We start from the raw sequence: 57,671 nt of genomic DNA, 5'->3' as shown, positions 1-57,671 counted from the left end.
CCAGTGCAAACAGTTGGCCTTTCTGATTCCCAACAATCACCAGACCTTCTGCCGCTTCTACACCTGAGCTGAGCCCCTGTTTGCTGACTTCGGTCTGCCACAAACGCTGCTTGCCACGATAGGCCGCTACTTCACCTTTAGGATCAATACTAAATACCACGCCATTATCGACATCTAGCTGTAAACGCAGCGGATCTTCTTCAGCAGTCGATGAGGTGTTTTGAGAAAATACAGGCACCAGGGTTTTGGCCTGTTGCAGTTTTGGCAAAGGATTCGGTTTTACTTTTTCAACTTTAATGCTGTTGCTTGAACAGCCAACCAATGCAAGGCTTAAAACAGTTAGTGCAAACGGGATCTTATATTTTCTATTCATTCAGTTTCATCCACTTGTGTGTCGATTACAGGACGTTCAATTTCAGGATCATCAACTAAAACGCCGACACTTTCGAGTTTAATTTGTAAAATTTGACGTTCCTGTTGACGTTCAAGTAACGCATTCCATGCGTTCTGATACGCTTTTTTGGCATTTTCAATATCGTTTTTCGCCACGTACACATCACCACGCGCTTCTTCAGCTGTTGCTTTAAAGGCGGGATCGTTGACGGCAGACAAGGTTTTCAGTGCCTCATCATATTTCTTTTGTGCCAATTGCGCATAGGCCAAACGCAGTTTTAATACCTGCATTAAGCCGGCATCATCGACTTTAGAATTTTCAACTTTCTTTAAGGCTTTTTCTGCACCGGCATAATCGCCCTGATCATAGGCCAGTTTCGCCATTAAGAACTGGGTCTGAATGGCCTGGACGGAATCTGGTGCTTCTTTCACAATCTTATCGGCCGTGGTCGACAGATTCTGGAAAGCCTTGTCATCGCCTTCAGCCGCACGCGCCTCGTCCATCAGTTGCTGGACTTTGGCGGTGTTGGTCTGATCTTCAGCCAGGTTTTTCTTCTGCCAGTATTGCCATCCGAAAAAGGCAATCAGCGCAATCAAAATCCCGCTAATAATTGCAGAACCATATTTCTTAGCGAATGATTTTAAATGATCAAGTTGTTCATCATCACTTAATGCGCTCATTGAATTACCCTTTTCCTTATATTCTTTGGCTTATTTTGAAGAAAATTTTTCAATCATAAATGGCACAATCTCTGCCACAGCTACATCCAACTGCTCGGCAGTGGCCAGTTCTTTAACGGCGAAGCGCTGGTTTTCCCACTCACGCTCACCCAGAATTAAAGCATACAGTGCACCCGACTGGTCGGCTTTTTTCATCTGGCTTTTCATCGAGCCTTGCGAGCCGACTTTCAAACGAATGGCGCTACCACTGGCTTCAAGCTGGTCACGAATCTGCTCTGCCAGCACCAGTGCTTTACCTTGTGATGCCGGATCGGCCACCAGGAATACTTCACAATCGCGGCTTGGGCTGTTGTCTTCGACCTGTTCCAGTAGAAGCAATAAACGCTCCATGCCCATGGCAAAACCGACTGCCGGAACCGACTGTTCTGGCTTGCCTTTTAACTGCCCCACTAGACCATCATAACGGCCTCCGGCACACACTGTCCCTTGTGAACCCAAATGGGTGGTGGTCCATTCAAATACGGTTTTGTTGTAATAATCCAGACCACGGACCAATTTTTGATTAATCACGAAGCTGACACCGGCATCAGTCAGATACTGCTGCAACAGGGCAAAATGCGCCATGGTGTCTTCACCCATAAAGTCGTGAAGTTTTGGTGCATTTTCCAGGATGCTCTGAGTTTTGGCATCTTTAGAGTCCAGAATACGCAGCGGGTTGGTGCTTAAACGGCGCTGAGAATCTTCATCGAGATCGGCTTTGTGCGTTTCCAGGAACTCAACCAAGGCGGCGCGATACGCGGCACGTTCATCTGACTCACCTAAAGTATTCAGTTCAAGTTGAACTTTATCTGCAACGCCCATACGTTTCCATAAACGCGCGGTCATTAAAATCAGCTCGGCATCCATATCTGGGGTAGCGACACCAAAAGTTTCCACACCAAACTGATGGAACTGGCGATAACGGCCTTTTTGCGGTTTTTCATAACGGAACATTGGGCCGATATACCACACGCGAGGCGTTGCACCGCGCAGCAGGTTATGCTCAAGCATGGCACGTACACAGCCTGCCGTACCTTCCGGACGTAAAGTCAATGACTCTGGCGGATTGCCTTTGTCCAGGAAAGTGTACATTTCTTTTTCAACGATATCGGTTGCATCACCAATGGAACGCTTGAACAGATGGGTCTGCTCAACCATCGGCAAACGGATTTGCTGATAACCATAAGCATCCATAAGACTGGACAGATGCTGTTCCAGACGTCTCCAAGCCGGGGTCTGGGTTGGGAGAATGTCATTAAAACCTTTGATTGCGACGATTGAACTCATGATCTACTCAGAAAAACCTGTGCGAATAATCTCTTTTGACTTAGCTTCTTCAAGCTCTTTAACACGTTGACGAACCATTGTTTCGATTTCATCAACCAATTGATTGGTATCAATTAAATGGCTCTTTTCACCATTACGATACACCAGTGAACGCGGACTTGCACCTACCACGCCAATATCAGCTTCTTTGGCTTCGCCCGGACCGTTAACTTTACAGCCAATCACCGACACATCCATTGGAGTGCGGACATCTTCCAGACGCTCTTCCAACATCTGCATGGCTTTAATCACGTTAAATTCCTGACGTGAACAGCTTGGGCAGGCAATGAAGTTAATGCCGTTAGAACGCAGGCCGAGCGATTTTAAAATATCAAAGCCAATTTTGACTTCTTCTTCCGGCTCTGCTGCCAGGGAAATACGCATGGTGTCGCCAATGCCTTCCATCAGCAGGCCACCTAAGGCAATCGCTGATTTCACCGAACCGGTCCGATAGATTCCCGCTTCAGTCACACCTAAATGCAGCGGATTATCAATTTGCTGCGACAGCAAACGATAGGCATCCATGGTTAAAAATACATTCGATGCTTTCACCGAGACCTTAAATTCCTGGAAATCCAGACGGTCTAAAATATCAATATGGCGCATGGCCGATTCAAGCAGAGCCGCACCGGTCGGCTCGCCATATTTCTTTTGAATATCTTTTTCCAGTGAACCGGCATTGACCCCAATCCGCATGGAAATATCATGATGTTTAGCCGCAGCCACCACTTCACGGATTTTCGCTTCCGAACCGATATTACCCGGGTTAATCCGCAGACAGTCAGCACCGAAATCGGCCACAGCCAAAGCAATTTTATAGTCGAAGTGAATATCAGCCACCAAAGGAACAGAGACCTGCTTACGGATTTCACCAAAAGCCTGTGCGGCTTCCATGCTTGGTACCGATACCCGCATGATGTCTGCACCAGCATCAACACAGCGCTGAATTTGCGCAACCGTTGCAGCGACATCACAGGTTTCGGTATTGGTCATACTCTGAATGCTGATTGGCGCATCACCGCCCACATAGACTGAACCGACACGAATTTTACGGGTTGGACGGCGTCGAATTGGATTCTCAATCATGATTTCGCTCTACTCTGTGCCATTAACGCGACAAACGGAATTCCGCTTTGCCATTGACGGTATATGGAGACAATGAAATATTTTCATTGTTTAGACTTAATGACACTGCGGTTGCATCATCTAAACGAATCTGAAATGGTGCCTCACCAGTTAAATTCAAGCTGGACGCCTGACGGCCAGTGGCCAGCACCTTCCCGGTCGAATCCACAATATGAACCGACGTCGGACGGTTAAAGCTTAAAGACAGCTGATCGCCGGTCACGGCACTGCTGTTGTCTAAATTAATAATTTCGACATCAGACATTGGCACAATATTCTGCTCGGTGTCGCTCGACTGCGAAGATGACCAGTTTTGCACGGCCGCAATGATAATCCAGATTAAGGCCAGTACCACTACCGCCAGCGCAATACGCTTTAACCATTTGCGGTTACGGTCACGATTCGAGCCAGGCAGTTTGCCCATAATTTTAATTGGGGAATTATTCAGGGCATGATTCGGCAGCATGCCGGTATCATTGGCATAGATTTCATCAAAACGCTGGATGATACTGGTGGCATCGACTTTTAAATATTTGGCGTAGGTGCGGTAATAACCCTTGATAAAGGTCGCTTCAGGCAGTGACTTGTATTCATCCTGCTCCAGCGCCGTCAGGGTTTTGACCGGAATATTCAATTCTTGCGCCACATCTTCAAGCTCAAGCTTCTGATTTTGACGGATTTGACGCAGATACTCACCTGGGCGTTGGATATTTCCTAATGCATTGGGCGCTACATTTGTATTTGATTGCGGTGAATTAGGATTTACTTCCATACGGCCTCAGTACTGTGCTGTAATTGCAAATAACGTTGATATTCCTGGCTTTCAGGGAACAATGCCCGAAGCTGATTGACCAGCACCTGCTGTCCCAACTGATCGCCATTTGCTCGTGCAACACGGATCCCAATCCACAATGCACGCGCACCTTGATTTTTTTGTCCCACAGCACGCACAAACTGTTCATACATTCTGGATGCTGCAGGAGTCTGCTGGTTGAAATAAAAAATTTCCGCCAACTCTAACATTGAAACATAGGAGTCACGGTTCGCCTGCAGAGCCTGCTTGAATGATTTTTCAGCATTCGCCATATCGCCCAGTTTCAGGTAAATCCGCCCCACGTTTTCCAATGCACGAAAACGTTGATCATAACCGAGTGTTGCCCCGGCAATACTCAGCTGTTCAATGGCATCATTATAGCGTTCAACCTGATACAAATACGTACCATAGTTGTTACGCGCCTGCGCATTGTTCGGATCAGCAGAGATGGCACGCTTGAAATACGTATCGGCCTTCTCCAGATTCAGCTTGCTACCTTCTTGCTGTAGCAGCACGCCCATCATCATATTGGCCATAGAATCACGCGAATCTGTTTCCAGTGCCTGATCCAGGGCACGTTTGGCCGAGTCTAAATCACCCGATTTTAAATACTCGGCCGCCAGCTGGGTACGCACCTGAATTGCCTTTTCCGGATCTTTCGGACTTAAAGTAGGAGTTGTGGTTTGACAGCCGGTGCTCATCCATGCAGCCACACACAGTGTGCTGATGGTTGTGAATTTATACATCAACTTAGTCAATGGACCTCTCCCCCTAAATTTAATTATCCTTGAGAGCGCATAATTTCATTTCGCTCTGCAACTTTCTTTTTCCACTGTTCCGCACGACGGGTACGGTCTGCCACCTGTCCCACCAGCTGGCCACACGCGGCATCAATATCATCACCACGTGTCTGACGAATCGTACACACAAATCCGGCATCAGACAAAGTTTTTTGGAAAGAAATAATCCGGTTCCGGCTTGAACGGCCATATGGCGCATGCGGGAACGGGTTAAACGGAATTAAATTGATTTTGCTTGGCAGGTCTTTAAGCAGCTTGATCATCTCTTTGGCATGTTCAATGCTGTCATTCACGCCATCGAGCATGACATATTCAATGGTCACGTGCTTACGCGCACTTTCGTTGCCATCTTTTTTGATATAACGCTGGCAGGCTGCAATCAGCTGTTCCAGTGGATATTTCTTGTTGATTGGCACCAGCTCATTGCGCAGTTCATCGTTGGTGGCGTGTAAAGAAATCGCCAGCGCGACATCAATATCTTCAGCCAGCTGGTCAATTTTTGGCACTACACCCGAGGTCGACAGCGTTACACGGCGTTTTGACATGCCATAGGCGAAGTCATCCAGCATAATACGCATCGAGTTTAAAACTGCATCATAGTTCAGCAGCGGCTCGCCCATGCCCATCATCACCACGTTCGTCACCGAACGCTCACGCTCTGCAACCGGCACATCTTCCATATAGGAATAGTTGGCCATCCACAGCTGACCAATAATTTCAGCTTGGGTCAGGTCGCGCTGAAAGCCCTGTTTACCGGTTGAGCAGAATGAACAGTCCAGCGCACAGCCGACCTGTGAGGAAATACATAAAGTCTTACGCGAACCGGTTTTATCTTCCGCAGGAATCAGCACGGTTTCAACCAAGGAACCGGCACCATCACCGACACGGAACACCCATTTACGCGTACCATCTTTAGAATAGTTTTTATGCACCACATCGGGCGCTTTAATTTCACATATCTGTTCCAGTTTTGCGCGCAACTTGCCTGAAATATTGGTCATTTCGGCAAAATCGGTTACAAAATACTGGTGAATCCATTTCATCACCTGGCCGGCACGAAATTTCTTCTCACCTAAATCTTCGAAGAATTTTTCCAGCTCAGCACGCGACATGCCCAGTAAATTCACTTTCTGCACAGAAGTTGATTGCGCTGGAGTGGACAAAGATTGTTGCTGCTCATCAGATGTTGCAGATGAAGCGACCACTTCATTACTCATGTGTATTACCTAAATCATGTCTGAGGATGAAAGGAGATGCTCAAGATCTGAGCGAGGGATTATTCAGAGAATAAAAAAACCAGATAAGTATAATAACACTTATCTGGTTTGAATACTGCGTATTAACGAGTACGTGGAGCAATCTCAGTTTGAGCGAAGAAGTAGTTAACTTCACGGTCAGCAGATGCTACAGAGTCAGAACCGTGAGCAGCGTTTTCGTCGATGCTTACAGCGAAGTCTGCACGGATAGTGCCAGGAGCCGCTTCTTTAGGGTTAGTTGCGCCCAGGATTTCACGGTGAGCAAGAACTGCGTTTTCACCTTCAAGAACTGAAACAACAACTGGACCAGAAGTCATGAACGCAACTAAGTCAGCGAAGAAACCACGTTCTTTGTGCTCAGCGTAGAAGCCTTCAGCTTCAGCTTGAGTCAAGTGTTTCATTTTAGTTGCAACGATTTTAAGACCCGCTTTTTCAAAACGTGCGAAGATTTCGCCGATTACGTTTTTAGCAACTGCGTCTGGTTTAACGATAGATAATGTACGTTCGATAGCCATGATTGGCTCCTTAAAGTCAAAGTTGACAGAAATTTTGCCGCATTATACCGAAAAATGGGCTTTTTTCTGCGTTTAATCTGTAAAAAAATCGGTTTTTTGAGGTCGCTGTTAACGTGCTTCGTCAATCCATGCCATTTGAATGGCTTCTAACAGACCTTCGGTTGACTTGGTCGGATCATCTTCAAAATCTGGAAGTGCACAAACCCAGGCATGCAGGTCAGTAAAACGGATCCATTGCGGATCGACATCTGGATGTGCTTCATACAGTTCAATGGCGATATCGATGCTATCTGTCCAACGTAAACCCATGTCTATTCCTAAGGCAATTTAGTGTGATGCACTACTTTAGCAAATTTTGCAAATGCTGTACCAGCTTTGATAGGCCGTACCGCCGGTGAATGGGCTATAGCGCAATTTCCAGATACGGCGCAGCCGAAATAATGCCGCTGGCCACCAGACCGCCAATTAGTGCACCGACCGCCACATCACTGGGATAATGCAGCCCCAGCACCATACGCGACAGCGCCACCAGAATGGTAAAAGGTAACATCAACACCAGCAGTAGCGGCTGAATATAGCCCAGCACTGTGGTAATCATGACCGCGTGCAAAGTGTGACCGGAAGGAAAACTAAAGTGATCAAGCGGACGCTCGCCCAAGCGAATCACCTGATGTACCTGATAAGGACGGGGACGCACCGTTTTGCTTTTAAGCAGTTTATAGATGCCCGTACCGACCGATCCACCTAACAGCAAGTAGATAATCTGTAATCCATACAGCAGACCCTGCCATAACCAGACTGTGGCCAACATGACATACCAGAATAAACCGTCGCCTAAGCGGCTCACCACTTTAAAGAAATAAGCCACCCGTTCGGAGTGGGAAAAATGATTGAGATACAAACAGCCCTTCAAGTCGAGATCAAGTATTCTTATTTTTGCATTTTTAAGTTTCATTCTATGCTCTCCTTTAAGCTTGAGCTTAAAATCTAGGTCGTCATATGCGACTCCTGCACCACCCGATAAAGTGCCTGTTCAAATTGTTGGATCGGATATTGCCAGCCGATATGCTGGGTAGATTCACGGGCTTTTTTACCCATCTGTCTTAATACTTTTGCGCTCGGTAACTGATAAATCGAACGCATAATTCCGGCGACATCACCCAGTGGACTAAGCCAGCCGGTTTCATCTTGCTTGACATGCAAATTGGCACAAGCATAGTCATACGCCACGACTGGCAAGCCGCTGGCCATGGCTTCAAGCACCACATTGCCAAAGGTTTCTACCTGACTGGCAAAGACAAACACATCGGCACTAGCATAAGCTTCAGCCAGTTTTTGTCCGCTTAAGCTGCCCATAAAAATGACTTCGCCATCGGTGTTCAGCCCTTCCAGACGTTTCAGGTCCGGACCATCGCCTACTACCACCAGCTTGGTTGGATATTTGGCAATGGACTGCATGGCCCGATAGGCATCAATCACCACATTCACTTCTTTTTCTGGCGACACCCGGCCCACATAAATCAGCACCCGAGTCTGTTCATCGGCGCCCCAACGTAAACGTAAGGCTTCTGAACGATGTTGCGGTGAGAACCCGTCGACGTCGACCCCACGACCAACGACCACCAGTGGGCCTTCCACACCAAACTGGCGTAAAGACTGCTCGGTATCGGTACTGGGTACACAGGTCAGTTGCGTATTGTTATGGAACCAGCACAGATAACGCTGGATCGGTTTGACCAGAAAAGCCAGATCAAAAAAGCGGCTAAAGTCCTGAAAAGCAGAGTGGAAACCGCTAGATACCGGAATCTGCTTGGATTTTGCTACCTGTAACGCAGCCAGACCCAGCGGCCCTTCGGTCACCACATGCACGATATCTGGCTCAAACTCATCCATGGCGGTAGAGAGTTTATACAGCTGTGGCCAGCCAAACTGCAGATGACCATATTTCGGAATAGACTGCGCCTTGACCAGACATTCTTTGTTGGGACTAAAATCGGTACAAGGTTGTTTTTGTTCAGGACGAATCAGTAGAATTTTATGTCCCAGTTTTTGCAATCCTTTGCATAGTTGTAATAATGAATTGGCCACACCATTAATTTCTGGCGGCCAGGTTTCTGTCACTAACGCAATTCTTAAACGAGGTCGCACCAGCTCTTCAATTTCAATGACTTCATTAATCGCGTTTTTTTGTTTTTCCTGTTTAAAATAAAATTTAAAATTCTCAGGAATATTAGGCGACTTTAATACCAGTGTGCGTGAAGACGCTGACATCCGCGTATTCCTCTGTTGTTGTTGTCTGCCCAGCATAATCCTTACAGTTTGCAGTTTTATGATAAATTCATGAAATTAATTTCATACTTGTATCAAACTCGTGGTATTGCACCCGCCTAGTTAAAGGCTTGGAAAAATATTCGATATTTCCAATATTTAAAGCATAATTAAAACATCAAATTAATATATAGACTGTCCCGGTATACACCGGCAGGTGTTCTTGCCGTTGGACGTTCCATTAATTGAACCAACACCACAAATTTATCTTGACCAGTAGGGGCCTGACTAAGCGGAACATTCCAGCGTGAAGAGCTGGCACCACTAATATTCATCTGGGTTCTGAGCTTATAATTCTTCTCATTCACCAGATAACTGCTGCCTGTACTATTCACCAGATTTCGGCTATTAAATTTAATAGCATAACGACTATCACAATTCACCGAAAAGGAAGTCGCAGCCTGACTTAAATAAGAGGCATTCAAATTCAATTGGGTTGCCGTTAAACGCTCAATTTGGCATTGTCTCGCATGTGCCAGAGACAGACTGCTGCTGATACAACAGACTAAAAACAGTACACTCGCTTTCATCACCCCTACTCCTTTTATTTACACACAAGTTCAACCGGTACAGTTATATCTTGTGCCTGAGCTGAAACCTGTAATACAGCGCTACAGGTTTGCGCCTCTCGAGTTTTAATCCGGACACTATAATTCCCTGGAATCAAGCCATATAAAGTGACCGTTCCATCCGAACCAATCGGATAAACCTCGCCACCTTCATTGTTAATATGCAGCTCTGATCCCGGTACAAAACTGCGATTTTGGACATCTACCGGCCGGATACGAACCTGTTTAGCATGGAAAACCGGGAAATTGATTTTGTAGCCGCGCTGGTTTAACGCGGTAATTTGTTTACTTGAATAAAGAATTTTATCTTCGATAGGTAACTGATTTTCATCAAAGGCAATGTCGTATTTCACATAAGGAATAATGTCATGCACAAAGGCATAGCCGTCTTTGTTGGTTTTATCGACATAAACCAGTGAGCGTAGAATATCAATATCTTGATAATCCCCGACTTTGACCAAACCAAAAGCATGTTCAACAATTTTGGTAAAACTTAGCTGATTACCCAACCGGACAACAGCACCACGATAAGCCAGTTGCGAGTCACGCGTTTCCTTGCCCTGAACATGGTAAAAATCTAGATCACCCACCTTGGTTTTCAGCAGGCCATTTACATTATAAAGTGTGTCATCATTGCGATGATTCACACCGACAGCATAGTCAAAGCCGACCTGACTCGAGTCACTTTTTACCAGCTGCAGGTTGGTGTTCTGGTCTGCAGACTGACTAAAATAGACGGATTTATCATTATCAAAATTATAACTAAGAGATAATATCCCGCCAGAATCTTTACGATCGCCAAAGGCATTGAAATAACTGAGCCCAACAGCAAATTGGCGTCCAAAATTTCGGTTAAATCCGACATTGATCACCCGCTGGTTCTGCTGTTCAAATTCAGGATGATCATAGTATTTCTGTTCAGCATAGTTCAGATTAATATTGTGCACATAAGGCACATTGGTCAGCCCTAAATACACCAGATTTTCAAATTTTGGATAATTCGAAACATTGTCCAGATCATCGCCTAAAAATTTAAAATCCCGTTCGGTATACTTGGAACTGGCACCCAGTGAAAAATTCCCGAAATCTTTGCTGGCGGATAAACCATAGGAATAGTTCATCTGATTCCGGTCATCATGCGAGGCCATGACCACACTGTCTACAATTAAAATATTACTAATGGCCTGAGTCCACATAACCCCCGCATTCTGAATATCTTCACTATACGACAGGTTGGTTCCCAAAGTGGTTGCGTTAGACAGCCCCCTGCGGTAAAAGCCATTAACAAAGAAATCCCGATAATCGCTACTGTCCAGATTGTAGTTATAACGCAGCTTACCTAAGGCAATATTATATTCATCCAGGCCATCACGTAATAAACGGTTAGTGACCAGCACCGGAAAAGTTTGCACACTGCGATTACCTAAAACATCTTCAACTACAATTTGTGCATCACCCGCCTGCTGAATTTGCGCCCCTGTTTCCAGCATGTAATCACCCGGGCTGACTTTCTGGCTATAAATACTCACCCCGTTAATAAACAGCTCAACAGTAGATGGAATACGCGCGCTACCCTGTAAGGTTGGAATATTCCAATAGACAAAACTTGGTCGCTCGGTGTAGTTGGTTCCCCAGTTTAAACCGGCAAAACGCAAAGAGTTAATTAACGGGTTATAGGTTGTTGTGGTGTCGCCCAGGGTTAGACGGGTCATGCTTTCCGGAAATTCCAGATCAAAACTGCTATTTAAACGTACCACCTGCTCCTCGACAGAGGTATTCTGATACAGCACCGAATTCTTGAGAATCCAGTAATCTTTAAAGATCCCCAACTCGGCCAGACCACTATAAGCTTCATTTGAATCGCTGTTGGCATAGACCCAGTCATAATTCATAAAGCCACCAAAACTGGCTTTTTCAGGAATCACTTTCTGGTTAAAAACGTTTAAATCGGATTGAAAATAGTGAGTGGGGATGGTTAATTTAATGGACTGCGATGAACTATCAAAAACCGCTTGAATATCGCCTTCACTGACCAGACAGAAATCCGCACGCTGCTGATGTTTCTTTAACTTCTGCACTTGAATTTGCCGTTCGGACAGCACATCACAACCCATATAATAATGCTGCCCTTCTGTGATTAAAATAATATCAGTATGATGATCAAGTTCATTAATCCACAGATTGGCAAGACTTTCTTCTACCGGATTTTCATTCGCATTCGCTGCGAAGCTAAATAAAATATGAACAACAATAAACCACCGATTTTTTATATTCATCGCAAATTCCCCTTATACCGCTAGTCCGAGAATTTAAGCTCCACCATGTTATCGTTCTTATCCGTAAAAAATTGGACAGTATACTTTTTTGGATCTGCAATCTTGGTTCCATTTAACTCATAGCTGTAATTCATTTTGGCCAATAAGTAAGCCATAGTATCGGCCTTAAACACTTCCTTCTTATTGGCATCAACAATCTTCAAATTATTAATCTGAACATGCGAATTGGCCTGATTTTGTGCAACCAGCCGGTTATTCTCAATATTAAATTTAACGTTCGTATCTTCCTGCTTACCGACAAATAAAGGCAGGTTAAAGCTGAGCAGAAAGTTAACTGAGGTTTCTTTCACGGCCTGTGGAATTTCTTCCACCAGAATGCGCCATGCACCCTCCTGATTACCGGTGAGTACCGACTCTAAAGGACGATTAAAACCAACACGGATAGTCTGTTTACCATTCGGCTGCAGAATAAAGTTTTTGGGATTTAAAATAAGGGTGTCATCTGGTACCAAAACATTCTCACCATTGCCTTGTTGCGTCCATTTAAAGGCTTTAATTTCAAAAATTTTTGCTTCAGTTTCATCTGTAGATTCTAAAGTAAGCGTTGTGGTTCTTTGTTTAGCCTGACTGTTGATATACATCTGAACCGGATCAATAGAAACACCTGCATAACTTGCAGATACATAACACAGCGATGAAACTAAAAAGGCTATTATTTTTTTCATATTATTCCCCAGCTTTTATAACGAAAAAGCCTAACTTGGTCCGAAGACCAAGTTAGGCGAAACACTAAATTAGTAGAACACTTTGATTTTATAAGTGTCTGAATATGTACCTGCACGCTGGAATGGAGCTACTGCCGAGTTAGTAACCGAAACAGTATAGACATCATCTGCTAGACCAGCATGGTTACTGCTACCCCAAGCAATCGCACCACCACCTGTTTTTGTTGTTGTGATTGTAGTTGGAATACGTACTGTGCCATCATCTTCATGCTTAACATATGTACTTGCATTGGTACCATTGTTTGCAGTTGTAATATTTAATACATAGTGAGTATTACTTCTTACTGTATAGTTAGATGTTTTGGTACCACCGGCTTTGCTCAACTCAATTGCTGATCCGCCTTTAATTTCACATTTTTTTGGAACTTCTAGTTTAATTGGAATATCTTTTTCACAACCTAAAGTTGTACAGCTATTCCAGTTATGTTTACCGCCTGGTTTACCAGCTGTTTCAGCTTCTGTTGCATAAATTGCTGATGAGCAAGTACCTGCAAATAATACCGCCATAGCTGTTTTAATTAATGTAGACATGTCGTGTTTCTCCATAACTTTAATATAAGAACCTTTTTTCTAATCACTCACCCAAACCAGAATGTCTTTAGACTGATTAAAACCCGATCCTGAGCAAGTCCTTTTATTGTAGGTATTCCACAGAAAAAACCATCTATACGGGATTTTTCACACAAGACTAAGTGTTTATTTTTTAAAATTATTTTTCTTTTTTAATCGACTGTTTTTGGACTAATTCTCTTTTTTTGGTGACCCAAATTCTCCTTGCTACTTGGGTCACTATTTTTAGGGATTTTTTTTCTACCTAGTTTTTTAAGATAAAAACAAATAGATGTTTTTTATAAAAAATATTAAATACCCTTAATAAACATTCCTTTACATTTATTACATTTTTTTTTAGTTTTCCTCGAAATATTAGAATTTTCCACCAAAAATTAGTTGAAATTTCACATATTCTTAAGAAGCCTGACAATTTAAACAGATTATTTGATTGTTATTTTAAATATAAAATACTTAGTAATAGGGATAGCCTTATTCAATAAACTGTTAGGGAGAAATAATAAAATACATAAACCCCATCAGAAAAAACCAAAGCAGCCCAATCTGTTTTATTCCTGATTCATTTTTTACTTTTTTTGCATTTATTCATTTTTCACTCGACTTTTAATCTGAGTAAAAAATAATTCTTCTAAATAAAAGTATTTTTCAGCCAATTTAGTGACCCAGCGTGATTAGCCATCTCACTCAGTACAGTAGTTATTTTTGGGGCAGATGATCTGGCAGCGACGTCAAAGCAGCACTTTAAGTGAAGCGTAAGAAGTAAAAAACAGTGTTTTGTATGAAGTACAAGGAAGAAAAGCACTCCTTTGAATGAAGCAAGGCACACAATATTAAATGTAAAAAAACCACTCTAGTGAGTGGGTCTTCGCGTTCAAATCAAATGATTCGAGAAATTAGTTCTTTTCTTTGTCTACGATTTTGTTTGCTTGAATCCAAGGTATGAGCAAGCTCAGAACACTGTTCTGAGTGAAGTGCAAAGAAAGAAAAGCACTGCTTTCTTTTCTTTAAGGCACGGAAGTTAACTTAACTCAGTAAGCTCTATTTTTAAATGACATAAAAAAGCCCCTGTGAAACACAAGGGCTTTTTGGCTCAGAAATTAGAACTTAGTTCTTTTCTTTATCAACGATTTTGTTTGCTTGAATCCAAGGCATCATGGCACGCAATTTAGCACCAGTCACTTCGATACCGTGAGCAGCGTTTTGACGACGACGAGCAGTCATAGATGGGTAGTTCAACGCACCTTCCTGGATGAACATCTTCGCGTATTCACCAGATTGAATACGTTTAAGCGCATTACGCATTGCTTCACGAGACTGTTCGTTGATGACTTCAGTACCTGTTACGTATTCGCCGTATTCAGCGTTGTTTGATACAGAGTAGTTCATGTCCGCGATACCGCCTTCGAACATTAAGTCAACGATCAATTTAAGTTCGTGTAGACATTCGAAGTAAGCCATTTCAGGCGCATAACCCGCTTCAACCAGAGTTTCGAAGCCCATTTTAACCAGTTCAACGGCACCACCACAAAGAACCGCTTGCTCACCGAACAGGTCAGTTTCAGTTTCTTCACGGAAAGAAGTTTCGATGATACCTGTACGGCCACCACCTACGCCTGAAGCGTAAGAAAGTGCAAGGTTACGTGCGTTACCAGAAGCATCTTGGTGAATCGCGATAAGATCAGGAACACCTGAACCACGTTGGTATTCAGAACGTACAGTGTGACCAGGTGCTTTAGGTGCAACCATGATTACGTCAAGGTCAGCACGTGGAACAACTTGGTTATAAAGAACAGAGAAACCGTGAGCAAATGCTAAAGTCGCGCCTTGCTTGATGTTTGGCTCGATCACGTCACGATAAAGTTGCGCTTGGAACTCGTCTGGAGTCAAGATCATCACCACGTCAGCTTGTGCAACTGCAGCAGGAACTTCAGCAACTTTAAGACCTGAATTTTCAGCTTTTTTCCAAGAAGCTGAACCAGCACGTAAACCAACAGTTACGTCAACGCCAGAATCTTTAAGGTTAAGCGCGTGCGCGTGACCTTGTGAACCGTAACCAATGATCGCTACTTTCTTAGATTGGATGATAGATAAGTCGCAGTCTTTATCGTAAAAAATTTGCATTGCTGTCTCCGCTTAAATGCTTTTGATTCCTGTCCGCTAGGGCAATTTCTTTATTCAGCTTGCTAGCGCCTCTCCCAGCCGGGAGAGATGAATTCGTTGTTAAATTAAATAGTTAAAACTTTTTCGCCACGTGCGATACCCGATACGCCTGAACGCACCACTTCCAGAATGGTGTTCTCAGCCAACGCATCAATAAAGCCATCGAGCTTTTCTGTGGTACCAGCAATTTGAATGGTATAGGTCGTTGGTGTCACATCGACCACCTGACCACGGAAAATATCGGCAGTACGCTTGATTTCATCACGTGCTGAACCCAGTGCCTTGACTTTAATCAGCATCAGTTCACGCTCAATATGCGCGCCTTCAGACAAATCTACCACTTTGACCACTTCAACCAGCTTATTCAGCTGCTTGGTAATCTGCTCAATTTTGTGGTCATCACCATACGTGGTCAAAGTCAGACGTGAAAGTGTTGGGTCTTCAGTCGGTGCTACGTTCAGCGTCTCAATGTTATAACCACGTTGAGAGAACAAGCCCACTAAACGAGAAAGCGCACCAGCTTCGTTTTCAACGAGAACGGAAATAATGTGTCTCATTCTGTACGCTCCCCTTTTCCTAACCACATATCTTTCATGGAATGACCGGCAATCTGCATCGGATAAACGTGTTCAGTACGGTCAACCATCACGTTAATAAATACGCATTTATCATTGATGGCCATGGCCTCAGCCAACTTCGATTCAAGCTCATCGGCATGGTCAATCTGGATTCCCACGTGACCATACGCTTCCATCAGCTTGGCAAAGTCAGGTAAAGACTCTACATATGAGCTTGAGTGACGACCTTCATAGTTCATATCTTGCCACTGTTTTACCATACCCAAGGCACGGTTGTTCAGGCACAGAATTTTCACGTTCAAACCGTATTGCTTACAGGTCGACAGTTCCTGAATACACATCTGGATGGATGCTTCACCAGTAATACACACCACCTGCTGGTCTGGATACGCCAGTTTCGCAGCCATTGCATAAGGTAAGCCTACACCCATGGTGCCCAAGCCACCCGAGTTGATCCATTGACGTGGGCGCTTGTATTTGTAGTAAAGCGCACCAAACATCTGATGCTGACCAACGTCAGAAGTAATAATGGCCTCACCATTAGTCACTTTATCTAAAGCTTCCACCACCTGTTGTGGCTTCATGGTGCCATCAGTTGGCTTTTCATATTTCAAACCATGAACTTTACGCCATTCATTGATCTGCTCCCACCATGCTGCAATCGCTTCAGGATTTGGCTTCGACACATTCATCTGTTTCAGCTGTACCAGCATCTCCTGGAGTACAGGTTCAACTGCGCCCACAATTGGAATGTGCGCCATGATGGTTTTAGAAATTGTTGCCGGGTCAATATCAATATGAATGACTTTAGCATTCGGACAGAATTTTGCCGGATTGTTGGTGACACGGTCATCGAAACGCGCGCCGACACACAGAATCACGTCTGCATTGTGCATGGCCATGTTGGCTTCATAGGTACCGTGCATACCGAGCATGCCGATGAATTGCGGATCATCACCCGGGAATGCGCCCAAGCCCATTAAGGTATTGGTCACAGGATAACCCAGAATATGCGCCAACTCAGTTAACTGTGCTGCGGCATTGCCCTGCACCACACCACCGCCTGAATAAATCACTGGACGTTTGGCATGAATCAGTTCATCAATCGCTTTACGGATTTGACCTGAGTGACCACGATGTGGTGGTTGATACGAACGCATCTTCACTTTTTCAGGATATTCGTAGGCAAATTTTTCTGCCGGATTGGTCGCATCTTTTGGAATATCAACCACAACCGGACCAGGACGGCCAGATGACGCGATATAGAATGCTTTTTTAATAATTGATGGAATTTCGCTGGCATGACGCACCTGGAAACTGTGTTTTACGATTGGTCGGGAAATCCCCACCATATCGGTTTCCTGGAACGCATCTTCACCAATTAAATGAGAAGCAACCTGACCTGACAGAATCACCATTGGAATGGAGTCCATATAGGCTGTTGCAATTGGGGTAACGGTGTTGGTTGCACCTGGACCTGAAGTCACCAGCACCACACCGGTCTTACCGGTTACGCGCGAGTAAGCATCAGCCATATGGCCTGCTGCCTGTTCATGGCGCACAAGGTAATGATTGATTTTGTCTTGTTGAAAGAACGCGTCGTAAATGTGTAAAACGGCGCCGCCTGGGTATCCAAATACATGTTCAACGCCTTCGTCCGCTAATGCACGAACGAGCATTTCACCACCAGATAAAAGTTCCAACGTGATTCACCCTAATCTTAATCACTGCGAAATGGGAGGCATTTGCAGCGTTTCATTAATTCATTGTTGCACTGTTATAGCACACATATTTCATAGTTTTCATCGCAATAGGAAAAATTTGTGATCTGATTGCTGATTGAGCAATATGAGATCTAAAAACATGTTGGGATAAACACGTTTCACAGCTTTGTTCAGCTTCTCGGCTAGAGAAGTTGCCCATTGCATGACATGACACTTATTCGAAGGGTGATCGATCTAAGGCATATAAAACTAAAGACAGCATTTTTGTAGTTTCGTCCCCTAAAGTCAAGTTTAAAAATTGGCTTTTTTCCTAAACTTGGCTGTGTGCCTGTTTTTTAAACACATCTGGTTTTCAAGCATTACATAGAAAAATTTAAATTTCCGTTATAAAACATGATATTTCATGTGTTTGCCTTTATTTCACATAAATTTTAAATATAAAATACATAAAAAAAATGAATGAATTTTATTAAATAAAAAATCGTTTATTTATAATTCACCCATCAAAATGGATCATTCTGCAGCAGTAAAATGGTTATTTCAGATACAACAGCCGAGGATATTCAGGCGCAGATTCATGCTGTTATTTTTCATCTTCCAGCCTAAAAATTCATCAACTTTGGCGCCAATTATTGCTAAGATAAACGCGCAGATTGATCAGCTGAATACAGCATGAGGATAACAAGATGAATCGCTCTATTTTAACTTGGGGATTATGTTCAGTAGTCGCACTGGCCAGCGCCAATGTGATGGCCAAACAGTACTACAAATGGGTCGATGCCAATGGTTCAACCCATTACACCACCACCCCGCCACCGAAAAATGCCAAGAAACACGGCAAAGTCGATACTTACGGCTGGCGCAACTCTGCCCCAACGACTTCAGCGCAAACGGCGGCAGCGAATAATACGCACAGTCCAACCACAGCACAGACAGCGAACACGCCAGCAACCGCTCCCGAGATGGATTCACAGCAACGTGAAGCCAATGCTGCCCTGCAGCAAGCCCAACAGGAACGTGCCAATCCGCAAGTTTTTTAAGTTTCTGCTTGCTCTGGCCCGATCAGTTAAATTTTTCCAGCAGAAACCGCCGCGCAAAATTCACTTTTCGCTGCATTTTGCGCTATGCTGTGCAACAAACTTTTAACCGTAATTCATTAATCCGTTTATGACTACTCATATTGACCCTGAATATCAAGCCAGTGCGATTGAACCTCAAGTCCAAAGCGACTGGGAAACTCGTAAAGCCTTTAAAGTTGCCGACACTGTAGAAGGTCCACGTCGTTATATCCTCTCGATGTTCCCTTACCCAAGTGGCAAACTGCATATGGGTCATGTGCGTAACTATACGATTGGTGACGTGATCAGCCGTTTCCACCGCTTAAAAGGCGAAACTGTACTGCAACCGATGGGTTGGGATGCCTTCGGTCTACCTGCTGAAAACGCAGCGATTGCACACCAGGTTGCACCAGCAAAATGGACTTTTGAAAACATTGATTACATGCGTAATCAGTTGAAAAAACTTGGTCTATCGATTGACTGGGATCGTGAATTTGCAACCTGTACACCAGAATACTATCGCTGGGAACAATGGTTATTTGTTCAGCTTTATAAAAAAGGTCTGATCTACCGTAAACTTTCAACGGTGAACTGGGACCCAGTCGACCAAACAGTACTTGCCAACGAACAGGTTGAAAATGGTCGTGGCTGGCGTTCAGGTGCATTGGTTGAAAAACGTGATATTCCAATGTACTACTTCCGCATTACTGACTATGCGCAAGAATTACTGGACGACCTAGACACGCTGAAAGACGGTTGGCCACAACAAGTATTAACCATGCAACGTAACTGGATTGGTCGCTCACAGGGTATGGACATTACCTTCCCTTCAGCAAATCCTGACGTGTATGCAGATGGTTTAACAGTCTTCACAACGCGTGCTGACACCTTAATGGGCGTGACGTATGTTGCAGTTGCAGCAGAGCACCCAATGGCGCTTAAAGCAGCTGAAAACAACCCTGAACTTGCTGCATTTATCGAAGAATGCCGTATGGGTTCAGTTGCAGAAGCTGATCTTGCGACTGCTGAGAAGAAAGGCATGGCAACAGGTCTTTCTGTAAAACACCCTGTGACAGGTGAAGAAGTTCCGGTTTGGATCGCGAACTACGTACTCATGTCTTACGGTTCAGGTGCGGTGATGGCAGTGCCTTCACACGATGAACGTGACTTCGAATTTGCCAACAAATACGGCTTAACGATTAAGCAAGTGATTGATGCCAAAGGCGCTGATGATGCAGACTTTGATGCAACTCAGTGGCAAGAATGGTACGGCTCTAAAGAAGGTAAATTGGTCAATTCAGGTGAATTTGACGGTTTAGACTTCCAAGGTGCTTTCGATGCATTCTTGGCAAAACTTGAACCACAAGGCCTTGCCAATGTCAAAGTTCAATTCCGTTTACGTGACTGGGGTGTTTCTCGTCAGCGTTACTGGGGTTGTCCAATTCCAATGATTAACTGTGACACTTGTGGTCAAGTGCCAGTGCCTGAAGATCAACTTCCGGTTGTACTTCCGACTAATGTTGTGCCTGATGGTTCAGGTAACCCACTCAATAAAATGCCTGAGTTCTACGAAACCAAATGTCCATGCTGTGGTGGCGACGCACGTCGTGAAACAGATACATTGGATACCTTCGTAGAATCTTCTTGGTACTATGCACGTTATGCTTCTCCAGACTTTACAGATGGCATGGTGAAACCTGAAGCGGGTCAAACCTGGTTGCCTGTGAACCAATACATCGGTGGTGTGGAACACGCGATTCTGCACTTGTTATATGCACGTTTCTTCCACAAATTGATGCGTGACGAAGGCGTGGTACAAGGCAACGAACCATTCACCAACTTGTTAACACAAGGTATGGTACTTGCCGATACTTATTACCGCGAGTCTGAATCAGGTAAGAAAACTTGGTTCAACCCTGCCGACATCGAACTTGAAAAAGACGAAAAAGGTCGTATCACGTCTGCGAAATACAAAGGTGATGGTCAAGACGTCATTGTTGGCGGCCAAGAAAAAATGTCGAAATCGAAAAATAACGGGATCGACCCGCAAGCGATTATTGACCAATACGGCGCAGATACGGCTCGTGTATTCATGATGTTCGCTGCACCACCTGATCAATCTCTTGAATGGTCTGATGCTGGTGTTGAAGGTGCAAACCGCTTCCTGAAACGTGTATGGCGTTTGGCAACTGGTTTCCTTGAACAAGGCAACAATGCATCAAACATCGACAAAGCTGCGCTTTCTACAGCAGCGCAAGACTTACGTCGTAAAACCCATGAAACCATCCAAAAAGTGGGTGATGACATCGAACGTCGTCATGCATTTAACACTGCCATTGCAGCGATGATGGAGCTTCTAAATGCAAACAACAAGTTTGAAGCGAAAGATGACAATGACGTGGCTGTGGCTCGTGAATCCATCACCACACTTCTGACTTTACTGGCACCATTTGCACCACACTTAAGCCAGACTTTATTGGCGCAGTTTGGGATCGAGTTAACATCTGCTCAATTCCCGACTGTGGATGAATCTGCGTTAACACGTAATACCCAAACCATCGTGGTTCAGGTGAACGGTAAACTTCGCGGCAAATTAGAAGTGTCTGTCGATGCATCGAAAGATGACATTTTGGCACAAGCGAAAGCATTGCCTGAAGTGCAACAATTCTTGACTGGCCCAACCAAGAAAGAAATTGTAGTACCGAATAAGTTAGTGAATTTGGTGGTTTAAGAATCTCCCCTACCCCCTCTTTAAAAAAGAGGGGAAAAGCCTCCCTGAGCAAGAGATAAAGCACCGCTTTAGATCGAAGCGCAAGAAAGGGAGGCTTAAAAAACACAAAGCCCGTTGCCAGTCAACGGGCTTTGCACATACAATCAAAATCTCATTTTATTTTTCGCTTGATTCAGGCCAACACAGAGGACAACACATGCATTTGGGCAAACGTGTCGCAGCTATTGTACTTACATGCGGTTTAGCTACTAGCCTGGTCGGTTGTGGTTTTCATCTGAAAGGCACCAACCCAACCGTCGCCCCGGTGGCCTATTCGAAAATGCGTCTGGCGCTGCCTGCCCAAGCGGAAGAATTACAGGAAAAACTGTCGATTTATTTGGGTGCCGCCGGTGTCCAGCTCAGCAATAGCAATGATGCCTATCTGCTGCGGGTACTCGACTATAGCCCGCGCCGTCTGGAATTAAATGGCAAGCTGGTCGAAACCATGCTGCGTTTAAATGTGACTTTCCGTATTGAAGATGCGCAAGGCAATCCGGTGACTGAACCGCGTACCGTAGTCGCCACCCGAAGCTATCAATATGATGTCGCAACAGTGAACACCGATGATCAGGAACAGAAATTCCTGCGTGATGTGATCATTGATGACGTGGCCCAGCAAATCGTACGTCAGATTTCATCAAACCGCTTACCTGCCGCATCGACCAGCCAAACTGCTGCACCATGAAACTGGATTACTTACAGGCCCTGAAACGGATTGATGATGCCCGGGGAGCCTGGGTGCTGCATGGTCAGGAACCACTACTAGAACAAAACCTGATTGATGCTTTTCGCCAAAGCTGGCAGAAGCAGGACATTGAACGTCAGCGCTATGACATTAGCAGCGTCAGTGACTGGAAAAATGTCTTTAATGCCTTAAACAGCCTGTCTTTATTTTCCACCCAACTGGCAGTTGAAGTGCATGGCAACATCAAGCCCGATGCCAGCAGCTTAAAACTGCTGAAAAGCTATTTACAACAAGACAGCAATAACCTGCTGCTGGTGGTCATGCCCAAGCAGGATGCCAGCAGCCTCAAGTCAAGCTTTTTCCAGACGGTGGAGGCCAATGGCGTTTGCGTCGCCTTAACAGCAAATTACCCACGCGATCGTCAGCAGATTTTAGCAGTTGAAGCACAAAAACTGGGGATTCAACTGGCCAATGATGCCTGGCAATGGCTGGAACAGCATCATGAACACAACTTGCTGGCGGCCAAAAATAGCCTGATGCGGGTGCGCGATACATTTCCGGACCTTGAACAGATTCAGATTGAGCATTTATATGCCTGCCTGCAAGACCAGTCGCGCTATACCACTTATGATTTAAGCGATGCCCTTTTAGCCGGAAATCTGGCTCAATCTATCAAGATTTTTCAGTATCTGACTGCCTCTGGCGAGCCGATGAGCCTGATCTTATGGAGTATCAGCAAGGAAATGCGGCTTCTGATGCAACTATTCGAACAACCGCAGAATGCCTTACAACTGGGCATCTGGAAAAATAAGGTCAGCACTTATCAGCAGGCGGTACGCCGTTTATCGCCACAGACGTTTTTAAGCTGGCCAGCGCTGTTATTAAATATTGATGCGGCCATTAAAGGCGTCAGTCAGGACAACCCGGAACAGCTGGTGCAGCAAGCCATTGCCAGTCTCTGTGGTCGGCCTTTATTTGCCGTTTAACAGGATATTCAGACCTGCATAGAATAATTATCATTTGCAATGTCTTCAAAATATTCACGATTTATCCTTAATTCGCTTTTATAATTCCGTTTAATTCTTTTTACCTGTTTCGATGATCATGCCTAAAATAAAACCAACCAAACTCGCGCTTGCTGCGCTGGCCATTGTGGCACTTATTGCTGCAGCCTGGTTCTTTTTAAAACCTAAACAGGAACAGCCACAGTACATTACCGCTGCCGTCAGTCGTGGCGATATTGAAAATTCAGTACTGGCCACCGGTGTCCTTGAAGCCACCAAAATGGTCAGTGTCGGCGCCCAGGTGTCGGGACAGGTCAGAAAAATGTATGTCGAACTCGGCGATCAGGTCAAACAGGGCCAGCTGATTGCCCAGATTGATTCGGTACGTCAGGAAAACGAATTAAAAACCGCAGAAGCCAGCATTAAAAACCAGCAGGCCCAACTGGCGGTGCGTCAGGCCAATCTTGCCAAAGTCGAAGCTGAATATCGCCGACAACAGGCCATGTATGACCAGGATGCGACCTCACGTGCAGAACTGGAAGCCGCACTGGCCAGCTACAAAACCGCACAGGCCGATATTGCTGCCATTAATGCCCAGATTGAACAGTCCCGCTTAACCTTAGCCACCACACGTGAAGATTTAGGCTATACCCGTATTGTTGCACCCATGGATGGTACGGTCGTGGCGATTGTTACGGAAGAAGGTCAGACTGTAAACGCCAACCAGAGTGCGCCGACTATTGTCAAACTGGCCAAGCTCGACACCATGACCGTAAAATCGGAGATTTCTGAAGCCGACGTTATGAAAGTGGAAGAAGGCCAGCGTGTGTACTTCACCACCTTGGGCAACAGTGAGAAAAAACACTACGCCACCTTGCGTCAGGTTGAACCGGCACCAAATTCAATCAATACCGAGACCAATAACAGTTCATCCACTTCAAGCTCTGCGGTGTATTACAACGCCCTGTTTGATGTTCCGAATGAAGATGGCAAGTTGCGTATTGACATGACCGCACAGGTGTCAATTGTGCTGGATGAAGCGAAAAATGTCCTGATGATTCCAGCGGCAGCCATTCAGGCCTCTAACCGTCCACAGCGTAGCCGTGCCCCGGGTGCAGATCAGGCGCCGGCTGAACGCGGTGCATCTGAAGCTCGTGGTCAACGCCCGGCCGGTGACCGTCCTGCGCGCTTAACCCTGACCGAACAGGAACGTGCCCTGATTGATCAAGGCAAAGCTGCACTGGCAATGGTACGTGTCTTACAGGCCGATGGCAGCGCCAAACCGCAACAGGTCCTGACTGGCTTAAATAACCGGGTTAGCGTTGAAATCATCAAAGGTTTGAAAGAAGGTGATCAGGTCATTATTGCCGATGGTTCAGATACTTCAAACGATGGCGCCAAACGTAGCAACCGTGGTGGTCCTTCCGGCCCAATGAGAATGTAAGCATGAGTCAACAACAGCAACCTCTACTCGAGGTCAAGAATCTGACTCGTGAATTCCCGGCAGGTGAATCAACGGTGCAGATTCTCAAGGGTGTCGATCTGGCGATTTACCCCGGCGAACTGGTCGCGATTGTCGGTCAGTCCGGTTCGGGTAAATCGACTCTGATGAATATTTTAGGCTGTCTGGATAAACCGACCTCGGGCAGCTACCGCGTCAATGGCCGTGAAACCCGTGAACTGGAACCCGATGAACTGGCGCAGTTACGCCGTGAATATTTTGGTTTTATTTTCCAGCGCTACCATCTGCTGGGCGATTTAACCGCAGCGGGAAACGTTGAAGTCCCGGCGATTTATGCCGGTGCCGATGCCGATGAACGTCATCAGCGTGCAGAAAAACTGCTGACCGATTTGGGTCTGGGCGAGAAAACCCAGAACCGTCCAAGCCAGCTTTCTGGTGGTCAGCAACAGCGTGTTTCGATTGCGCGTGCGCTAATGAATGGCGGCGATGTGATTCTGGCCGATGAACCAACCGGTGCACTGGACAAAAATAGCGGCATCGAGGTGATGCGGATTCTGCGCGAGCTGAATGCCCAGGGTCATACTATTATTCTGGTCACCCATGACCACAATGTCGCCAAAAGTGCCAGCCGGATTATTGAAATCAGTGACGGGAATATTATTTCCGATCAGCCGAATACGCCAGAAACTGAAGATGCGCCCCTAGAAAAACAGCAACTGCAACGCAATACACAAAAGAAAATTTCGTCTTGGCGTTCTGCGGTGGACCGTCTGGGAGAAGCTTTCCGTATGGCCTTACTGGCCATGAATGCACACCGGATGCGAACCTTTCTGACCATGCTCGGGATTATTATCGGAATTGCCTCGGTTGTTTCGGTGGTGGCACTCGGCAATGGTTCACAAAAACAGATTCTGGAAAACATCAGCAGTCTGGGTACCAATACCATCACCGTGTATCAGGGCCGGGGCTTCGGGGACAATTCACGTTCCTCTCAGGTCAGGACCCTGATTCCCGCAGATGCCGATGCGCTGGCGGAACAGCCCTATGTCGATGGGGTCAGCCCGTCGGTGAATACCAGCGTGACCGGACGCTTTAAGGAAATTGAAGCCTCGACCACCGTGAATGGTGTGAGTGAAGACTTCTTCTATGTACGTGGTCTGGATTTTAACAGCGGTCAACCTTTTGACCGGAGCAGTGTCCGCACTCAAGCCCAAGACGTGGTGATTGATACCAACACCCAAAAGACTTTCTTTAGTGACGGCTCTAACCCGGTAGGTCAGGTGATTTTACTGGGGAGCGTACCCAGTCGGATCATTGGGGTGGTCGATGCCCAGCAAGGCATGGGCGGTAATGCGGATAGCCTGAATGTCTATCTGCCCTACTCCACCGTTTTAAGCCGGATGCTGGGGCAATCGCATGTGCGCAGCATCATTGTCCGGATTAAAGATGAATATCCAAGTGCCGCCGCAGAAAATGCAATTTTAAGCCTGCTGGTCCAACGCCACGGTGCGCAGGATGTCTTTACCCAGAATGCCGACAGTATTCGGGAAACCATCCAGCAGACCACTGCGACGATGACCCTGCTAATTTCAGCCATTGCCGTGATTTCTCTGGTGGTGGGTGGTATCGGGGTGATGAACATCATGCTGGTATCGGTTACAGAGCGGACGCAGGAAATCGGCGTTCGTATGGCGGTGGGTGCCCGACAAAGTGACATCTTGCAGCAGTTCCTGATTGAAGCCGTACTGGTCTGTATTTTAGGTGGTATTCTCGGGGTGCTCTTATCTTTAGGGATTGGACAACTGATTACCCAGTTCGCCGGCGGGACTTTCCAAATGGCCTACTCGACCACCTCCATTGTGGCGGCCTTTATCTGTTCCAGCCTGATCGGGATTGTGTTTGGCTTTATTCCTGCCCGTAACGCTGCCCGTTTAAACCCCGTCGATGCCCTGTCTCGAGAATAAGGATACTTTCATGCAATTGAATTTCAGTAAGCTTGCAACCGCCTTGCTATTGAGCAGCAGCCTGGTCGGCTGTGCGGCGGTGGTGAAAACCCCATATCAGGCACCCGCTGTGACTATTCCGGGCAGTTTCCAGAACAGTAAAGCGGTTAGCCAGCAGGTGCATGCCCAGGTTCAGGCCGATCAGTGGTGGACGCTGTTTAAGGATGCCCAGCTGAATGCCCTGGTTGAACAAACCTTGACGCGCAATAGCGATCTGGCAGTTGCGGGGATTAACCTGCAACAGGCTCGTCTACAGGCGGGACAGTCTCAAAGCCAGCAAGGGATCCGGATTGGAGATGCCAGCATTTCAACCGGGCACCGTTTTAGTCTGGATGGCGATGGTAATGCCTCGACCGGAATTTCTCTGGGCTATCCACGCTTGAGTTATGAACTGGATTTATTTGGCAAACTGGCCAACCAGACCGAAGCTGCGCGCTGGGAAGCCTTAGCCACCGAGCAGGATTTACAGGCCACAGCACAGAGTTTGATTGGTACAGCAGCAGAGCTGTATTGGCAGCTGGGCTATTTAAATGAACGTTATCAGGTGGTCCAGCAAAACCTGGCGACCGCACAAAAAACCTATGAACTGGTGCGGGTACAGTATCGGGCTGGCGCGGTATCGGGTCTGGATGTAACCCAGGCAGAACAGTCGGTACAAAACCAGAAATCGACCTTAAGCCAGATTGAGCAGCAGCGTGTAGAAACCCGGACGGCCTTGGCGGTTTTATTAAACATGCCGGTACAGCAGCTGAATATTCAGGAACCGCCGCGTTTACCACGCACGGCGCTGCCGGAGATTAGTGCCGGTTTGCCGGCAGAATTATTAGCGCGTCGTCCGGACTTGCAGGCCGCTGAGTTGCGCCTGCGCAAAGCTCTGGCCAATAAAGATGCCAATCGGGCCAGCTATTATCCATCGATTAGTTTAACTGGTGCGCTATCAACGGGTGTGGGTGCCTCTACCTCACTAAGCAGTGCATTGCAAAATCCGGCCTTGACCTTGGGTGCTGGATTAAGTCTGCCATTTTTACAATGGAATGACATGAAACGTGATTTACAGGTCAACGAACTGGAATATGAAAAAGCGATTTTAGAGTATCGCAAGACCCTATATGCCGCCTTTGCAGATGTGGAAAATGCATTATCGGCACGTAATGAGCTGGATAAACAGCTTGCCTTGCAGGCACGTAATGTTGAACTGGCGGAAAAGTCTGAACGGTTGACTGAAGTCCGTTATCGTAACGGCGCAGTGGCGTTAAAAAATCTGTTAGATGCACAGGAAACCACGCGTAATGCCCGTTTGTCTTTGGTACAAACCCGTCAGAGCCAATACAATGCTTATGTAACTTTATTGCAGGCGCTGGGTGGAAGCCCGATTCAGCAATTGCCTTAAATTTATGGAATAAAAAAAGCCCGTAAGGGCTTTTTTTATATAATTAAAGATCAATAAAAAAATTTATTTTAATTACTTATCAAAATAATCTTCAGGATAGGGATCAGTACCTATTAGATTTTTTCTATATAACATAACACTTGGGTATATCCCTTCACTGTCCCAAAGCCCTGAATTATAAAAATCCTGTTCTTTTACATCTGAAAAATTCAATTTTTCAAATACGTTTTCTGAAACTTGTGCTATATCTCTCAAATTATTTTTACCAAATAAATAGAAAACCAAAAATAGGAAAGAAAAAAGAAAAGCCATTGAGTTAGAAATTATCAAATTAAATTTAAACCTATCGGCAGATATACCTTCAATATTAAAATATTGGAGAATAACAATAAAACTAAATAAAATACAAAAAACTACTGACATTATAATGGCAGTTTTAAACAAAGATAAATAAGTCTTCTTTTTAGATCTTCCCATCTCATATGGCATATGTAACAAACCTTTTTTAGGATCTAGAACTGCATATACAAAATGGTATCCGTCCTCTTGTTCTTCACTAATCACCATAATTAGAGGTGTATTATTTTTAAACTTTACACCAGTGAACTGACCAACAACGCGAATTCCGTTAATCTCACCTCTAAAAGTCTTTCCATCTCTACCTTTTGCAGCTAACGCCATAATTGGCGCATTACTCATTAAAGAAGTACTTCCAACCAATGTACCAATTAACGCAGTATTCGCAGCTTGTTTACCTAAATTACCAATGGACAAAATTTTAGAATCTTCTACTTTAAGATTTTGAATCTTGCCTTCAATTTTTATCATTTTTCTTCTCAAAATAATCTTCAGGATAAGGGTCATCACCAATTAAATAATCTCTATACTTCATAACACTAGGAGGCTTTGTTGCATAAATATGTAAGCATCTGATTTAAATAAATTTAATTTTGGATCAAAAAATAATCAAAACTTTTAAAATCATATAGTTATGAAATCTTTGTGCAACAAAGCCACGTGTATATGTAAAAGCCCAGATTTAGGAATGAATACTGCGTAAAGTTCATATAAATTACCCTCTAAAGCTCGAGCTACACAAATGACTTAATCATTTTCTTCAAATAACTCACAATGAAACTGTGCTACGCACACTTTATCGTTAATCGTTGCTACCACATATTGCTCGTGAAGCCGACTTTGAGATGCAACAAAAATTGTTTGTACAGATACAAATAAACTCTCTGCCATACTAGCCAATAGAGCAGACGACAATATTGGCTATCGCGTCCAGCACCTAAAGCATTCATTATGAATCTCAAGAGTTTCTCTGGCTTTAAAACTTCATCAAATCATATAAATGTATCAATTTTTTCTTCTTTTTCTTTGATATAACTTTCAGGGTAAGGATCATATTCAACAGCTCTACGATATTCATAAACAGACTCTAAAATTAATTTTGCATTATCATCTTGATGGCGAGCAGTAAGTAAATAAATCTTTTCAGGATTTTGAAAACCGTACATCTCAAAAACTTGTTCTGACTTTTCATTTAAATGCCGTAATGAATTAAACGCATTTTTAACAATAAACATAAAAATAAAATAAGAGATAAAACTAACTATTGTCAAAATTAGAAACATTTCCTGAGTTAAGCCGCCAGTAAATATAAATAGTAAAAACATAGCAACTATACTTATTGCATACCAGACTCTCCCCCCTTTCATCATTGACTTGTATGCTGGTTTATCGGCTGCTCCCATGCCCACTTGCATATGCAGTAAACCTGTTTTTGGGCTAAGTACTGAACACAACTCATATACATTCGGTTCAATTTGTCGAGCAATACAAATGACATATTCACCTGCCTCAAACAGGGCACGATGAAACTGACCTACACACACTTTGCCGCCTATTTTCATCACCACAGTTTGTATATGTAAACGGCTTTGCGTAGCTAAAAAAACCGTTTGTGCACCCAAGGAAACACTACCAGCAACTGTACTTAAAATCGCTGAGGACTTAATTAAGTTATCTCCTGCTCCCCCCAAAGTATTTAGCACGCCATTATGTATTTCTAATGCTTCAATACGACCTTCAAACTTCAGCAAATCATATAAATACATCACTTTTTCTTTCCTTTTTCTTTGATATAACTTTCAGGGTAAGGATCATATTCAACAGCTCTACGATATTCATAAACAGACTCTAATAGTAGTTTTGCATTATCATCTTGATGTCGAGCAGTAAGTAAATACATCTTTTCTGGATTTTGGAAACCGTACATCTCAAAAACTTGTTCTGATTTTTCATTCAAATGTCGTAATGAATTAAATGCATTTTTAACAATAAACATTAAAATAAAATAAAATAAAATACTAACTATTAATAACATCAAAAAAATATCTTGATTAAATTCATCAATGAATATAATAAATAGACTAACCCCAATAATTGTAGCTGCATACCAAATCCGCCCTCCTTTTATCATCGATTGATATGCGGGTTTATCGGCTGCCCCCATGCCCACTTGCATATGTAATAAACCCGTTCTTGGACTTAATACTGAACATAACTCATATACATTCGGTTCAATTTGTCGAGCAATACAAATGACATATTCACCTGCTTCAAACAGGGCACGATGAAACTGACCTACACACACTTTTCCTCCTATTTTCATCACAACAGTTTGGATATGTAAACGGCTTTGTGTGGCTAAAAAAACAGTTTGTGCACCCAAGGAAACACTACCAGCAACCGTACTTAAAATTGCTGAGGACTTAATTAAGCTATTCCCTGCATTTCCCAAAGTATTTAGCACGCCGTTATGAATTTCTAACGCTTCAATACGGCCTTCAAACTTCATCAAATCATACATACTCAAACACTCACTACTGCTTTTACAAACTCTTGATATTCTTCATCTTCATTTTTAAAGGGCGTTTCTTGGCTATTTGCTTTCCTAAACGGTGTTTTTTGGCACCAATCCTCGAATGCATTATCCAGCACATAATTTTTAAGAGCATACTCTAAAGCCACCAATAAAACGGAAATCACAGTCAAACCTGCTACTACACGTGCTCCAGCAAGAGCAGCAACAATAACATTTGAAGAAAATCTTACTGCTGTCCGATTTAATACACCCTTTCCGATATATGGTGCAACTGAGCTTGCGAATACTCCAGCTTGTCCTACAGTTAAAGCCAAACTCGTTAAAAGTCTTACATATGAAATGAGTATTATTGTCGTAGAGTTCGTTTCTTTAATATTCTTATAATGGCTTTGTTGCATAAATATGTAAGCATCTGATTTAAATAAATTTAATTTTAGATCAAAAAATAATCAAAAATTTTAAAATCATATAGTTATGAAATCTTTGTGCAACAAAGCCATATGCGGGCCAATTGGTTGTGCGGTAGATTTTGTGTGTAGGCTTCTTCATTTGGAAATTATATTGCCGAAGGAGTCCTTAAGAACAGCTTTGTGCAACAAAGCCAAACAATGATATAAAACACTTAATTATTTTATGTGTTTAAATTTCAACAGTATTTTGAACTGAAATTTGCAAAAACTACAGCAAAAAAACTGCGCTACTTAGCAGAAAATCAATGGAATAAAAATCAGTAGCTATCAACTTTTCGTTAAACACGAGAACTGATAAAAAGGTTTAGGTAAGTGCTGATTGATACAGTATATACAGAAGGGGAAAACAGAATTGTTCAAAAGTTTATTGGCTAACTCGTGAAACCAAATATACACTAAGAATCTTATATGATCAGTTGGCCGACAATACAGGCTTCATTCAGTATCGTAAGAATTTAGGTGCATAATTCTAAAAAAACGTGGAACACAATTATTCACATAAAAGGCCCAATCTAGTATGATTGGACTTTTTATTTTATAATTAACCAATTGATTTTAAAGTAAAGTTAAAATAATTTCGCATAACGTGTATTATGTTAATTATAAATTTTCTTATATTTCAAAATAATATGATCCTGTTATCAAACACATGAATAAAATGCCACAAATGAAAGCTGAATATTGTAAAGCAAAGAAAAATGGAAATTCATTTAAAAGTCGTTTTAACTTTTTTTCGTCCATCTTCATAAAGAAATCTTTTTGATAGAGTTTCTTAAACTTAAAAAAATTTTTCAAACTTAACAACTCTTTCCAAAAGGTTGTAGGGATAAAACTAATATATATAAAATCAAAGAGTTCCAGAGGGGATTTATATCTATTTTTATCATTAAAAACGATTATACAAATTTGATTCAAATTTTTATTTATATAAAAATATAGAATAAAATATAATAAAAAAAATCCAATAAGAAATAAAAAAGCAAATATACCCATAGGCATTTTTTGTACTAATAAAAGTATTGTATCCATTATTTTTTAACCACAATATCATATATATTACCGGCAACAGCACCACTCATGTCACCAAATGCTTTAGATGCGAAAGCACCAGAAACAGCAACGACTCCTAAAACTACTAGTCCTGCGCCTCCAGTTGCTACCCCAACAACTATTGCACTTACAACGACACCTGCACCGAAACCACCAGCTATTTTCGCTGTTTCTACTACAGTTGTTTTAGATCGATCTTCAGGATTAGCCTCTGCTATTTCAAAACCTGCTTTTAGTACATCTGATGCAATAGCAAGATAGCCAACTAATTTTAATTGTTTACTAAATTTACCAATCTCTACCATTTTCTTTGAATATTCTTTTATCCCACCTTTGTAATTTTTGTCTCTTGATGGTGCAGATTGACTGAGTATTCTACGCATATTGTCCGTTTTAATTGATTGATCATATCTCAAAAATTTTTGCGTTGATTCACTTTGTATTTGAGTATACAAATGAGAGTATTTCTTTTTGAAAAGATTGAAATTCTTTGGATTTCCATAAGTCGAACCTTTAGCCCTTTCCTCTGCTAGTTTCTCTGCTAATTGTCCATGGGCTGTATATATTCGATGAACATTACCTTCCAGTAAAGTTACTGTCGCATCAACTGCTATCTTTTGCTCTAGAAAACTTTCTTTTTCTTTAAACTTAATGGTTAAATGATCATCGTTTTCTAAAATATCCTTGTTTACTATTTTTGCATTTTTATTTGTGATTGCATCGTAAAAAAACTCATAATTTTGAGCGAAGAACTCAGCATCAAAATCTCTATCTTTTTGCATTTCGGTCAATGTTTTCTGCGCTTGTTGTGCGTATTTTTTATATTCTGGTAACTCTTTAGCAGTCTTAGTATTTGACAAGATGATAACTTGCCCAGGCTGTAAAACTCCCATAGATACTAGGTTTGGAAGATGAGCGTTATTTGTCTTAAGAATATCCCATTCTGAGCGAGATAACGGTTTTTTAAATATACGTTGAGTCCACGCGAATACTGGTTCGGATTTTTTAATTAAATACCATGCTACCTCTCCATCATCTATTTGAATCTTTTTGATATTTTCTTTAGTTTTTTTTGTTATTTCAGAAGTTGTTTTAAGTTTATAAACACTTTGAGTTTTTTTATTAGGGTATGCTTGTGCTGAAATCGTTTGTAAGACTGTTCCTTTCAAATAAATAATATAAGCGAGACTAGTATTTAAGTTGTTAATTTCATACCAAATTGTTAAACCATTTTCATCGAAACGCCCTTCGAAATTAGTTGTTTTCTTTGTTATTTTATTTTTGACAACAAATTTGTAAGTTATATCTTTTAATTTTAAAGGTGCTTGTACTGTAAGTTTTAAGCGACTGTAATGCATATCTAAACCTATTCTTCGTCAGTTTCTTCTTCTTCTGCTTCTTCAATTTCATTCATCATCACTCTAGTCATGAGTGTTTGAGCGGAAGGTGATGTTTTTAATTTCATTAAGCCATCTTTATTAGTAACCCCTTGCTGAATATTTCCCTCGTCATCCATAAGAATATAAGGCTTGTTTGCAATAGCTTGATTTTCTTTATTTTGAACTAAGTATTGTAAAATATATGGATTCTCTACATCAGGGATGATCGGTAATTGAGTAGTTATAGTAGCTCCACCTTTAAAAAGATGCTGCCCAGCTTTAGCCTCAAACTTACCACCTGTGGTTGGAAAAATCCCCGAGCCATTAATCTTGATTTGTGAACCACCAGCGGTCAGATTAATTTCGGTTGGACTGGTAATATAAACCGCATCTTCCGTTGAAATAATCTGCACCCCCTTTCTGGCAATCAGGTCTGCGCCATCCCCTTGAGCCTGAATCTCAACCTTGCCTTTACCGGCATACAGTCGTGCACCCTCTTGGGCTGCAAACAGGCTCAGTTTCTGGCTGGCATGCGCAATCAAAGACTGCTGCGTACTGAGGTTAATACTCTCTCCGGCACTGTGGCTGATCTGACCATCCGCAGAGAGGTGTACATCTTGCTGGCTACTCAGCGCAATAGAGTTTGGTGCGCTAAGAATCATTAAGGCCTGTTTAAAAGCAGCGGCTTTATTTTCATCCTGCTGTTCGATCTGTTCCAGGAAGTTCTTTAAGTTATCGAGAACTTCTAAAGGATCCGTCTGCTGGTTTTTGGCCACTTCACTTAAAGCTTGGGCATTGTTCAGTGAGCCTTCAATCTGGGATTTGGCCTCACTGGTATCAAGATGATTGCCTTCGGCTTGTGCCTGTGGATGGGTGGAAATTAGTAGCCCTTCTCCAGCACGAACTGCACCCCACTGATCGGTTCTCAGTTCAAAACCTTCACCCCGACCATCACTTTCGGCACTGGCTTTCGGATGGCTTAAGTTCCCCAGGTTCAGTTGGGTCGCACCATGGCTGCTTTGCAGCTGGGCAGAGATCTGCTTCGGAGTATCATCAAAACGCAGCTGGTTAAAACCACTGCCTTCAATTTCCTGTGAGCGGATCCCGCTGAGTTTTTTGGTGTCGGGCAGTTGGCCTTGTTGGTCGAATTGGGTTGGCGAGCGTTCTGCTTCATGTAAACGACCAACCACGAAAGGCCGGTCGATGTTACCGTCAAAGAAGTCGATCACCACAATTTCATTAATCCGTGGCAGGAAGCGGGCCCCATAGCCTTCCCCGGCCCAAGGCGTCAGTACATCCACCCAGGCGGAATCGGTGTCATTGTCATTACTGCCGGCCCCGCCATCATGCTGGTGGTCATCACTGCGGGTAAACAGGAAACGGACTTTAATCCTTCCCCATTCATCGACATGGATGCTTTCGCCAGCAGGACCGACTACCCGGGCGCGCTGTGGATGAGCCGCCGGTCGGTGCTGTAGTGGATGGTATTCCGGTACCGTATGGATGTTGCGACGTTGTAAGGTTAAGGTATTGCCTTGACGTTCATCCGGGTGTTGTTTTTGTTGAAAACTAAAATGGCTATGCCAGTGGCTCTGGCTGAGTAGTTGGTTAATCTGCTGATTGAGGTCTTTGGGTAAGTTGTTCTGGTTATAGAACTGTTTGCCGGTAATTAGAAATTCTTTGTCGGCTGCGCTGTGCTGGTCAATTTCCGGGTGTTCATTCAGTTCAAACCAGTAGCCGACCTGGGCATCACGGACGGTGGAGTGGGCACTAAAGTATTTGGATTGCAGGTCGTGGTAGTGACTGAGGTTCTGGTTCAGCTTGTCCAGCTGGTTATTAGAGGATGCGGTGGCCTGGTCTTCGCCATTTAAATCCTGCATCCAGGCCGGGCTGATCTGCCAGGCTTGTTCCAGGCTGAGGCTGGCATTGTCCTGATTATGACTGTGCTGGTGTTTGCTTTGCACTGAACCGGCACCTTCTTCCTGGCTCAGGCTATCTGACTGCCAGCGTTGCAGATGTACGGCGGTCGGTTGCAGGCTGCGCTGGGCAATCAACTGGGTGATGCTATCTAATTGTTCGGTGGCACTGGAGCGATGAAAGCGGATGCTGCGGCGGTTTAAAGCACTGTACTGGCTGTTGTCATCAATCAGACGTAGTTTCTGGGCCTGAATCGGGCTACTGGAATGTAAGACCTGTAACTGGGCTTCATCAATCAGCCAGTTAATGCCTTCACTGCGCCAGAGCCGGGTCAAAAAGTCATAGTCGGTTTCATTGGACTGCATGATAAAAGGACGCACATCCAGTTCCTGGGTCAGTCCGGTTAAGTCCAGGGTCAGGCTGGCGGCAAAGAGTGGGCTTTTGTTTTGCCATTCTTTAAATAGAATCTCGCTGACCTCACGCACGCTTTTATTCATAAACACACGGCTGTTACGGCGTTTATGCCAGAGTGCGGTTGGATCTTCTAGCGTAAGTTTATAGAGCGTGAGAGAGCCATCACTCTGGCCTTGCGCGGCTGCGGTGATAATACCGCTGCTGCGAAATAGCTGGCCCTGGTCAGTGACCTGATCGACGGCGACCTGCGCGCCGATAAACTGTTTTAACGGAATCTGCGCGTTGGTGGAGAGACAGATCAGTTCGGCACGTAGCCCCTGATTGAGCTGGTGTTCACCATCGATGCGCTGCAAGAAAACATCGGCATTTAAGGCAGGCTGAGAAAATTGAATATGGAGGGCACGTTTTTGTGGGCTGAGGCCTAATTTTTCTAGTGCTGCAAATATATTGCTTGGCATCATTGTTCTGTAATAAATAGCTAAAAAAAAGTGTGGCTATTTTATACAAAATAACCACATAAAACATCGCTTCAACCCGGCCGCTTGTTTATCAATATGTAACTATCCGATAAAAAGCCGGCGCAGGTTAAAACGTTCCGACTTATTCTGCGTCCATCATGGCGGCGCTCATACCCACAGTATTAAAGCCAGCATCTACATATAGAATTTCACCGGTAATCCCGTTGGCCCACGGTGAGCACAGGAATAAAGCGGCATTGCCCACTTCTTCAATGGTGACATTACGTTTTAATGGGGCAATTTTTTCATTGGCATCCAACATCTTACGGAATGATTTAATTCCTGATGCAGCCAATGTACGGATTGGACCGGCAGAAATGGCATTAACACGAATGCCTTCAGCACCCAAGCTAGAGGCTAAATAACGCACCCCTGCTTCAAGCGAAGCTTTGGCCATGCCCATCACGTTGTAGTTTGGCATTACACGCTCAGAACCCTGATAAGTCAGGGTTAATAAACAGCCTTGACGCGCCTGTAATAATGGTTTTGCGGCACGCGCCATCGCAACAAAGCTGTAGGCGCTGATGTCATGCGCAATTTTAAAACCTTCACGGTCGGTCACATCAGTAAAGTCACCATCTAAGGTATGGGCTGGTGCGAAACCAATTGAATGCACCACGCCATCCAAACCATCCCAATGTTGAGCAAGATCGACAAAGACCTGTTCAATTTCAGCATCTACCGCAACATCACAAGGAAGAACAATTTTAGAACCGAACTGTTCTGCAAATTCATCCACACGTTTTTTCAATTTTTCATTCGGATAGGTAAAAGCCAGCTCTGCACCTTCACGATGTAAAGCCTGAGCAACACCAAATGCAATGGATAATTTACTCGCAATACCCGCGATTAAAAAGCGTTTACCCGCTAATAGTCCTTGTGCCATGTGAATCTCACTCATATTGATTTTGCAGTATCATGCCAATTCTGAGCCAATTCGGAAATTGCATAATGCGCCTTTTTTTCAATTCCTCCGAAGAAAATAAAAATCGCGCAAAGGTTGCGCGATTTTAATGTCGATAAATGCCGGGAAGTTAATCATTGCTTTGCAATAAGCCCAGCAAACGCAGGAAGGAATAATACATCCAGACCAAGGTGGCCAATAAGGCAATGGCGCTCAGCCATTCCATGCTTTTCGGTGCACCTTGTGCTGCACCGGTTTCAATCAGGTCAAAGTCTAGAATCAGGTTTAAAGAGGCAATCACGGCCACAAATGCTGCAAAGCCAATTCCAAGCCAGTTGCTTTCAAACAGATAAGGAATACTCGACCCCAAAGCCAGACTCAGAAAGATTTGCACCACAAACACCATCGCAATCGCAATTGAGGCCGACATCACCACCGCCTTAAATTTTTCAGTGGCGCGAATTACCCGAGTACGATACAGCACAAACATCACCAATGTGGTCACAAAGGTAGCCAGCAAGGCCTGTAATGGCACACCCGGAAACTGCAACTGGAAGATCACTGAAATCCCGCCCAGAAAGGCCCCTTCAAACAGTGCATAGGGAATAGCCAGCGTGCGCGCTGTATTCGGCTTAAAGGTGGCCACCAAAGCCAGAATCAGTCCGCCAATGGCACCGACAATTGCGCCGGCATAGGCAATAGAAAGATTGGCAGTCAGGAAACTGTAGAAAAACAGGCCGATGCCCACCATGGCGGCAATTAAAGTCAGCAGGACAGATTTTTGGATTGCTCCCTGCACGCTCATCGGCCGGGCATAATCACTCGACATCTCAACGCGTGTCAGGATCGGGTTATTACTTTGCATGATTTAAGGTACTCCGATCATTGCGGCAAATGGGTTTTGAAATACACATTGCTCCTATCATAAGCGCGCAGCCGCATCCTGTCTAAATAATCGCCAAAAAGATTACATCTTTATAACGGGTGTGATTTCTGAATTACGCCGAAGTAACAGCAGATAAAACGATAGCGATAAAAAAAGAGGCCCAAAGCCTCTTCTTAAGCGCTGTGGATACGCTCGTCCCCACAGTGCAAATAGATGGATGATGAACAGATACTTATTTATTCATAATAAAGAAATATTCACGATAGTATTTCAGCTCGGCAATCGAGTCACGGATATCATCCATGGCTAGGTGAGAGGCATTTTTCTTTAAGCCGCTCATGATTTCCGGACGCCAGCGTTTGGCCAGTTCTTTAACAGAAGATACATCCAGATTACGGTAATGGAAGAACTGCTCCAGCTCCGGCATTAACCGGTGTAAAAAGCGTCGGTCCTGACAGATCGAGTTACCGCACATCGGCGAAGTTTTTGGATTGACCCATTTTTTCAGGAATTCCAAGGTTTGCTGCTCGGCATCCTGCGCGCTCAGTTTACTGCGACGTACACGCTCAATTAGCCCCGACTGACCATGCTGACGCGTGTTCCATTCATCCATGGCATTTAAAATACGATCTGATTGATGCACGGCCAGTACCGGACCTTCCGCCAGAATATTTAAATGATCGTCTGTCACAATGGTGGCAATTTCAATAATTTGATCATTATCGGTATCTAAACCTGTCATTTCCAGGTCAATCCAAATTAAGCGGGTATCAGGCGTGCTGCTCATAAATGTGCAATCTTATTCGTCTTAAAAACGGCTATAGTAGCAAATTTCTGTGTTCTTGGGTGTCATTCTGCCCGTGCTTCATGCTATTTTTGCACTCCAGATTTCATGGTTTTTTTAGGATATGAATGGCTTTAATTCGTAAGCGTCGCCTGACTGAACAGCAACAACGCCGCATTCAGAAACAGCAGCAAACCCGGCAGGAAGATATAGACAGCTCCAATGATCTGGAAGGTCTGGTGGTGCAGCATTATGGACGCCAGCTGGAAGTACAAGCCCTCTCCGTGCCGGAGCAGCATCCTGAAAAACCCGTGGTGGCCGAAGGTGAACCTGAACCGTTCTGGAAACCGATTGAACTGGGCAGCATCTGGCGCTGTCATACCCGTACCAACCTGGAATTACTGGTTACCGGTGACCGGGTTAAATGGCAGGCCGATCCAAATACCGGTCTGGGCATTATTAGCGCCATCCATCCGCGCCAGTCTTTGCTCACGCGCCCGGACCGTTACCACAAAGTTAAACCGGTAGCCGCCAATATCTCATTGATTGTGATTGTGTTTGCACCGCTGCCAGAACCGGCACCGGGTCTGATTGACCGCTATCTGGTGGCCTGTGCCGATGCCAATATTCCGGCGCTGCTGATCCTGAACAAATCCGACCTACTTACCGAAAATGATCCGATTCTGGATTTACTGCAAGAATACCGCAATTTGGGTTATGAAGTGATGCAGACCCAGTCTGATGCAGATCTGACCGAACTGTCCAACCGTTTAAAAAATGAAACTGTGGCCTTTGTCGGTCAGTCTGGCGTGGGTAAAAGCACCCTGATTAATGCCATCGTGCCGGAAGCGGCGCAGAAAACCAATATCATCTCAGAAAACTCGGCCCTGGGTCAGCACACCACCACCTCCACCCGCTTAATTCCATTTGGTGAAGGTTCGGCGCTCATTGACTCGCCGGGCATCCGCGAATTTGGCCTGTGGCATTTGACGACTGAAAAAATCCAGCAGGGTTTTCCGGAAATTAAAAATCTGCTCGGTCACTGTCAATTCCGTAACTGTACCCATAAGCACGAAAAGCAATGTGCCTTGCGTCAGGCGGCGGCAGCGGGTGAGATTTTAACGCGCCGGCTCGACAGTTATTTACGTCTGATTGATGAAGTCAACGAAGCCCAGCAAAAAAATTAGTTTAATTGCAGCCCGACCCTTGAAGCGGTGATTTTGATCACCATATTTATAGGCTATACTCTGTGACAATTTTTGAAATTGTAATTTAGGTGACTTGTGGAACGTTGGTTCGAGTTTATGGGGAATCACCCCTTCTTGTTTGGAACACTGGCAGTTTTGGTGGTTTTATTCTTCATTTTGGAAGGCCAACGTAACGGGCGTAAAATTTCCCCACAATCTTTAGGGATTCTGGTGAAAGCCAAAAATGCCATGCTGATTGATTTACGTGATGCCAAAGACTTCCGTGAAGGCCATATCAGCGGCAGCCGCAACATTCCTTACAGCAAAATTTCAAGCCATATTGAAGAGTTAAAAACCGCTGACCGTCCATTGGTGTTTATCTGCAATTTAGGTCAAATTGCCGGCACTGCCCTGCAACAGGTAGGCCACGCAGATAGCTATCGTCTGGATGGTGGGATCAGTAACTGGAAAGCACAAGGCTTACCTTTAGTAAAAAGCAAATAATCCGCTTGAGGAGATTAGCAATGGCTGAAGTAACGATTTATTCAACAACTGTATGTCCATATTGCGTACGTGCAAAACAGCTTCTTGAGCGTAAAGGCGTTGTCTATAAAGAAATCAATTTATCCAACGAAGCACCAGAAGTCCGCACTGAACTGATGCAGCGCACCAACCATCGTACTGTTCCACAAATTTTTATTAATGAGCAGTTCATTGGTGGTTTCGACCAACTTTACGCCCTTGAGCGTGAAGGCAAACTCGATGACTTACTGGCGTCATAATTTCAATTAATTTTCTGTTCATATTTTTAAGGAATAAATAATGAGTGAACAACAACAAGCTCAACCACAATTGGCATTAGAGCGTATTTATACAAAAGATATTTCTTTTGAAGTTCCAGGGGCACAAGTATTTACCAAAGAATGGCAGCCTGAACTGAATATCAATCTGTCGTCTTCTGCAGAAAAGATTGATCCAACCCACTTTGAAGTGTCTTTAAAAGTTGTTGTTCAAGCCAACAATGCCGGTGATACAGCATTTATTGTAGATGTCACTCAAGCAGGTATTTTCCTGATTGATGGCGTAGAAGAAGAACGTCTGCCGTATATTCTGGGTGCCTACTGCCCGAACATCCTGTTCCCGTTCTTGCGTGAAGCAGTGAATGATATGGTTACCAAAGGCAGCTTCCCGCAATTGCTGTTAACGCCAATCAACTTTGATGCTGAATTTGAAGCCAACATGCAACGCGCACAAGCCGCTGCTGCAGAAGGTCAGGCTTAATTGTATTCAGGCATTTAAGTCCAGCACGAAAAAGCCCTGCACTTGCAGGGCTTTTTATTTGTTCTGACAAGATCAGAAGGCTTCATCCTGCGCCGGATCATGGTGCAAGGCATCATGAATGGCTTCGACCAGCTGCTGGGCAATTTCCTGCTTGGAGGCTTTTTCCAGATCGCGTTTTGGCAGATGATAGCCTTCAGCAAAGAACACCGTCATGGCATTTTCATCAGAGGCAAAGCCGATATCTGCACGGGACACATCATTGCAGGCAATCATATCCAGCTTTTTCGCCACCAGTTTGCCGGCCGCATATTCTTCCACATTGCGCGTTTCAGCGGCAAAGCCGACCATAAACGGACGTTTGTCCTGCTGCGCGATAGTCGCCACAATATCCGGATTCTTGATTAAGGCGATATCCAGTTCATCTCCGGATTTTTTGATTTTGTGTTCTGCAACTTCAGCCACGCGATAATCGGCAACCGCCGCGGTGGCAATAAACACATCACAGCCTTCATCCAGCAACTGCATACTGGTGTCCAGCATCTGCACGGCTGAAGAGACATTAATACGGCGGACCCCGTTTGGTGTATCCAGACTAACTGGCCCGGCAATCAGCGTAACTTTGGCGCCAGCTGCATAGCAGGCTGCTGCCAGGGCAAAGCCCATTTTCCCGGTACTATGATTGGAAATATAACGTACCGGATCAATTGCTTCACGGGTTGGCCCGGCGGTAATCACCACATGCTTGCTGGCCAGTAAGCCAAATTTTTCAGCAATCGCACGCTGCGCTTTATGGAAATAATCGGTGACCTGACGCGCTAGCTCTTCCGGCTCAGGCATACGGCCCAGACCGACATCACCACAGGCTTGTGAGCCGGATTCCGGCATAATCACATGCACGCCATCGTCTACCAGCGTCGCCAGATTGCGCTGCGTAGCTTTGGCCGCCCACATCTGCTGATTCATGGCCGGTGCCACCCAGACCGGGGCACTGGTGGCCAGATATAAAGTCGATAACAAGTCATCTGCCAGACCGGCGGCAAATTTGGCCAGGGTGTCACAGCTGGCCGGTGCAATCAGCACCAGATCGGCCCAGCGTGCCAGTTCAATATGCCCCATGCCGGCCTCGGCTTCCGGGTCCAGCAACTGGGTATGCACCGGATTGCCCGACAACGCCTGAAAGGTCAGCGGTGTAATAAAGGCTTGTGCCCCTTCGGTCATCACCACCCGGACGTTAAAGCCAGCGTCCTTTAAACGGCGAACCAGAATGGCACTTTTGTAGGCGGCAATACCGCCAGTAATACCCACAATAATATTTTTATTAGGAATGACACTTAAATCAAAACTCACGAACAGCTTACCTTTCTGTTGCAGTGGGGCTCACAATAGCATTAAATATTGTCATTCCCAAGACATGTCTGGGCGAAATCCATAACAATTCATCACCAATAAGTCTAATAACAATGAACTTCAGTATTAAACATTGGCCGGAACAGGAGCGTCCGCGTGAACGCCTGATCCAGTACGGCGCACACAGTCTTTCCGATGCCGAACTGCTGGCTATTTTCCTGCGCTCCGGCTCCCAGCAGTACTCTGCCGTTGAACTGGCCCGTCATTTATTACAGGCCTTTGGCAGCCTGAATGCGGTACTCGATGCCGCCCTGCCCGATTTAAGCCAGTTTCATGGCATGGGTCCAAGTAAATACAGCCAGCTGATGGCGGTCAAGGAATTGGGCCGGCGCTATACCGCCCAGCATTTGCAGCAGGACAAACTGGAACTCAGCTCCTCCCGGCTGCTACTGGACTATTTACGCTTTGAACTGCTCGGTGAAACTCAGGAAGTATTTGCAGTATTGTGCCTGGATGCGCAGCTGCGCAAAATCTGTTTTAAGAAACTGTTTTTTGGCGCGCTCAATTCATGTGAAATTTCGATCAACCAGCTGCTACGCTTTGCCATCCAGAAAAACACTACGGCGCTGGTGATCAGTCATAATCATCCTCAGGGACAGCCACAGCCCTCACCGGCCGATTTACAATTGACCCAGCGCATCCAGCAGGCCTGCCAGCTGGTTGATATCCGCCTGATTGATCATTGTATTATTGCTCCCGAAGGCAGTTTTTCCTTTGCTGAACATCAACTCATCAAGTCGACATTTTAAGCAGCGCAACATATTGACAAAAACCCGGCCAGCACAGAAGATCATGAAAAACTTAAACTGATTCCCAGACATGATTGTACGTGACCAACCGAGCGTATTTAGGCTGTTATTTTCCTGGCGAGGTACCATCTTACCGAAGGTGTTACCACCTTTGGGCGTGGTCATGTTGCTGTCGGCGATTGTCGGCGGCCTGTCCTATGTCGGGTATTTTCACTTCTCTGATTTCCCCCTGATCGGCTTTACCTTAATTGGGGTGGTGCTGTCGATTTTCCTTGGTTTTAAAAATTCGGCCTGTTATGACCGCTGGTGGGAAGCCCGCAAACTGTGGGGCATGTTAATTGCCAATGCGCGCCATTTTGACCGCGACTGCCGGATGCTGGCCCAAGGCCGCCGGGAACGGGTGATTCAGCATGTGATTGTGTTTGCCAATGTGTTGCGTGACCGTCTGCGCCATCAAACTGCCAATCCGACTGAACTGGTAGAAACCAGCGGTATGAGCCAGCAGGCCGTAACCCAGCTGTATCAACAGGCCAATGCGCCGCAATATACCCTCAGCCTGATTCAATGGGAACTGATGCAGGCCCTAAAAGAAGGTGAAATTTCCGATATTATTTACAGCCAGATGAACCAGCATGTGATGGAACTCAGCCTGGTGCAAACCGGTTGTGACCGGATTGCCACCACCCCGCTGCCGTTTGCCTATTCGGTATTGCTAAACCGTACCGTGTACTTTTTCTGCTTTATGCTGCCGTTTAGCTTGGGCTCGACGCTGGGGCTGGCGACACCGCTGCTGGTCGGGATTCTGGCTTATACCTTCTTGGGATTGGACGCCCTGAGTTCAGAAATTGAAGAACCATTTGGTACGCAAAGCAATGACTTGCCTTTAGATGCGATGGTGCGCACCATTGAAATCGAATTACTCTCGACTTTAGGGAAACCGACACCACCACCAATTCAGGCACAGGACAATAACCTGCTCTAAAGCAAAAAACCTCAGCCCAGCTGAGGTTTTTTTGATGCTGAAATACGTTTACGCAGTCAGCGCCGGTGATGGATTGACAAAACTTTCCCAAATTCCGACCTGCCCCGGTTTCAGGCTGGGAATATTGCCCAGTTTCATCCACGGCATATTTTCACCATGAAAATCGCTACCGACCGAGACTTTTAAGCCATGCTCGGCAATCATCCGGTCCACCATCTGCCGGGTAGAACTTGGATCAATCGCCGGCGGCAACTCGACGGCATCTCCACCAAATTTGGCGAAAATTTCAATCAGGTAACGGATATTGGTCGCCGACAGGTCATAACGGGTCGGATGCGCCAGCACCGCAAAACCGCCACTGGCATGAATCACCTGAATAGTTTCCTCCAAGCCCAAGCCTTCAAATTTCACATAGGCTTTTTTGCCTTCTTTAATGTATTTATCAAAGGCCTGCTGCGGCCGACTAACATAGCCTTTTTCCACCAGGGTTTTGGCAATATGGGTACGGGTCACCCGATCCGGGACATTATCTACCTTGGCAATCACATCGGTATAAATATCTTCACCAATCAGCGGAATTAGCAGGTCGCAAATCTGTTTGGAGCGCGCAGCACGAATATTTTTTTGCTGGGCCAGTAGTGCTGCCATCGGCGCTGGATTTTGCATATTCAAGGCCACAATATGCACAGCATAGCTTTTTTTGGTCGCCGGACGTGACCACTGGCTGGAAATTTCCACGCCAGATATGAGCTTAATCCCGTGATTTTTCGCTGCTTCCTGAGCCAGTGCAATTCCATCCATGGTGTCATGATCAGTCAATGCCAGCGTATGGATCGACAGTTCAGCTGCTGCTGCAATCAATTGCTGCGGACTTAAAGTTCCATCAGAAATATTGCTATGTGTATGTAAATCTACGCCGTGCATCTCTATACTATGACATTTATTTGATCAGATTTAGATACTCTAACATGAAAGCACTTTTAGACTTTGTGCCACTCATTATTTTCTTTTATTTATATAAAACTGTAGATCCAAAAGATACCCACCATCCTTTGCTGCAAATGATCGGCTCTGCTGGTGGTGTGGATAACAATAATATTCTTGTAGCCACCACCGGTCTGATCATTTCCATGTTAGTGGTGTATGGTGCGCTATTTGTGTCGCAAAAATTCCGTTTGGACAAACAACAGTGGATTGTGCTGTTTATGACCGTGATTTTTGGTGGTATTACCCTAATGCTGAGCGATGACTTCTATATTCGCCTAAAAGCTGTCTTGCTGAATCTGGTCTTTGCTGGCGCCTTCCTGCTGTCACCGTGGTTCAGCAAAGATCGTAAGCCATTAATCCAACGCCTGTTTGGTCCGGTGTTCAATTTAAGCGACAAAGGCTGGATGAAACTGAACTATGCCTGGGTCGGGATGTTTCTGCTAATGTCCTTCCTGCACGGCTTCTTTGCCTATATCTTTATGGGTGGAAAATACTGGGGAGAATTCACTGCTTTTGGTGACATGATTGTGATGTTTTCCTTTATCATTATTCAGTTTATTGTATTGCGTAAATACTTTAAAACTGCCGAATAAATCCTTCAATCCGCTTGAGCGAGAATACCTTATGCCTTTATTTGTGGTGACCTGTACCGATAACGAAGGAACCGTCGAAAAACGTCTGGCCATTCGTCCGCAACATCTTGAACGTCTGCAACAGCTGGATGATGAAGGCCGTCTGATTGTCGCCGGTGCGATGCCGAAAGATCCGGCCAATCCGCAAGCGGGCTTTTATGGCAGTACCATTATTGTCGATTTTGATTCTCGTGAAGCCCTTGATGCCTGGCTGCAAGATGAGCCATTCCTGAAAGCAGGCGTCTATGGCCAGATTGAAGTCAAACCTTTTAATAAAGCATTTCCTAAAGGATAAGCTGCATGCGCGTTGTTGTCCCGAGTCTACTGGGTCTATCCTTCTTCTGTTCTGCACTGTGGGCCGTTGAACCGGCTGCACCCGCTGCTGTAAATACCACGGCTCAAGTCACGCCAGCGGTCGCAACGCCAGCCAAACCGGCGATTATACCGGCTGTGGCCACCACCACAGCGCCGGCAACGGCCAACCAGCCGCTGACCGCTGAGCAGCTAGCCAAGAATAAAGCGGCACAGGAAGCTAAAATCAAGGCGCTGGTCAAAGATCAGGAAAGCCGCCTGCAACAGCTGGAAAAAGCCAATCTGGAAGCACTGGCGCAAAACCAGGAACTGCAGCTGAAAAATGACAATCTGGGTGTACAGGTTCAGGTCTTACAAAGTGAACGTAGCGCGCAGATGTTTCTTTACGGCGCTGCCACGCTGGCTGTCGGCGTATTGCTGGGCTTTTTGGTGGCCAGCTATGTGTATACCAAACGTCGCCGTCAGTGGTAATGTTCTGCTTCATTAAAGGTAATCTGGGTGTTGTCTAATCGCATTCAAACCGCCGATCTCGATTGGCAACATATTGAGGGCATTGATGTCCCGGTATCAAAACAGTTTGGGGATGTCTACTTTTCCAAGGACAATGGCCTGCTGGAAACCCGGCATGTATTTTTAAACGGTAATGACCTGTCCGGGCGTCTGGCAGCCCTGCAAGATTATGAATATTTCTGTGTCGGAGAAACTGGCTTCGGCACCGGCCTGAATATTCTGGCCTTATGGCAATTGTGGCAACAGGTACGTCCTGAGAATCACAGCCATTTACATGCCATTTCGGTGGAGAAATTTCCGCTTTCCAAAGCCGATTTAATTCGCGCCTTAAATGCCTGGCCAGAATTAAAACCTCTGGCCGATCAGCTGATTGCCCAGTACCCATTACCACTGGCCGGCTGTCATCGCCTGTCGTTTCCGGAGCAGCGTTTTTCTATCGACCTTTGGCTCGGTGATGCGCACGATGTCTTTCCGATGATGGCCAAAACCACACAGGTCAATGCCTGGTTTTTAGATGGCTTTGCGCCCTCCTGCAATCCGGATATGTGGGAAGAACAGGTGCTCAATCATATTATTCGCCTGTCAGATGTCGGCACTACCTTCGCTTCCTTTAGTGTAGCCGGGGTGTTAAAGCGAGGTTTAAGACAGCACGGGATTCATATTTCCCGGCCGCGCGGGTTTGGCCATAAACGCGAAATGCTAAAAGGCATCTGGTTAGCGCCAGAAGAACCGCTTAGCCCAGAACGGGAAACTGAACCAGCAACCTCAGTTCCTTCAACCTCTGTACAGCAACGGCATATTGCCATTATTGGTGCCGGTATTGCCGGTTTAAGTCTGGCTTGGGCTTTTGCTCAGCGTGGGCATCAAGTTTCTCTGTATGATCAAAGCGCGCCACTGGCGGGTGGCTCGGGCAATCCACTGGCCCTGCTCAATCCGAAGCTCTGTGCTATTGAACAGAGCCATACCCATTTAATGACCCTGGCCTGGCAACATGCCTTAAATCATTATGCAAAGTTTCAGGCCTTCCGCCCGATTCAGGTCAATCAGCTTGGGCTAAAAAATCCGGAACAGCTGCTGGCACTGGCCGATCAATATCCGCCAGGTATTCTGGAAAAAGATTTAGACGCACAGCTGCGATCAGAATTTCCTGCCCTGCGTCTGCTACAGGCTGGCGCGGTGTCGCCACATCAACTGTGTGCGGAGATTCTGGCGCATGAGCGGATTCAATATCAGCAGGCCAAAATCACCCAGATTCACCCGACAGATCGACCGGAACTGTTCAGTGATAACCAATCTCTGGGCCAGTTTGATCATGTCTTTGTCTGCACAGCCCGTGAATCTGGCCAGTTTTTTGAACATTATCCGCTGTTAAAACCGATTCGGGGTCAGGTCAGCTGGCTGAAGAATACCCAGCAACCGCTGCGTTTAGATAGCGCCTATAGTTATGGCGGTTACTGTATGCAGCTCGATGCAGAGCAGTTGATTTTAGGCGCGTCTTTTTATCCGGGTCGGGATGATGCCGAAGTCTTACGAGAAGATCATGAACATAATCTGGCGCTGATTCGCAGCGTGTTCCCCGACTATGCGGACACCCTGCCCGATCCACACAGCTGGCAAGGCCGTGCGTCAATCCGTGCGCAAAGTCAGGATTATTTCCCGCTGCTTGGAGCACTTGAAACCGGACAGCAAGTCTATAGCCTGACTGGACTCGGTTCCAAAGGTTTTCTGTTTGCACCGCTATGTAGTGAAATTCTGGCCGCGCAGATTTTAAACGAGGCCTGCCCGGTGCCGATGCAGGTACTGGAAAAACTCAACATCCGCCGTTTTCAAAAGAAAGCCAAAGCCAAGAAACCGTATTTTAAGGCCTAAGCTAAAAACGTTGTATAGATCGAGAATGATGGCCCGGTTTAGTTTGAAAGATCAGGCTTAGTGTGGAAGTCGAGGAGAGCATTTATTTTCTTCATTTTAAATGCTTGATCATGTGAGAGAGTGTTCTGATCTTTTTTAGTCAATGATAAACAGTGTTCATAAAAAAGCGCCTGACGGCGCTTTTTGATTATTGCCCTTGAACCAAAGGCAAACCAGCATCACGTGCAGCACGGGTACCGCCCATCAGCACCACATATTCACGTGAGCTGTCCAGCTCTTCTAACAATTCAGCCGCACGCGGCGCTTTGCTGCCACCGCCACATAAGATGTAAATCGGTTGATCCGCTGACACCTGAGTCAAGCTATCTGCTGACAAGTTGGCAATTGGCTGATTGACTGCGCCTTGAATATGCGCTTCAGCATAAGCACTTGCATCACGGACATCCCAGATGATTGCATTTTCTGGGAACTCAAATGTTGTAATTTCTTGCTTACGGATCATTGTGCACTCCTTTGATGTAAACAACACTTGGCAAATGAAGAAAACATCCCTAGCATCTCAGATATTCTTTCCATTTGTAAAGGTCTAAACTATGCCATCTTTCGATATTGTTTCAGAATTAGAAATTTTTGAAGTAAATCATGCAGTTCAGAATACTCAAAAAGAAATCGCAACACGTTTCGATTTCCGTGGTCAAGATGTTTCTATCGAACTGAATGAGAAAGCCAAAGAGATCAAAATCAAAACCGAAAGTGATTTCCAATGTGAGCAAGTATATACCATGCTGGAGAATCATTTTTATAAACGTAAGATTGATGTGCAGGCACTAGACCCGCAGAAAGCCACGGCCTCAGGTAAAAATGTGATTCAGACGGTGAAGCTTAAAGATGGTCTTGACTCTGATACCGCGAAAAAAATTAATAAAGCCATTAAAGAAAGCGGCATTAAAGTGCAATCTTCTATTCAGGGCGACAAAATCCGTGTGACGGATAAAAAACGCGACACCTTGCAGCAAGTGATGGCGTTTTTAAAAGAACAGCAATTTGGTCTGCCACTGCAATTTAACAACTTCAAAGATTAAGCTCTTTGCTCTCGCATAGGAATCGATCATGGCACAAGCAAATCGTTTAGCAAAATTAGTCAAAGCGACGGCAAAATTTCCACAGGCGATTCGCACTACCTTGTGGAGTAAAGCCTTTGGCCGGATCGTGCCTATGGTGGGGACAGCCAAATTAAAATATCTCGAAGTCAGTTCGGCCAAAGTGGTGGTGAAAATTGACAATCATAAAGCCATGCAAAACCATATTGGCCAGGTACATGCCTGTGCTATGGCGCTAATTGCGGAAACTGCCACCGGCTTTGTGACCGGCATGAATGTGCCCGATCACTCGATTGTGTTAATTAAAAGCTTTAAAGTTGATTTTAAACGCCCGACGCAAGGCGCCATGACCGCAGTCGCGACGCTGACAGCAGAACAGCAGCACTTGATGCAACACACCGAAAAAGGTGAAACGCTGGTTGCGGTAGAAGTCACCGATGAATCGGGTGAAGCACCAATTCAATGTGAAATGCTCTGGGCCTGGGTCAGTAAAGATCAGCTTAAAAAAGCCCGTTAACCCGCTTTAAACCATAAAAAAAACCCCAGTTTCAGAACTGGGATTTTTGATCTTTAAGCGCACAAATTATACAGCTTGCGATTCCAGATACTTCTGCTTCACTTCCTCGGAAATCTGACGTTTGTTGCCTTTGACATCCACCGCGACAAAGGTAAAGACGCCTTCGGTAACGCGTTTCGCTGCACGTGAACTGTCATGGCTGTCCCAGACTTCAATCTGCATCTGAATTGAGGTATTGCCCAGTTTCAGGATTTTGGTATAGCAACTGATCACATCCCCCACTTTCACAGGCACCAGAAAGGTCATCTGGTTAATGGCAATGGTGGCACAGCGGCCTTGGGTAAAACGCTCGGCATGAATTGCCCCGGCCAAATCCATCTGCGAAACAATCCAGCCCCCGAACACGTCTCCACTCCAGTTGGTATCGGCAGGCATAGCAATGGTTTGAAGAGAGAGCGTCCCTTCCGGTTTTAGTTGAGAATCTGACACATTCGCTCCGGGCGTGATTAAGGATTTGAAGTTAAGTGCTGATCTAACCACTGTTTCAGTTCGGTCGATCTTAATGCGCCGCTTATTCTAGCAATTTCGGTGGTCTTATTCATCAACACCAGCGTGGGAATACTGCGCACATTAAAGGCACTGCTTAAACGCGGATTTTCTTCAGTATTAATTTTGGCAAAAATCACCTGCGGATATTGCGTGGCAACCTGGGCAAAATGCGGCGCCATCATCTTGCAGGGTCCACACCACTCTGCCCACAGGTCGATCAGGATTGGCAAATCATTGTGCTGGATAAACTGGCTAAAATTCTGCTCATTCAGGTCAATCGGCGCCAGTGGAATTAAAGCCTGATGACATTGTCCGCATGTTGGATGGGCAGTTAGCTTATCCTCCGGAACACGGTTTTTGGCACTACAGGCTGGACAGACAACAATCATTTAGCTTACTCCAATATGCTGATGTAGAAATTCTAATTGAGTCTTGACGGCTTTTTCAAAATATTGGCCATGATAAACATCAAAATGCTGCATATCCCATTCATGATATTGCACATAAGGCGCAATATTGGTGGCTGTTTCACGACTCGATTCAATCGGGATCAGGCTGTCGCGTTTGGCGGCAATAAACAGCACCGGAATATTAATCTGGCGCACATCCTGAATCGGCCGATAACGGATCAGATGAAACAGCGCCCGTGCCGGAATCTCGCCACTCCAGTAAAAATCTGGATGTAAAATCGACAGATAACCTTCATAACTATCCGCCGTCGGTAAGAAACACAGCCCTTTCGGATCAACTACCGGCAAGGTTTTTGGCATTAAGCCGACTTTAGCGCCCATATAATCCTGACTGGAAATTTTTAAGGCACGTGGCAGCTGCTGAATCGGATACAGCTTGGCACTGGCCGCACCATCCACAAATGGCACCTGCACCATCACCGCTTTTAAATGGTTTAACTGCGAAGCCAAAGTTAAAACATAGCCGCCACTTAGCGCTGTACCCCACAGGATAATCCGCCGCCCATCCACCGATTGCCGTTCCTGTACATGTGAAATCATGGTACGCCAGTCATCCAGCTGCCGCGACAACGACACCAGCTCCCGCGGACGCCCGGTACTGCCGCCCCAATAGCGATAATCAAACAGCACCACCGCATAACCGGCGCGGGCAAAGCGTTTGGCATATTGCACCAGCTTGAACTGACGCAGGCCGGCCAGACCATGCGCCATTAAAATCACGGCTGGTTTAGTGGAAGTTTTTGGCAGGTAAAAATCGGCAGCAATGACCTCCTGACCGCTTTTGACATAGAGAGGCTCGACAGTATAGGCATGCATGGCTGCTCCAGTGCGTTGTTTTATGGTTGTAATCGTTTATAAATATTTCAGAACAATCTGCGCGAAAATCTGGCTAGTGGTATTATAGAGCATAATATTCAGATATGGATGATGGAGTGGCATTATGAGTGAGCATGTTGGCTTTGCAGGTCAAATTGGCCCGGAACACGTAACCCAAGTGGTTGAAAAAGGCTTTAAATCAATTATTAACAACCGTCCAGACATGGAAGGTGGCCCGGAACAACCGACCAGCGCACAAATTGAAGATGCAGCGCGTAATGCAGGACTGGATTATGTCTATCAGCCGGTGGTAGCTGGACAAATCACCGAATTAGACGTCCGCACCTTTGCCAATCACTTTAATGAATTACCAAAACCGGTTCTGATGTTCTGCCGTACCGGCAACCGCTCAAATAACTTATATCAACTGGCCAAACAAATGGACCTGTTAGATGACTAAATCGTTGTGGATAGGGATGGTTTTGGCGCTCTCAATGACCACGACCTCCCTATGCGTTGCTGCCAGTGATTTTAGCCGTGCGTTAAATGCCAATCTTAGTGTTTCTGGGCAAATGACACCTGAGAAATTTAAGATCTTGCTGCAAGATGGGTTTAAATCGGTGATTGTAAACCGCCCTGATCAGGAAGCAGGTAACACGGTGAAAGTGAATCAATTACGTGACATTGCCGAGAAATCCCGGGTTAGCGTGATTTATCAACCCGTAAGCAGCGGTGCAATTTCTCAGGCCGATGTGCAGGAGTTTGCGAAGTACTATAACGAACTGCCGAAACCGATTTTAATGGTCTGTCGTAGTGGTTCACGTTCGGCAGCCCTATTTAATCAGGCAAAAAATCAGGGGTTATTACATGAATAAAATCTGGATCATGCTGATTTGTGCATGTGTATTGACAGGTTGTAGTTCTATGGATGTCCGCCCAACGGTGGGGGTGAGTGTGGGGACTTCAATTTAATTACTAAAGTACCCTCATAAAAAAACAGCGCCGAAGCGCTGTTTTTTTATTTTAACGAATCGTGTATTCTTGTTTTGTAATTTGTCCTGTCGGAGCTGTTACAGTCAAGATTAAACTATCCCCCGAATCACATTCTTTTAAGCGGTATGAATAATTTACTTGTGTACTAGATGCAAATGTTGATGGCGTTAGTAAATTAAACCTAGCTGGAACGGTTGCATTACCACTCCATAACTCTGCTGAACATGATTTTTCATTATCTTTAGTATTATCTTCTGCTTGTACGGCTACTGTTGTTCCAGTCGGCATAGGAACAGATTGCGCGCTATTACCAAATAGCTTGAACGTAAAGTTTGTTTTGCTTGTAGTCACAGCTACATCTTTAATTGTTGGCACATCATTACTAAATGAGAAGACTAACTGTTGACGTATTACTGCAGAAAGTTCTGAATTACATGTTCCTGAGATATTTGGTTGAGCAAAAGTACTGACTGCACAGGTATTCCCCACTGCCCCACGTTTATATAAAAACTCACCTAAAGCTGCTTCAAAAATAGTATTTTCGTTATCGTCTCTAAAGAAATCACCAATATTACTTACTAATTCATCAATGCCAGCTGTATATCGATTGTCAGAATCTTTATCAATATATTGCTTATCGCCTTCAACATAAGCTAAAACGGTTACGCGATTATCAGTTGGACGTGGGTTCTGAGTCTGTAAAACAACACTACATTCGCCATCAGTTGTTGAACAATTCGGCGTAATGCTTCCGCCCTCTGTAACAAAACTTACAACTGTACCATCAGGGACTTTATTACCAACACGATCTCGTAAAAGCGCAACAATCGTAGCTTTATCGCCATCAATATCCCATTGTAATGCATTCTTAGTTACGGATAGACTCAAACCATTTTGTGTAACACGTCCTGTTGCAACAGAAACATCTTTTGTCAATGCTGTAACACTTGTATCACTAGCAAGGGTGGCTTTAAGCTCCACAGGTCCTGGTATGCTACCAGGGAAGATATCTACGACAATCTTACCTTCATCATTAGATTGAATTGTTTTTTCTTTTTTGTTATGCAATGTAATAAAACTAAGATCATCTGGCGCATAAATCAGCTCAACCAATACAGCTTGGTTCTTAGCAGGCAGATTATTTGAATATACTGTAAATTCAACCTTACCAGATGCACTAGAACCACTATTAGCGGCACCTAACTTAACTTCACCTGAAGTATATACAAGTGAATTGGCTTTAATCGGATTAATTGTAATATTCTTAGTAGTCGTCGTTGCACCATTATTTGCACTAATACTAATAACTTGAGTGCCATTACATAATTGGCCTCCGTTAGATATGGCAGTATAAGTTGTTTCAACTAAACCTTGATTTGAGTTTACTGTGTTATTCGTAAACGTTCCACAATCTGAGCTAAAAGTTACTTGCACATTATTTTGTGCAATATCTGTCGAGCTATCGACAGTTTTTAGACTAATTTTAACAGAACCACCTGCATCAATAGTTGAATTATCAAATACAAGATTATCAAACTTAGTTTTCAGAGCTTCAACAGATACAAAGGTATCGCTTGTATTAGCAGTATTACCACCAATTTCTGCATTTGCAGCAATTTTAAAAATACCAGTTTTAGTTTCATCTACAGGCTTAATTCCAATTTTTGCAATTCCATCAGCATTTGAGAGCACTGTAGCATTTGAAGTTTCAAAACTAATATTTTCGCCCGTGAATGTTACTAATGCACCACTTACTGGCTGACCATTTTGGTCAGTTACTTTTACATTCGCACTTGCACCAAGAATTGTTAAAGCTGTAGTTTTTTGATTATTGTTGTCAAAAACTTCAACATTAGTGATATTTAATTTAGCAACTACTGGTGTTTCAATACCGTTATCAGTACCCGAACCTCCACCAGTAGTATTTTCATTTTGGTTATAATACCCGTCACTACCACCGCCACCACAGCTTGCAAGTAAAATAGAAATAGCAATGGCAGACAACTTTAAAGGTGTTTGTTTATTAAACATGAAATCCCCCTAGAACTCTCAATATATAGAGTTTTTATAAATATTTATTGGGTGCTATGTAACCATAGTTACTGCTTTATGTAAATGAAAGGATGATAAATGTTTTACTTGTGTTAGCCTAAAATTATTTATTACGTGAAGTTATCTACACATGTACGATCTCATCATTATTGGTGCAGGCACAGCAGGAATCACTGCTTATCAAGAAGCCATCAAGCACACACAAAATATTCTTATTATTAATGACGGTTCCTGGGACACCACCTGTGCCCGAGTGGGCTGTATGCCCAGTAAAGTGCTGATTTCTGCTGCACATCGCCTACATGATTTACACGAGGCAAATAAAGTCGGTCTCAACATCAAAGCACAGGTCGATACCACACAGGTGATGCCGCATGTCCGCGCTTTGCGTGACCATTTCACTCAAGCCACTTTAAAAGAAGTCGAAAGCTGGGATGCACAACACAAAATTCAAGGCAAGGCAGAGTTTATTGATGCTCAAACCGTACAGGTGAACCAACAGCAATATCAGGCCAAAGCCTTTATTCTGGCTGTCGGCTCTACCCCAACCTATGACGCTGAATGGAAGCAGCAGCTCGGTGAACGACTGATAACCTCAGATCAAATCTTTGAACTAGACGCCATCCCTAAATCTTTAGCCGTGATTGGCAGTGGTGTCATTGCACTGGAGCTGGCTCAAGCCATGCAAAGGTTGGGCTGTGATACGACAATATTCGCACGAAGCCGTCGTGTTGGTGCCCTGACCAGCCCTGATCTGCAACAACTCGCCCAAGAACTTCTCAGCAATGAATTAAAGATTAAGTTTGAAGTCTTACCGCAAAACGTGCGAAAGATAGGCAATCAGGTCAAGCTTGAGTTTAGCGAGCAAGGTCAAACGCAGCACCTTATGGTTGATTATGTATTGGTGGCCACCGGCCGTCGTAGTCATTTAGATTCGCTGAATCTACAACAGATTGACTCTCAGTTCGATAATCTTAAAGAGCTACCGATTGATCCACAAACCAAACAGCTAGGCAATTATCCAATTTTTGTGGTTGGTGATGCACATACCTCTACCCCCATTCAGCATGAAGCAGCCCATGAAGGCCGAGGTGCAGTGCATAATTGCCTTAATTATCCAAAGCTCAAGAATTTAAAAGACTTAACACCGCTGAGTATTGTGTTTAGTCAACCGGAAATGGCAATTGCTGGCCAAAGCTATAAACAGCTTAAAAACAAGAACATCGACTTTGTGATTGGAAAAGTATCTTATGAGCGCCAAGGTCGGGCGATGGTTCTGGCTAAAAATAAGGGTGCTGTTGAAATTTATATTGATAAACGTACACGCCAATTATTAGGTGCAGAACTCTTTGTAAAATCTGCCGAACATTTTGCCCATACTTTTGCTTGGCTAATTGATGAAGGGGTAACGTTAGATGAACTTCTTGCTAAGCCTTTCTATCACCCGACGCTTGAAGAAGGTTTAAGAACGGCTTTAAAACATGCTCGCCGACAGTTGAGAAATCAAGAGGAAGGTTAATCTTCTCTATTTTTCTCATTTCACTGTCATTTTGATTCTACTTATCTTTATTTCCCACACAAATTTTCTGCATAAAAAAATCCCCCTGCTGTTTAAGCTCGGGGGATTTTGAATAATGAGCTGGCGATGACTTACTCTCACATGGGTAACCCCACACTACCATCAGCGCTAAGAGGTTTCACTTCTGAGTTCGGGAAGGGATCAGGTGGTTCA

General features: G+C 44.7%; 56 protein-coding genes and 1 pseudogene (1 of these 57 cut by a window edge). 22 read left to right on the top strand and 35 right to left on the bottom strand.

Going from position 1 to position 57,671, the window contains the following annotated elements:
* The 18 genes from bamB to F905_RS14590 form a co-directional block, all read right to left on the bottom strand.
* On the bottom strand, positions 1 to 373 hold the 5' end (the start) of the coding sequence (bamB, locus tag F905_RS14675) for an outer membrane protein assembly factor BamB (RefSeq protein WP_005182405.1). It extends 776 nt beyond the left edge of the window; only the first 373 of its 1,149 coding nucleotides appear in the window; the start codon lies at positions 371 to 373; the stop codon falls past the left edge of the window.
* The gene (locus F905_RS14670) at positions 370 to 1,074 is read right to left on the bottom strand and encodes a YfgM family protein (protein ID WP_005182401.1); all 705 of its coding nucleotides are present in this window, start codon (positions 1,072 to 1,074) and stop codon (positions 370 to 372) included. Before F905_RS14670 ends, bamB begins: the two co-directional genes overlap by 4 nt.
* 30 nt (positions 1,075 to 1,104) lie before the next feature.
* Entirely contained in the window at positions 1,105 to 2,400 is a 1,296-nt protein-coding gene (gene hisS, locus F905_RS14665) for a histidine--tRNA ligase (RefSeq protein ID WP_005182398.1), read from the bottom strand.
* A 3-nt stretch (positions 2,401 to 2,403) separates the two neighbouring features.
* Positions 2,404 to 3,525, bottom strand: a complete 1,122-nt coding sequence (gene ispG / locus F905_RS14660; protein WP_005182396.1) for a flavodoxin-dependent (E)-4-hydroxy-3-methylbut-2-enyl-diphosphate synthase — start codon at positions 3,523 to 3,525, stop codon at positions 2,404 to 2,406.
* 22 nt (positions 3,526 to 3,547) lie between these two features.
* Complete coding sequence (locus F905_RS14655) at positions 3,548 to 4,336, bottom strand: helix-turn-helix domain-containing protein (protein WP_005182393.1); 789 nt, start codon at positions 4,334 to 4,336, stop codon at positions 3,548 to 3,550.
* A complete protein-coding gene (pilW, locus tag F905_RS14650) occupies positions 4,327 to 5,124 on the bottom strand; it encodes a type IV pilus biogenesis/stability protein PilW (RefSeq protein ID WP_104470591.1) in 798 nt (265 codons plus the stop codon). The genes F905_RS14655 and pilW overlap by 10 nt, the downstream gene beginning before the upstream one ends.
* A 35-nt stretch (positions 5,125 to 5,159) precedes the next feature.
* Positions 5,160 to 6,395 (bottom strand): dual-specificity RNA methyltransferase RlmN, encoded by a 1,236-nt coding sequence (gene rlmN / locus F905_RS14645; RefSeq protein WP_005182389.1) that lies wholly within the window; start codon positions 6,393 to 6,395, stop codon positions 5,160 to 5,162.
* Between the two features lie 122 nt (positions 6,396 to 6,517).
* Complete coding sequence (gene ndk / locus F905_RS14640; RefSeq protein ID WP_005182388.1) at positions 6,518 to 6,949, bottom strand: nucleoside-diphosphate kinase; 432 nt, start codon at positions 6,947 to 6,949, stop codon at positions 6,518 to 6,520.
* 108 nt (positions 6,950 to 7,057) lie between these two features.
* Positions 7,058 to 7,258 carry a Fe-S cluster assembly protein IscX gene (gene iscX / locus F905_RS14635; protein ID WP_005182385.1) on the bottom strand — a complete coding sequence of 67 codons (201 nt, stop codon included), beginning with the start codon at positions 7,256 to 7,258 and terminating at the stop codon, positions 7,058 to 7,060.
* 94 nt (positions 7,259 to 7,352) lie between these two features.
* On the bottom strand, positions 7,353 to 7,904 hold the full coding sequence (locus tag F905_RS14630) for a phosphatase PAP2 family protein (RefSeq protein WP_005182381.1): 552 nt from the start codon (positions 7,902 to 7,904) through the stop codon (positions 7,353 to 7,355).
* A 32-nt stretch (positions 7,905 to 7,936) separates the two neighbouring features.
* On the bottom strand, positions 7,937 to 9,220 hold the full coding sequence (locus tag F905_RS14625) for a glycosyltransferase family 4 protein (protein WP_005182378.1): 1,284 nt from the start codon (positions 9,218 to 9,220) through the stop codon (positions 7,937 to 7,939).
* 167 nt (positions 9,221 to 9,387) lie between these two features.
* Positions 9,388 to 9,807, bottom strand: coding sequence for a hypothetical protein (locus F905_RS14620; RefSeq protein WP_005182377.1), 420 nt, complete (start codon positions 9,805 to 9,807; stop codon positions 9,388 to 9,390).
* A gap of 14 nt (positions 9,808 to 9,821) precedes the next feature.
* A complete protein-coding gene (locus F905_RS14615; protein ID WP_005182376.1) occupies positions 9,822 to 12,122 on the bottom strand; it encodes a fimbria/pilus outer membrane usher protein in 2,301 nt (766 codons plus the stop codon).
* Between the two features lie 20 nt (positions 12,123 to 12,142).
* On the bottom strand, positions 12,143 to 12,847 hold the full coding sequence (locus F905_RS14610; protein WP_005182375.1) for a fimbrial biogenesis chaperone: 705 nt from the start codon (positions 12,845 to 12,847) through the stop codon (positions 12,143 to 12,145).
* A 69-nt stretch (positions 12,848 to 12,916) separates the two neighbouring features.
* Positions 12,917 to 13,438 carry a hypothetical protein gene (locus F905_RS14605; RefSeq protein ID WP_005182374.1) on the bottom strand — a complete coding sequence of 174 codons (522 nt, stop codon included), beginning with the start codon at positions 13,436 to 13,438 and terminating at the stop codon, positions 12,917 to 12,919.
* 1,143 nt (positions 13,439 to 14,581) lie between these two features.
* Positions 14,582 to 15,598 carry a ketol-acid reductoisomerase gene (gene ilvC / locus F905_RS14600; protein ID WP_005182373.1) on the bottom strand — a complete coding sequence of 339 codons (1,017 nt, stop codon included), beginning with the start codon at positions 15,596 to 15,598 and terminating at the stop codon, positions 14,582 to 14,584.
* Between the two features lie 104 nt (positions 15,599 to 15,702).
* Positions 15,703 to 16,194, bottom strand: a complete 492-nt coding sequence (ilvN, locus tag F905_RS14595; RefSeq protein WP_005182370.1) for an acetolactate synthase small subunit — start codon at positions 16,192 to 16,194, stop codon at positions 15,703 to 15,705.
* Positions 16,191 to 17,918: an acetolactate synthase 3 large subunit gene (locus F905_RS14590; RefSeq protein WP_005182368.1), complete on the bottom strand. Its 1,728-nt coding sequence runs from the start codon at positions 17,916 to 17,918 to the stop codon at positions 16,191 to 16,193. The genes ilvN and F905_RS14590 overlap by 4 nt, the downstream gene beginning before the upstream one ends.
* 707 nt (positions 17,919 to 18,625) lie before the next feature.
* Between F905_RS14590 and F905_RS14585 the strand changes: the two genes are divergently transcribed.
* From F905_RS14585 to F905_RS14555, 7 genes are all read left to right on the top strand, one after another.
* Complete coding sequence (locus tag F905_RS14585; protein ID WP_005182363.1) at positions 18,626 to 18,979, top strand: DUF4124 domain-containing protein; 354 nt, start codon at positions 18,626 to 18,628, stop codon at positions 18,977 to 18,979.
* Positions 18,980 to 19,106: 127 nt separating this feature from the next.
* Positions 19,107 to 21,728, top strand: a complete 2,622-nt coding sequence (leuS, locus tag F905_RS14580) for a leucine--tRNA ligase (protein ID WP_005182355.1) — start codon at positions 19,107 to 19,109, stop codon at positions 21,726 to 21,728.
* 196 nt (positions 21,729 to 21,924) lie between these two features.
* Positions 21,925 to 22,452, top strand: coding sequence for an LPS-assembly lipoprotein LptE (gene lptE, locus F905_RS14575; RefSeq protein WP_005182353.1), 528 nt, complete (start codon positions 21,925 to 21,927; stop codon positions 22,450 to 22,452).
* Complete coding sequence (holA, locus tag F905_RS14570) at positions 22,449 to 23,438, top strand: DNA polymerase III subunit delta (RefSeq protein WP_005182351.1); 990 nt, start codon at positions 22,449 to 22,451, stop codon at positions 23,436 to 23,438. The genes lptE and holA overlap by 4 nt, the downstream gene beginning before the upstream one ends.
* A gap of 118 nt (positions 23,439 to 23,556) precedes the next feature.
* Complete coding sequence (locus tag F905_RS14565; RefSeq protein ID WP_005182348.1) at positions 23,557 to 24,900, top strand: MacA family efflux pump subunit; 1,344 nt, start codon at positions 23,557 to 23,559, stop codon at positions 24,898 to 24,900.
* A gap of 2 nt (positions 24,901 to 24,902) precedes the next feature.
* Positions 24,903 to 26,882, top strand: coding sequence for a MacB family efflux pump subunit (locus tag F905_RS14560; protein WP_005182346.1), 1,980 nt, complete (start codon positions 24,903 to 24,905; stop codon positions 26,880 to 26,882).
* Between the two features lie 10 nt (positions 26,883 to 26,892).
* Positions 26,893 to 28,311, top strand: coding sequence for an efflux transporter outer membrane subunit (locus F905_RS14555; RefSeq protein WP_005182341.1), 1,419 nt, complete (start codon positions 26,893 to 26,895; stop codon positions 28,309 to 28,311).
* A gap of 72 nt (positions 28,312 to 28,383) precedes the next feature.
* Here F905_RS14555 and F905_RS14550 read toward each other — a convergent pair whose 3' ends face one another.
* From F905_RS14550 to orn, 10 genes are all read right to left on the bottom strand, one after another.
* Positions 28,384 to 29,139, bottom strand: a complete 756-nt coding sequence (locus F905_RS14550; protein WP_005182338.1) for a putative type VI secretion system effector — start codon at positions 29,137 to 29,139, stop codon at positions 28,384 to 28,386.
* Between the two features lie 521 nt (positions 29,140 to 29,660).
* The gene (locus F905_RS14545) at positions 29,661 to 30,434 is read right to left on the bottom strand and encodes a putative type VI secretion system effector (RefSeq protein ID WP_005182337.1); all 774 of its coding nucleotides are present in this window, start codon (positions 30,432 to 30,434) and stop codon (positions 29,661 to 29,663) included.
* Entirely contained in the window at positions 30,434 to 31,189 is a 756-nt protein-coding gene (locus tag F905_RS14540; RefSeq protein WP_005182336.1) for a putative type VI secretion system effector, read from the bottom strand. Before F905_RS14540 ends, F905_RS14545 begins: the two co-directional genes overlap by 1 nt.
* Before the next feature lie 2 nt (positions 31,190 to 31,191).
* On the bottom strand, positions 31,192 to 31,602 hold the full coding sequence (locus tag F905_RS14535; RefSeq protein WP_005182335.1) for a hypothetical protein: 411 nt from the start codon (positions 31,600 to 31,602) through the stop codon (positions 31,192 to 31,194).
* Between the two features lie 684 nt (positions 31,603 to 32,286).
* Positions 32,287 to 32,703 carry a hypothetical protein gene (locus F905_RS14530; protein ID WP_005182334.1) on the bottom strand — a complete coding sequence of 139 codons (417 nt, stop codon included), beginning with the start codon at positions 32,701 to 32,703 and terminating at the stop codon, positions 32,287 to 32,289.
* On the bottom strand, positions 32,703 to 34,082 hold the full coding sequence (locus tag F905_RS14525) for a hypothetical protein (protein ID WP_005182330.1): 1,380 nt from the start codon (positions 34,080 to 34,082) through the stop codon (positions 32,703 to 32,705). The genes F905_RS14530 and F905_RS14525 overlap by 1 nt, the downstream gene beginning before the upstream one ends.
* 8 nt (positions 34,083 to 34,090) lie before the next feature.
* Positions 34,091 to 36,895, bottom strand: coding sequence for a type VI secretion system Vgr family protein (locus tag F905_RS14520; protein ID WP_005182311.1), 2,805 nt, complete (start codon positions 36,893 to 36,895; stop codon positions 34,091 to 34,093).
* A 139-nt stretch (positions 36,896 to 37,034) separates the two neighbouring features.
* A complete protein-coding gene (locus tag F905_RS14515; protein WP_005182307.1) occupies positions 37,035 to 37,838 on the bottom strand; it encodes an enoyl-ACP reductase FabI in 804 nt (267 codons plus the stop codon).
* Between the two features lie 148 nt (positions 37,839 to 37,986).
* Complete coding sequence (locus F905_RS14510) at positions 37,987 to 38,721, bottom strand: Bax inhibitor-1/YccA family protein (protein ID WP_005182299.1); 735 nt, start codon at positions 38,719 to 38,721, stop codon at positions 37,987 to 37,989.
* 253 nt (positions 38,722 to 38,974) lie between these two features.
* Positions 38,975 to 39,529, bottom strand: coding sequence for an oligoribonuclease (gene orn, locus F905_RS14505; protein WP_005182297.1), 555 nt, complete (start codon positions 39,527 to 39,529; stop codon positions 38,975 to 38,977).
* Between the two features lie 125 nt (positions 39,530 to 39,654).
* Here orn and rsgA point away from each other — a divergent pair, with 125 nt between their 5' ends.
* The 4 genes from rsgA (at position 39,655) to secB (ending at position 41,994) form a co-directional block, all read left to right on the top strand.
* A complete protein-coding gene (rsgA, locus tag F905_RS14500; protein WP_005182294.1) occupies positions 39,655 to 40,713 on the top strand; it encodes a small ribosomal subunit biogenesis GTPase RsgA in 1,059 nt (352 codons plus the stop codon).
* A gap of 96 nt (positions 40,714 to 40,809) precedes the next feature.
* Complete coding sequence (locus F905_RS14495; RefSeq protein ID WP_005182291.1) at positions 40,810 to 41,217, top strand: rhodanese-like domain-containing protein; 408 nt, start codon at positions 40,810 to 40,812, stop codon at positions 41,215 to 41,217.
* A gap of 20 nt (positions 41,218 to 41,237) precedes the next feature.
* Positions 41,238 to 41,495, top strand: a complete 258-nt coding sequence (grxC, locus tag F905_RS14490) for a glutaredoxin 3 (RefSeq protein WP_005182284.1) — start codon at positions 41,238 to 41,240, stop codon at positions 41,493 to 41,495.
* Positions 41,496 to 41,535: 40 nt separating this feature from the next.
* Positions 41,536 to 41,994, top strand: a complete 459-nt coding sequence (gene secB, locus F905_RS14485) for a protein-export chaperone SecB (protein WP_005182282.1) — start codon at positions 41,536 to 41,538, stop codon at positions 41,992 to 41,994.
* Positions 41,995 to 42,066: 72 nt separating this feature from the next.
* Here secB and coaBC read toward each other — a convergent pair whose 3' ends face one another.
* Positions 42,067 to 43,341 (bottom strand): bifunctional phosphopantothenoylcysteine decarboxylase/phosphopantothenate--cysteine ligase CoaBC, encoded by a 1,275-nt coding sequence (gene coaBC / locus F905_RS14480; RefSeq protein WP_005182280.1) that lies wholly within the window; start codon positions 43,339 to 43,341, stop codon positions 42,067 to 42,069.
* A 113-nt stretch (positions 43,342 to 43,454) separates the two neighbouring features.
* Between coaBC and radC the strand changes: the two genes are divergently transcribed.
* The gene (radC, locus tag F905_RS14475; protein WP_005182279.1) at positions 43,455 to 44,150 is read left to right on the top strand and encodes a RadC family protein; all 696 of its coding nucleotides are present in this window, start codon (positions 43,455 to 43,457) and stop codon (positions 44,148 to 44,150) included.
* A 70-nt stretch (positions 44,151 to 44,220) separates the two neighbouring features.
* Entirely contained in the window at positions 44,221 to 45,132 is a 912-nt protein-coding gene (locus F905_RS14470; RefSeq protein ID WP_005182277.1) for a bestrophin family protein, read from the top strand.
* Between the two features lie 48 nt (positions 45,133 to 45,180).
* On the opposite strand, the gene F905_RS14465 is transcribed toward F905_RS14470, so the two are convergent.
* Entirely contained in the window at positions 45,181 to 46,056 is an 876-nt protein-coding gene (locus tag F905_RS14465; protein ID WP_005182275.1) for a PHP domain-containing protein, read from the bottom strand.
* Between the two features lie 44 nt (positions 46,057 to 46,100).
* Between F905_RS14465 and F905_RS14460 the strand changes: the two genes are divergently transcribed.
* From F905_RS14460 to mnmC, 4 genes are read left to right on the top strand one after another with little or no spacing between them, the layout of a single operon-like run.
* The gene (locus tag F905_RS14460) at positions 46,101 to 46,712 is read left to right on the top strand and encodes a septation protein IspZ (protein ID WP_005182273.1); all 612 of its coding nucleotides are present in this window, start codon (positions 46,101 to 46,103) and stop codon (positions 46,710 to 46,712) included.
* Positions 46,713 to 46,743: 31 nt separating this feature from the next.
* Positions 46,744 to 47,046, top strand: a complete 303-nt coding sequence (locus tag F905_RS14455) for a YciI family protein (RefSeq protein WP_005182271.1) — start codon at positions 46,744 to 46,746, stop codon at positions 47,044 to 47,046.
* 5 nt (positions 47,047 to 47,051) lie between these two features.
* Positions 47,052 to 47,534: an SH3 domain-containing protein gene (locus F905_RS14450; RefSeq protein WP_005182267.1), complete on the top strand. Its 483-nt coding sequence runs from the start codon at positions 47,052 to 47,054 to the stop codon at positions 47,532 to 47,534.
* Positions 47,535 to 47,564: 30 nt separating this feature from the next.
* Positions 47,565 to 49,442, top strand: a complete 1,878-nt coding sequence (mnmC, locus tag F905_RS14445) for a bifunctional tRNA (5-methylaminomethyl-2-thiouridine)(34)-methyltransferase MnmC2/FAD-dependent 5-carboxymethylaminomethyl-2-thiouridine(34) oxidoreductase MnmC1 (RefSeq protein WP_171065137.1) — start codon at positions 47,565 to 47,567, stop codon at positions 49,440 to 49,442.
* Positions 49,443 to 49,629: 187 nt separating this feature from the next.
* Here the strand turns inward: mnmC and F905_RS14440 are convergent, their stop codons facing one another.
* Complete coding sequence (locus F905_RS14440; RefSeq protein ID WP_005182260.1) at positions 49,630 to 49,944, bottom strand: rhodanese-like domain-containing protein; 315 nt, start codon at positions 49,942 to 49,944, stop codon at positions 49,630 to 49,632.
* 91 nt (positions 49,945 to 50,035) lie between these two features.
* Between F905_RS14440 and F905_RS14435 the strand changes: the two genes are divergently transcribed.
* Positions 50,036 to 50,524, top strand: a complete 489-nt coding sequence (locus F905_RS14435) for a YajQ family cyclic di-GMP-binding protein (protein ID WP_005182257.1) — start codon at positions 50,036 to 50,038, stop codon at positions 50,522 to 50,524.
* Between the two features lie 28 nt (positions 50,525 to 50,552).
* On the top strand, positions 50,553 to 51,059 hold the full coding sequence (locus tag F905_RS14430; RefSeq protein WP_005182247.1) for a DUF4442 domain-containing protein: 507 nt from the start codon (positions 50,553 to 50,555) through the stop codon (positions 51,057 to 51,059).
* Between the two features lie 66 nt (positions 51,060 to 51,125).
* On the opposite strand, the gene F905_RS14425 is transcribed toward F905_RS14430, so the two are convergent.
* From F905_RS14425 to F905_RS14415, 3 genes are all read right to left on the bottom strand, one after another.
* Positions 51,126 to 51,494 carry an acyl-CoA thioesterase gene (locus tag F905_RS14425; protein WP_171525181.1) on the bottom strand — a complete coding sequence of 123 codons (369 nt, stop codon included), beginning with the start codon at positions 51,492 to 51,494 and terminating at the stop codon, positions 51,126 to 51,128.
* 71 nt (positions 51,495 to 51,565) lie between these two features.
* Positions 51,566 to 51,997: a thioredoxin TrxC gene (gene trxC / locus F905_RS14420; RefSeq protein ID WP_005182240.1), complete on the bottom strand. Its 432-nt coding sequence runs from the start codon at positions 51,995 to 51,997 to the stop codon at positions 51,566 to 51,568.
* Complete coding sequence (locus F905_RS14415; RefSeq protein ID WP_005182237.1) at positions 51,998 to 52,894, bottom strand: alpha/beta hydrolase; 897 nt, start codon at positions 52,892 to 52,894, stop codon at positions 51,998 to 52,000.
* Between the two features lie 124 nt (positions 52,895 to 53,018).
* On the opposite strand from F905_RS14415, the gene F905_RS14410 reads away from it, so the two are divergent.
* Together F905_RS14410 and F905_RS14405 are read left to right on the top strand one after the other, a co-directional pair.
* Positions 53,019 to 53,354, top strand: coding sequence for a protein tyrosine phosphatase family protein (locus F905_RS14410; protein ID WP_005182227.1), 336 nt, complete (start codon positions 53,019 to 53,021; stop codon positions 53,352 to 53,354).
* Complete coding sequence (locus F905_RS14405; RefSeq protein WP_034598149.1) at positions 53,347 to 53,769, top strand: protein tyrosine phosphatase family protein; 423 nt, start codon at positions 53,347 to 53,349, stop codon at positions 53,767 to 53,769. The genes F905_RS14410 and F905_RS14405 overlap by 8 nt, the downstream gene beginning before the upstream one ends.
* 2,056 nt (positions 53,770 to 55,825) lie before the next feature.
* On the opposite strand, the pseudogene F905_RS15790 reads toward F905_RS14405, so the two are convergent.
* Positions 55,826 to 55,918, bottom strand: a pseudogene (locus tag F905_RS15790) (hypothetical protein); the annotation flags it as partial.
* Between the two features lie 151 nt (positions 55,919 to 56,069).
* On the opposite strand from F905_RS15790, the gene F905_RS14395 reads away from it, so the two are divergent.
* Positions 56,070 to 57,458, top strand: a complete 1,389-nt coding sequence (locus tag F905_RS14395) for a dihydrolipoyl dehydrogenase (RefSeq protein ID WP_005182217.1) — start codon at positions 56,070 to 56,072, stop codon at positions 57,456 to 57,458.
* Positions 57,459 to 57,671 lie beyond the last annotated feature (213 nt).

Source organism: Acinetobacter sp. CIP 53.82 (genome assembly GCF_000369465.1).
GTDB lineage: Bacteria > Pseudomonadota > Gammaproteobacteria > Pseudomonadales > Moraxellaceae > Acinetobacter > Acinetobacter indicus.
Note: the sequence above shows the minus strand (reverse complement) of the source record. Positions and strands in the feature narration are given on the sequence as shown.

Excerpts from the sequence above, each read along its gene's own strand:
- F905_RS14670 (WP_005182401.1), bottom strand. The coding sequence starts at position 1,074 with ATGAGCGCATTAAGTGATGATGAACAACTTGATCATTTAAAATCATTC.
- hisS (WP_005182398.1), bottom strand. The coding sequence starts at position 2,400 with ATGAGTTCAATCGTCGCAATCAAAGGTTTTAATGACATTCTCCCAACC.
- ispG (WP_005182396.1), bottom strand. The coding sequence starts at position 3,525 with ATGATTGAGAATCCAATTCGACGCCGTCCAACCCGTAAAATTCGTGTC.
- F905_RS14655 (WP_005182393.1), bottom strand. The coding sequence starts at position 4,336 with ATGGAAGTAAATCCTAATTCACCGCAATCAAATACAAATGTAGCGCCC.
- pilW (WP_104470591.1), bottom strand. The coding sequence starts at position 5,124 with ATGTATAAATTCACAACCATCAGCACACTGTGTGTGGCTGCATGGATG.
- rlmN (WP_005182389.1), bottom strand. The coding sequence starts at position 6,395 with ATGAGTAATGAAGTGGTCGCTTCATCTGCAACATCTGATGAGCAGCAA.
- ndk (WP_005182388.1), bottom strand. The coding sequence starts at position 6,949 with ATGGCTATCGAACGTACATTATCTATCGTTAAACCAGACGCAGTTGCT.
- iscX (WP_005182385.1), bottom strand. The coding sequence starts at position 7,258 with ATGGGTTTACGTTGGACAGATAGCATCGATATCGCCATTGAACTGTAT.
- F905_RS14630 (WP_005182381.1), bottom strand. The coding sequence starts at position 7,904 with ATGAAACTTAAAAATGCAAAAATAAGAATACTTGATCTCGACTTGAAG.
- F905_RS14625 (WP_005182378.1), bottom strand. The coding sequence starts at position 9,220 with ATGTCAGCGTCTTCACGCACACTGGTATTAAAGTCGCCTAATATTCCT.
- F905_RS14620 (WP_005182377.1), bottom strand. The coding sequence starts at position 9,807 with ATGAAAGCGAGTGTACTGTTTTTAGTCTGTTGTATCAGCAGCAGTCTG.
- F905_RS14615 (WP_005182376.1), bottom strand. The coding sequence starts at position 12,122 with ATGAATATAAAAAATCGGTGGTTTATTGTTGTTCATATTTTATTTAGC.
- F905_RS14610 (WP_005182375.1), bottom strand. The coding sequence starts at position 12,847 with ATGAAAAAAATAATAGCCTTTTTAGTTTCATCGCTGTGTTATGTATCT.
- F905_RS14605 (WP_005182374.1), bottom strand. The coding sequence starts at position 13,438 with ATGTCTACATTAATTAAAACAGCTATGGCGGTATTATTTGCAGGTACT.
- ilvC (WP_005182373.1), bottom strand. The coding sequence starts at position 15,598 with ATGCAAATTTTTTACGATAAAGACTGCGACTTATCTATCATCCAATCT.
- ilvN (WP_005182370.1), bottom strand. The coding sequence starts at position 16,194 with ATGAGACACATTATTTCCGTTCTCGTTGAAAACGAAGCTGGTGCGCTT.
- F905_RS14585 (WP_005182363.1), top strand. The coding sequence starts at position 18,626 with ATGAATCGCTCTATTTTAACTTGGGGATTATGTTCAGTAGTCGCACTG.
- leuS (WP_005182355.1), top strand. The coding sequence starts at position 19,107 with ATGACTACTCATATTGACCCTGAATATCAAGCCAGTGCGATTGAACCT.
- lptE (WP_005182353.1), top strand. The coding sequence starts at position 21,925 with ATGCATTTGGGCAAACGTGTCGCAGCTATTGTACTTACATGCGGTTTA.
- holA (WP_005182351.1), top strand. The coding sequence starts at position 22,449 with ATGAAACTGGATTACTTACAGGCCCTGAAACGGATTGATGATGCCCGG.
- F905_RS14565 (WP_005182348.1), top strand. The coding sequence starts at position 23,557 with ATGCCTAAAATAAAACCAACCAAACTCGCGCTTGCTGCGCTGGCCATT.
- F905_RS14560 (WP_005182346.1), top strand. The coding sequence starts at position 24,903 with ATGAGTCAACAACAGCAACCTCTACTCGAGGTCAAGAATCTGACTCGT.
- F905_RS14555 (WP_005182341.1), top strand. The coding sequence starts at position 26,893 with ATGCAATTGAATTTCAGTAAGCTTGCAACCGCCTTGCTATTGAGCAGC.
- F905_RS14550 (WP_005182338.1), bottom strand. The coding sequence starts at position 29,139 with ATGATAAAAATTGAAGGCAAGATTCAAAATCTTAAAGTAGAAGATTCT.
- F905_RS14545 (WP_005182337.1), bottom strand. The coding sequence starts at position 30,434 with ATGTATTTATATGATTTGCTGAAGTTTGAAGGTCGTATTGAAGCATTA.
- F905_RS14540 (WP_005182336.1), bottom strand. The coding sequence starts at position 31,189 with ATGTATGATTTGATGAAGTTTGAAGGCCGTATTGAAGCGTTAGAAATT.
- F905_RS14535 (WP_005182335.1), bottom strand. The coding sequence starts at position 31,602 with ATGCAACAAAGCCATTATAAGAATATTAAAGAAACGAACTCTACGACA.
- F905_RS14530 (WP_005182334.1), bottom strand. The coding sequence starts at position 32,703 with ATGGATACAATACTTTTATTAGTACAAAAAATGCCTATGGGTATATTT.
- F905_RS14525 (WP_005182330.1), bottom strand. The coding sequence starts at position 34,082 with ATGCATTACAGTCGCTTAAAACTTACAGTACAAGCACCTTTAAAATTA.
- F905_RS14520 (WP_005182311.1), bottom strand. The coding sequence starts at position 36,895 with ATGATGCCAAGCAATATATTTGCAGCACTAGAAAAATTAGGCCTCAGC.
- F905_RS14515 (WP_005182307.1), bottom strand. The coding sequence starts at position 37,838 with ATGGCACAAGGACTATTAGCGGGTAAACGCTTTTTAATCGCGGGTATT.
- F905_RS14510 (WP_005182299.1), bottom strand. The coding sequence starts at position 38,721 with ATGCAAAGTAATAACCCGATCCTGACACGCGTTGAGATGTCGAGTGAT.
- orn (WP_005182297.1), bottom strand. The coding sequence starts at position 39,529 with ATGAGCAGCACGCCTGATACCCGCTTAATTTGGATTGACCTGGAAATG.
- rsgA (WP_005182294.1), top strand. The coding sequence starts at position 39,655 with ATGGCTTTAATTCGTAAGCGTCGCCTGACTGAACAGCAACAACGCCGC.
- grxC (WP_005182284.1), top strand. The coding sequence starts at position 41,238 with ATGGCTGAAGTAACGATTTATTCAACAACTGTATGTCCATATTGCGTA.
- secB (WP_005182282.1), top strand. The coding sequence starts at position 41,536 with ATGAGTGAACAACAACAAGCTCAACCACAATTGGCATTAGAGCGTATT.
- radC (WP_005182279.1), top strand. The coding sequence starts at position 43,455 with ATGAACTTCAGTATTAAACATTGGCCGGAACAGGAGCGTCCGCGTGAA.
- F905_RS14470 (WP_005182277.1), top strand. The coding sequence starts at position 44,221 with ATGATTGTACGTGACCAACCGAGCGTATTTAGGCTGTTATTTTCCTGG.
- F905_RS14465 (WP_005182275.1), bottom strand. The coding sequence starts at position 46,056 with ATGCACGGCGTAGATTTACATACACATAGCAATATTTCTGATGGAACT.
- F905_RS14460 (WP_005182273.1), top strand. The coding sequence starts at position 46,101 with ATGAAAGCACTTTTAGACTTTGTGCCACTCATTATTTTCTTTTATTTA.
- F905_RS14455 (WP_005182271.1), top strand. The coding sequence starts at position 46,744 with ATGCCTTTATTTGTGGTGACCTGTACCGATAACGAAGGAACCGTCGAA.
- F905_RS14450 (WP_005182267.1), top strand. The coding sequence starts at position 47,052 with ATGCGCGTTGTTGTCCCGAGTCTACTGGGTCTATCCTTCTTCTGTTCT.
- F905_RS14440 (WP_005182260.1), bottom strand. The coding sequence starts at position 49,944 with ATGATCCGTAAGCAAGAAATTACAACATTTGAGTTCCCAGAAAATGCA.
- F905_RS14435 (WP_005182257.1), top strand. The coding sequence starts at position 50,036 with ATGCCATCTTTCGATATTGTTTCAGAATTAGAAATTTTTGAAGTAAAT.
- F905_RS14430 (WP_005182247.1), top strand. The coding sequence starts at position 50,553 with ATGGCACAAGCAAATCGTTTAGCAAAATTAGTCAAAGCGACGGCAAAA.
- F905_RS14425 (WP_171525181.1), bottom strand. The coding sequence starts at position 51,494 with ATGCCTGCCGATACCAACTGGAGTGGAGACGTGTTCGGGGGCTGGATT.
- trxC (WP_005182240.1), bottom strand. The coding sequence starts at position 51,997 with ATGATTGTTGTCTGTCCAGCCTGTAGTGCCAAAAACCGTGTTCCGGAG.
- F905_RS14415 (WP_005182237.1), bottom strand. The coding sequence starts at position 52,894 with ATGCATGCCTATACTGTCGAGCCTCTCTATGTCAAAAGCGGTCAGGAG.
- F905_RS14410 (WP_005182227.1), top strand. The coding sequence starts at position 53,019 with ATGAGTGAGCATGTTGGCTTTGCAGGTCAAATTGGCCCGGAACACGTA.
- F905_RS14405 (WP_034598149.1), top strand. The coding sequence starts at position 53,347 with ATGACTAAATCGTTGTGGATAGGGATGGTTTTGGCGCTCTCAATGACC.
- F905_RS14395 (WP_005182217.1), top strand. The coding sequence starts at position 56,070 with ATGTACGATCTCATCATTATTGGTGCAGGCACAGCAGGAATCACTGCT.